49 protein-coding genes, 1 tRNA gene and 1 riboswitch (1 of these 51 cut by a window edge) are annotated in these 57,484 nt (G+C 63.7%); of the genes, 18 read left to right on the top strand and 32 right to left on the bottom strand.

The features are described from left to right. Both glnD and map read right to left on the bottom strand, forming a co-directional pair. Positions 1-1,487 carry the 5' portion of a [protein-PII] uridylyltransferase gene (gene glnD / locus ACEWQZ_RS02610; protein ID WP_476481517.1) on the bottom strand. Its footprint begins 1,150 nt before the window's first position, so the window shows 1,487 of its 2,637 coding nt (coding positions 1-1,487); the start codon lies at positions 1,485-1,487; the stop codon falls past the left edge of the window. An 8-nt stretch (positions 1,488-1,495) separates the two neighbouring features. Then, positions 1,496-2,269, bottom strand: coding sequence for a type I methionyl aminopeptidase (map, locus tag ACEWQZ_RS02605; protein WP_476481516.1), 774 nt, complete (start codon positions 2,267-2,269; stop codon positions 1,496-1,498). A 193-nt stretch (positions 2,270-2,462) separates the two neighbouring features. Between map and ACEWQZ_RS02600 the strand changes: the two genes are divergently transcribed. The 7 genes from ACEWQZ_RS02600 to ACEWQZ_RS02570 all read left to right on the top strand — a co-directional run bounded on the left by ACEWQZ_RS02600 (position 2,463) and on the right by ACEWQZ_RS02570 (position 11,113). After that, the gene (locus tag ACEWQZ_RS02600; protein ID WP_476481515.1) at positions 2,463-3,734 is read left to right on the top strand and encodes an efflux RND transporter periplasmic adaptor subunit; all 1,272 of its coding nucleotides are present in this window, start codon (positions 2,463-2,465) and stop codon (positions 3,732-3,734) included. Continuing rightward, positions 3,731-6,910: an efflux RND transporter permease subunit gene (locus ACEWQZ_RS02595; protein ID WP_476481514.1), complete on the top strand. Its 3,180-nt coding sequence runs from the start codon at positions 3,731-3,733 to the stop codon at positions 6,908-6,910. Before ACEWQZ_RS02600 ends, ACEWQZ_RS02595 begins: the two co-directional genes overlap by 4 nt. Before the next feature lie 67 nt (positions 6,911-6,977). After that, positions 6,978-7,637: a DUF2959 domain-containing protein gene (locus tag ACEWQZ_RS02590; protein ID WP_476481513.1), complete on the top strand. Its 660-nt coding sequence runs from the start codon at positions 6,978-6,980 to the stop codon at positions 7,635-7,637. Between the two features lie 392 nt (positions 7,638-8,029). Continuing rightward, positions 8,030-8,677 carry an isochorismatase family protein gene (locus tag ACEWQZ_RS02585; RefSeq protein WP_476481512.1) on the top strand — a complete coding sequence of 216 codons (648 nt, stop codon included), beginning with the start codon at positions 8,030-8,032 and terminating at the stop codon, positions 8,675-8,677. After that, on the top strand, positions 8,674-9,843 hold the full coding sequence (gene pncB, locus ACEWQZ_RS02580; protein ID WP_476481511.1) for a nicotinate phosphoribosyltransferase: 1,170 nt from the start codon (positions 8,674-8,676) through the stop codon (positions 9,841-9,843). The genes ACEWQZ_RS02585 and pncB overlap by 4 nt, the downstream gene beginning before the upstream one ends. Positions 9,844-9,889: 46 nt before the next feature. Further along, positions 9,890-10,789 (top strand): patatin-like phospholipase family protein, encoded by a 900-nt coding sequence (locus ACEWQZ_RS02575; RefSeq protein WP_476481510.1) that lies wholly within the window; start codon positions 9,890-9,892, stop codon positions 10,787-10,789. 27 nt (positions 10,790-10,816) lie between these two features. Further along, a complete protein-coding gene (locus ACEWQZ_RS02570; protein WP_476481509.1) occupies positions 10,817-11,113 on the top strand; it encodes a hypothetical protein in 297 nt (98 codons plus the stop codon). Positions 11,114-11,181: 68 nt separating this feature from the next. On the opposite strand, the gene ACEWQZ_RS02565 is transcribed toward ACEWQZ_RS02570, so the two are convergent. From ACEWQZ_RS02565 to ACEWQZ_RS02520, 10 genes are all read right to left on the bottom strand, one after another. Further along, positions 11,182-12,942: a M28 family peptidase gene (locus ACEWQZ_RS02565; RefSeq protein WP_476481508.1), complete on the bottom strand. Its 1,761-nt coding sequence runs from the start codon at positions 12,940-12,942 to the stop codon at positions 11,182-11,184. A gap of 53 nt (positions 12,943-12,995) precedes the next feature. Continuing rightward, positions 12,996-13,637, bottom strand: a complete 642-nt coding sequence (locus ACEWQZ_RS02560; RefSeq protein WP_476481507.1) for a response regulator — start codon at positions 13,635-13,637, stop codon at positions 12,996-12,998. Further along, a complete protein-coding gene (locus ACEWQZ_RS02555; protein WP_476481506.1) occupies positions 13,634-14,818 on the bottom strand; it encodes a sensor histidine kinase in 1,185 nt (394 codons plus the stop codon). The genes ACEWQZ_RS02560 and ACEWQZ_RS02555 overlap by 4 nt, the downstream gene beginning before the upstream one ends. Before the next feature lie 159 nt (positions 14,819-14,977). Beyond that, positions 14,978-16,312, bottom strand: a complete 1,335-nt coding sequence (locus ACEWQZ_RS02550; RefSeq protein ID WP_476481505.1) for an IPTL-CTERM sorting domain-containing protein — start codon at positions 16,310-16,312, stop codon at positions 14,978-14,980. Next, positions 16,257-17,084 (bottom strand): hypothetical protein, encoded by an 828-nt coding sequence (locus ACEWQZ_RS02545; RefSeq protein ID WP_476481504.1) that lies wholly within the window; start codon positions 17,082-17,084, stop codon positions 16,257-16,259. The genes ACEWQZ_RS02550 and ACEWQZ_RS02545 overlap by 56 nt, the downstream gene beginning before the upstream one ends. Positions 17,085-17,746: 662 nt before the next feature. Further along, positions 17,747-17,820, bottom strand: a tRNA-Gln gene (locus ACEWQZ_RS02540). An 88-nt stretch (positions 17,821-17,908) separates the two neighbouring features. Continuing rightward, a complete protein-coding gene (gene rpsI, locus ACEWQZ_RS02535) occupies positions 17,909-18,301 on the bottom strand; it encodes a 30S ribosomal protein S9 (RefSeq protein ID WP_476481503.1) in 393 nt (130 codons plus the stop codon). 21 nt (positions 18,302-18,322) lie between these two features. Then, the gene (gene rplM, locus ACEWQZ_RS02530) at positions 18,323-18,751 is read right to left on the bottom strand and encodes a 50S ribosomal protein L13 (RefSeq protein WP_476481502.1); all 429 of its coding nucleotides are present in this window, start codon (positions 18,749-18,751) and stop codon (positions 18,323-18,325) included. 87 nt (positions 18,752-18,838) lie between these two features. Next, entirely contained in the window at positions 18,839-19,177 is a 339-nt protein-coding gene (locus tag ACEWQZ_RS02525; RefSeq protein WP_476481501.1) for a (2Fe-2S) ferredoxin domain-containing protein, read from the bottom strand. Next, the gene (locus ACEWQZ_RS02520; protein WP_476481500.1) at positions 19,174-19,869 is read right to left on the bottom strand and encodes a DUF481 domain-containing protein; all 696 of its coding nucleotides are present in this window, start codon (positions 19,867-19,869) and stop codon (positions 19,174-19,176) included. The genes ACEWQZ_RS02525 and ACEWQZ_RS02520 overlap by 4 nt, the downstream gene beginning before the upstream one ends. Before the next feature lie 193 nt (positions 19,870-20,062). Between ACEWQZ_RS02520 and coq7 the strand changes: the two genes are divergently transcribed. Further along, positions 20,063-20,701, top strand: coding sequence for a 2-polyprenyl-3-methyl-6-methoxy-1,4-benzoquinone monooxygenase (coq7, locus tag ACEWQZ_RS02515; protein WP_476481499.1), 639 nt, complete (start codon positions 20,063-20,065; stop codon positions 20,699-20,701). Between the two features lie 35 nt (positions 20,702-20,736). Here coq7 and ACEWQZ_RS02510 read toward each other — a convergent pair whose 3' ends face one another. Genes ACEWQZ_RS02510 through ACEWQZ_RS02500 form a run of 3 tightly spaced genes read right to left on the bottom strand, consistent with a single transcriptional unit; the run spans position 20,737 to position 22,815 of the window. Beyond that, entirely contained in the window at positions 20,737-21,672 is a 936-nt protein-coding gene (locus tag ACEWQZ_RS02510) for a YheT family hydrolase (protein ID WP_476481498.1), read from the bottom strand. A gap of 49 nt (positions 21,673-21,721) precedes the next feature. After that, a complete protein-coding gene (locus ACEWQZ_RS02505) occupies positions 21,722-22,507 on the bottom strand; it encodes a lysophospholipid acyltransferase family protein (protein ID WP_476481497.1) in 786 nt (261 codons plus the stop codon). Further along, complete coding sequence (locus tag ACEWQZ_RS02500; protein WP_476481496.1) at positions 22,504-22,815, bottom strand: putative signal transducing protein; 312 nt, start codon at positions 22,813-22,815, stop codon at positions 22,504-22,506. Before ACEWQZ_RS02500 ends, ACEWQZ_RS02505 begins: the two co-directional genes overlap by 4 nt. Positions 22,816-22,971: 156 nt before the next feature. Here ACEWQZ_RS02500 and ACEWQZ_RS02495 point away from each other — a divergent pair, with 156 nt between their 5' ends. Beyond that, entirely contained in the window at positions 22,972-24,009 is a 1,038-nt protein-coding gene (locus ACEWQZ_RS02495; RefSeq protein WP_476481495.1) for a CDP-6-deoxy-delta-3,4-glucoseen reductase, read from the top strand. Between the two features lie 4 nt (positions 24,010-24,013). On the opposite strand, the gene ACEWQZ_RS02490 is transcribed toward ACEWQZ_RS02495, so the two are convergent. Continuing rightward, on the bottom strand, positions 24,014-27,418 hold the full coding sequence (locus tag ACEWQZ_RS02490; protein WP_476481494.1) for a bifunctional diguanylate cyclase/phosphodiesterase: 3,405 nt from the start codon (positions 27,416-27,418) through the stop codon (positions 24,014-24,016). 124 nt (positions 27,419-27,542) lie between these two features. After that, entirely contained in the window at positions 27,543-28,889 is a 1,347-nt protein-coding gene (gene gdhA / locus ACEWQZ_RS02485) for an NADP-specific glutamate dehydrogenase (RefSeq protein WP_476481493.1), read from the bottom strand. Positions 28,890-29,196: 307 nt separating this feature from the next. Between gdhA and ACEWQZ_RS02480 the strand changes: the two genes are divergently transcribed. Together ACEWQZ_RS02480 and ACEWQZ_RS02475 are read left to right on the top strand one after the other, a co-directional pair. Further along, a complete protein-coding gene (locus tag ACEWQZ_RS02480) occupies positions 29,197-31,653 on the top strand; it encodes an alpha/beta hydrolase family protein (protein ID WP_476481492.1) in 2,457 nt (818 codons plus the stop codon). After that, positions 31,650-32,234 (top strand): DUF488 domain-containing protein, encoded by a 585-nt coding sequence (locus ACEWQZ_RS02475; protein ID WP_476481491.1) that lies wholly within the window; start codon positions 31,650-31,652, stop codon positions 32,232-32,234. The genes ACEWQZ_RS02480 and ACEWQZ_RS02475 overlap by 4 nt, the downstream gene beginning before the upstream one ends. A gap of 10 nt (positions 32,235-32,244) precedes the next feature. Here the strand turns inward: ACEWQZ_RS02475 and ACEWQZ_RS02470 are convergent, their stop codons facing one another. After that, the gene (locus ACEWQZ_RS02470) at positions 32,245-32,697 is read right to left on the bottom strand and encodes a hypothetical protein (protein WP_476481490.1); all 453 of its coding nucleotides are present in this window, start codon (positions 32,695-32,697) and stop codon (positions 32,245-32,247) included. A 301-nt stretch (positions 32,698-32,998) separates the two neighbouring features. Between ACEWQZ_RS02470 and ACEWQZ_RS02465 the strand changes: the two genes are divergently transcribed. From ACEWQZ_RS02465 to ACEWQZ_RS02455, 3 genes are read left to right on the top strand one after another with little or no spacing between them, the layout of a single operon-like run. Further along, the gene (locus ACEWQZ_RS02465; RefSeq protein WP_476481489.1) at positions 32,999-34,189 is read left to right on the top strand and encodes an NAD(P)/FAD-dependent oxidoreductase; all 1,191 of its coding nucleotides are present in this window, start codon (positions 32,999-33,001) and stop codon (positions 34,187-34,189) included. Then, positions 34,189-34,629 carry a helical membrane plugin domain-containing protein gene (locus ACEWQZ_RS02460; protein ID WP_476481488.1) on the top strand — a complete coding sequence of 147 codons (441 nt, stop codon included), beginning with the start codon at positions 34,189-34,191 and terminating at the stop codon, positions 34,627-34,629. Before ACEWQZ_RS02465 ends, ACEWQZ_RS02460 begins: the two co-directional genes overlap by 1 nt. Positions 34,630-34,643: 14 nt before the next feature. Next, the gene (locus ACEWQZ_RS02455) at positions 34,644-35,087 is read left to right on the top strand and encodes an iron-sulfur cluster assembly scaffold protein (protein ID WP_476481487.1); all 444 of its coding nucleotides are present in this window, start codon (positions 34,644-34,646) and stop codon (positions 35,085-35,087) included. A gap of 23 nt (positions 35,088-35,110) precedes the next feature. Here ACEWQZ_RS02455 and ACEWQZ_RS02450 read toward each other — a convergent pair whose 3' ends face one another. From ACEWQZ_RS02450 to ACEWQZ_RS02435, 4 genes are all read right to left on the bottom strand, one after another. Then, a complete protein-coding gene (locus tag ACEWQZ_RS02450; RefSeq protein ID WP_476481486.1) occupies positions 35,111-35,776 on the bottom strand; it encodes a TenA family protein in 666 nt (221 codons plus the stop codon). A 2-nt stretch (positions 35,777-35,778) separates the two neighbouring features. Then, a complete protein-coding gene (gene thiD, locus ACEWQZ_RS02445) occupies positions 35,779-36,588 on the bottom strand; it encodes a bifunctional hydroxymethylpyrimidine kinase/phosphomethylpyrimidine kinase (protein ID WP_476481485.1) in 810 nt (269 codons plus the stop codon). A gap of 18 nt (positions 36,589-36,606) precedes the next feature. Beyond that, complete coding sequence (thiM, locus tag ACEWQZ_RS02440; protein WP_476481484.1) at positions 36,607-37,407, bottom strand: hydroxyethylthiazole kinase; 801 nt, start codon at positions 37,405-37,407, stop codon at positions 36,607-36,609. Then, a riboswitch (TPP riboswitch) is annotated at positions 37,397-37,495 on the bottom strand. It overlaps the preceding gene by 11 nt. A 76-nt stretch (positions 37,496-37,571) precedes the next feature. Next, positions 37,572-38,114, bottom strand: coding sequence for a DUF5610 domain-containing protein (locus ACEWQZ_RS02435; RefSeq protein WP_476481483.1), 543 nt, complete (start codon positions 38,112-38,114; stop codon positions 37,572-37,574). Positions 38,115-38,268: 154 nt separating this feature from the next. Here ACEWQZ_RS02435 and ACEWQZ_RS02430 point away from each other — a divergent pair, with 154 nt between their 5' ends. Beyond that, positions 38,269-39,537, top strand: coding sequence for a GGDEF domain-containing protein (locus ACEWQZ_RS02430; protein ID WP_476481482.1), 1,269 nt, complete (start codon positions 38,269-38,271; stop codon positions 39,535-39,537). On the opposite strand, the gene ACEWQZ_RS02425 is transcribed toward ACEWQZ_RS02430, so the two are convergent. Beyond that, positions 39,526-41,886 carry a zinc-dependent metalloprotease gene (locus ACEWQZ_RS02425; RefSeq protein WP_476481481.1) on the bottom strand — a complete coding sequence of 787 codons (2,361 nt, stop codon included), beginning with the start codon at positions 41,884-41,886 and terminating at the stop codon, positions 39,526-39,528. The genes ACEWQZ_RS02430 and ACEWQZ_RS02425 overlap by 12 nt on opposite strands. Before the next feature lie 157 nt (positions 41,887-42,043). Between ACEWQZ_RS02425 and ACEWQZ_RS02420 the strand changes: the two genes are divergently transcribed. Both ACEWQZ_RS02420 and ACEWQZ_RS02415 read left to right on the top strand, forming a co-directional pair. Continuing rightward, entirely contained in the window at positions 42,044-44,347 is a 2,304-nt protein-coding gene (locus ACEWQZ_RS02420; protein WP_476481480.1) for a mechanosensitive ion channel family protein, read from the top strand. Positions 44,348-44,454: 107 nt separating this feature from the next. Continuing rightward, entirely contained in the window at positions 44,455-45,663 is a 1,209-nt protein-coding gene (locus ACEWQZ_RS02415) for a divalent metal cation transporter (RefSeq protein ID WP_476481479.1), read from the top strand. A gap of 30 nt (positions 45,664-45,693) precedes the next feature. Here ACEWQZ_RS02415 and ACEWQZ_RS02410 read toward each other — a convergent pair whose 3' ends face one another. The 3 genes from ACEWQZ_RS02410 to ACEWQZ_RS02400 all read right to left on the bottom strand — a co-directional run bounded on the left by ACEWQZ_RS02410 (position 45,694) and on the right by ACEWQZ_RS02400 (position 48,595). After that, entirely contained in the window at positions 45,694-46,317 is a 624-nt protein-coding gene (locus ACEWQZ_RS02410) for a trimeric intracellular cation channel family protein (RefSeq protein ID WP_476481478.1), read from the bottom strand. A gap of 73 nt (positions 46,318-46,390) precedes the next feature. Further along, positions 46,391-47,494 (bottom strand): mechanosensitive ion channel family protein, encoded by a 1,104-nt coding sequence (locus ACEWQZ_RS02405; protein ID WP_476481477.1) that lies wholly within the window; start codon positions 47,492-47,494, stop codon positions 46,391-46,393. Between the two features lie 60 nt (positions 47,495-47,554). Further along, the gene (locus ACEWQZ_RS02400; RefSeq protein WP_476481476.1) at positions 47,555-48,595 is read right to left on the bottom strand and encodes a prenyltransferase; all 1,041 of its coding nucleotides are present in this window, start codon (positions 48,593-48,595) and stop codon (positions 47,555-47,557) included. 115 nt (positions 48,596-48,710) lie between these two features. Between ACEWQZ_RS02400 and ACEWQZ_RS02395 the strand changes: the two genes are divergently transcribed. Then, a complete protein-coding gene (locus ACEWQZ_RS02395; protein WP_476481475.1) occupies positions 48,711-50,783 on the top strand; it encodes a prolyl oligopeptidase family serine peptidase in 2,073 nt (690 codons plus the stop codon). A gap of 27 nt (positions 50,784-50,810) precedes the next feature. Here ACEWQZ_RS02395 and ACEWQZ_RS02390 read toward each other — a convergent pair whose 3' ends face one another. From ACEWQZ_RS02390 to ACEWQZ_RS02365, 6 genes are all read right to left on the bottom strand, one after another. Next, on the bottom strand, positions 50,811-51,716 hold the full coding sequence (locus tag ACEWQZ_RS02390; RefSeq protein ID WP_476481474.1) for an aspartyl protease family protein: 906 nt from the start codon (positions 51,714-51,716) through the stop codon (positions 50,811-50,813). A 531-nt stretch (positions 51,717-52,247) separates the two neighbouring features. Then, positions 52,248-53,483, bottom strand: coding sequence for a cobalamin-independent methionine synthase II family protein (locus tag ACEWQZ_RS02385; protein ID WP_476481473.1), 1,236 nt, complete (start codon positions 53,481-53,483; stop codon positions 52,248-52,250). A gap of 265 nt (positions 53,484-53,748) precedes the next feature. Next, the gene (locus ACEWQZ_RS02380; RefSeq protein ID WP_476481472.1) at positions 53,749-54,999 is read right to left on the bottom strand and encodes an MFS transporter; all 1,251 of its coding nucleotides are present in this window, start codon (positions 54,997-54,999) and stop codon (positions 53,749-53,751) included. A gap of 154 nt (positions 55,000-55,153) precedes the next feature. Next, a complete protein-coding gene (locus tag ACEWQZ_RS02375; protein WP_476481471.1) occupies positions 55,154-56,614 on the bottom strand; it encodes a leucine-rich repeat domain-containing protein in 1,461 nt (486 codons plus the stop codon). Positions 56,615-56,843: 229 nt separating this feature from the next. Beyond that, positions 56,844-57,221, bottom strand: a complete 378-nt coding sequence (locus ACEWQZ_RS02370) for a thiol-disulfide oxidoreductase DCC family protein (RefSeq protein ID WP_476481470.1) — start codon at positions 57,219-57,221, stop codon at positions 56,844-56,846. A gap of 61 nt (positions 57,222-57,282) precedes the next feature. Continuing rightward, a partial coding sequence (locus ACEWQZ_RS02365; RefSeq protein WP_476481469.1) for a YbhB/YbcL family Raf kinase inhibitor-like protein occupies positions 57,283-57,484 on the bottom strand: 202 nt, incomplete at its 5' end.

Raw genomic sequence — 57,484 nt, 5'->3', positions numbered from 1 at the left:
TCGATGCGGCCGAATACCTCGATGGCATGCGCAAATCGTTCCGGCTGTCGGGCGCAGGCAAAGCGCCTCAGGTTGCGAATCACGAACAGGATGTGCTGATCGACCGTATAGGCATGAAACAGATCGAACTGCATGCGGCCGGTGACCTGCGCAAATTCGGGCAGCAGCGCGGCCAGCACGCCATAGCGATTCATGCGGGCAAGCTGACTGTGCACCAGGCGATCGCGTCTGAGCAGCGCCAGGAGGGCGCCCAGAACCCGCGAATCGCGGCGATAGCTCTCGTCGATGAGGTAAAGATGTTCGCGTACCCGCCGGATGGTGGTTGCGCGTACGCCGCGCGCCTCGGGATGATCAGCCAGCAGCAAGAACATGCGCATGATCTGCTCCGGATGCTGCACCAACGCGTGCTCATCCTTGAGCTCCAGATAGCCGTGGTGAATGCGGAAAAACGCATCGATATCGGCTGAAGGCAGATGACGACGGCCGGCCAGCAGCTCCTCATCGAAGCTTTGCAGCAGCCGCTCGTTGAGGCGTTCGAGCTGCATGACGTTGCGGTAATGAATCTGCATGAAGCGCTCGACCGGCTCGTTGCTTTCACGGCAGCGGCCAAAACCGAAACGCTCGGCCAGCCGGCGCTGGTGCTCGAACAGCAGACGCTCTTCGGCGCGCCCGGCGGTCTCATGCAAGGCCCAGCGCAGGCGCCAGAGATGTTCGCGGCCGGCCACCAGCGCTTCGTGCTCGCGCTCGCCAAGAAAGCCGTACTCAACCAGGCCGTGCAGGGTGGAGGTGCCAAAATGACGACGCGTGACCCAGGCAATCATCTGCAGGTCGCGCAAGCCGCCCGGCCCTTCCTTGAGATTGGGCTCGAGGTTGTAGACGGTGTCTTCAAACTGCCGATGGCGCTGGTCTTGCTCGGCCAGTTTGGCGGCGAAGAATTCTGCGGCCGGCCACAGCAGCGGGGCATCGGTGCGCTCGCGCATCTGCCGGTGCAGGCAGCCGTTGCCGGCCAGCAGGCGCGATTCCATCAGATTGGTGGCTACGGCTACATCGTCACGCGCGGCGGTGACGCAATCATCGACGCTGCGCACGCTTTGCCCCGGATGCAGGCCGGCGTCCCAGAGCACCTGGACGAAGCGCTCGAGTGCGCCCTTGTTCACCGCCCTGCCCGCGGGCAGCAGAATCAGCAGATCCGCGTCTGAATGCGGATGCAATTCGCCGCGCCCGAAACCGCCGGTTGCACACAGCGCAATCCCATCGTCGGGTGGGGCCAGACGCTCCCAGGCGGTGAGCACCAGTTGCTCGACCACCCAGGCCCGGCCCTGCACGAGATCACGGATTTCGGCCCCGGCCGCGAACTGGCGACCCAATTCTGAATCAGCCTGTTCGCGGGCACGGTTCAACGCCCGTCCGAGTGCGTCGGGGCGAGCTTCAAGGGCAGCAAGGGCGGCAAGATCGAGGCAGTCGCGGGTCGCCGGAACTGCGCTCAATCGATCAATCACAGGGGCTGATCTGGCAACTGCGTCAGAATGTCGTAGCCGTCTTCGGTGACCGCCAGGGTGTGCTCCCACTGCGCGGTCAGGCTGCGGTCGCGCGTAATCACCGTCCATTCGTCGGGCAGCAGTCGGGTATGGCGCTTGCCGAGGTTGATCATCGGCTCGATGGTGAAAGTCATGCCCGCCTCGAGCACCATGCCCTCACCGGGGCGGCCGTAATGCAGCACCTGCGGCGCCTCGTGAAAGCCGCGACCGATACCGTGGCCGCAGTACTCGCGCACCACCGAGCAGCGCTCGCCTTCGGCATAGGTCTGGATGGCATGACCGATGTCGCCCAGCGTTGCCCCCGGCTTGACGACGGCAATGCCGCGAACCATGGACTCGTGCGCCACCTCGCAGATGCGCCGGGCCTTCACCGAAGGTTCACCGACATAGAACATTCTGGAGGTATCGCCGTGCCAGCCGTCCTTGATGACGGTGACATCGATATTGATGATATCGCCTTTCTTGAGCCGCTTTTCGCCCGGAATGCCGTGGCAGACTACGTGATTGACCGAAGTGCAGATCGACTTGGGAAAGCCCTTGTAGTTCAGCGGGGCAGGCACGGCTTCGAGCTCACCGACGATGTATTCGTGGGCGATGCGATCGAGTTCGGCGGTGGTGACACCCGGCTGGACATGCGGCTCGAGCAGGGCCAGAACGCTGGCTGCCTGCTGACCGGCAACGCGCATGGCTTCGATTTCTTCTGACGTCTTGATATGAACTTGATGATTCATCGATGAAACCATTGATAAACCGTAACAGTCTACCTGATAGCACCTGCACCGGCGGCGGAAAGCTGACCTTTGTCCGCCGGGGCGCAGGCGCATTCATGCCTTTTGGCACGTGCGCTGGCGCTTGTGTCAGTGGCAGGATGCGCACAAGCTGAGTGCATGCTCGAACACCTCGATCCGGGACCCGAGAAACCCCATGAACAGATTCCGCCGCTACATCCTGCCGCCGGCCCTGATTGCCGCCTCGATCATCCTTGTTGTCATCCTGGCCAGCAATCGACCCGAGCCACCCGAGCGCGAGCCGACCGAAACCGCAATGCTTGTCGACACCATTGCAGCCGAAAGCGCCGGCGACCATTTCGTCGTGCACGCGCAGGGCACGGTTCAGCCGCGCACCCAGACCACGCTTGTGCCCGAAGTCAGCGGCAAGGTAACGCAGATATCCGAGCAGTTCGTAGCCGGCGGTTTTTTCCACGCCGGCGAGGTGCTCATCGAGATCGATCGCAGTGACTACGAAACGGCGTTGAAACAGGCCGAGGCCGAACTGGCGGGCGCGCGCGCCCAGCTGTCTGACGAGCAATCGCGCTCCGAGCAGGCGCGTCGCGACTGGCAGCAGCTGCACGGCAGCGCCGACCGCGAACCTTCCGAGCTGGTCCTTCGCATTCCGCAGCTGGAGCAGGCTCGAGCTTCCGTGCAGGCAGCCGAGGCGGCCGTGGCGCGCGCCAGGCGCGACCTCGAGCGCACCCGCATCTCGCTGCCTTACGACGGCATGGTGCGCTCGCGCGCGGTCGACATCGGCCAGTATGTCAGCACCGGCACCACGCTGGGCGAGGCTTTCGCAGTGGATGTCGCCGAGGTGCGCCTGTCGCTGCCCGACCGCGACCTGGCGTTCGTCAACCTTCCCCGGCCGGGGAAGGAGAACCAGCCCTCGCCGCGCGTGCGCTTTCACGCCAGCGTCAACGGCGAGCGCGGCAGCTGGAGCGGAAAAATCGTGCGTACCGAGGGGGTCGTCGAGCAAACCACGCGCTTGACCTGGGCGGTGGCGCGCATCGAAGACCCCTACGGCCTGCTCGGCGCCGATCGCAACGTGCCGCTGCCCATGGGCAGCTATGTACAGGCCGAAATTCACGGACGCTCGGCCGCTGGCCTGGTCGAGCTGCCGCGCGAGACCCTGCGCGAGGGCAATCGGCTGTATATCGCCGATGAAGACGAGCGCCTCGAAATCCGCAGCGTCGACGTGGTGCGTTCAACGGCAGAGCACGTTTATCTGTCCAATGCGATCCAGCCCGGCGAACGCGTGATCACCACCGCCATCAACACGCCGATTCCAGGCACGAAGCTCAACGTGCGCGCGCCCGGCGCGGATCAACCCGAGCTGCGCATTCTGCCGGCACAAGACCAGGAGCAGAGCGACCGGGCCCGGGGTCTGGCGCAGGATGAAACCGCGCAGACGGAGGACGCCAGATGAGCACCGACCGAAACTGGTACGGCAACCTGATTGCCTGGTTCGCCAACAATTCGGTGGCGGCCAACCTGCTGATGCTGTGCCTGCTTGCCGGCGGGGTGGTAACGGCATTCACCATCACCAAGGAAATCCAGCCGCAGATCGAGACCAACTACGTCAACGTCACCGTGCCCTATCGCGGCGCCACGCCGCGCGACGTCGAGCAGGGCGTGCTGATCAAGATCGAGGAAGCAATCCAGGACATCGACGGCGTCAGGGAAATCGTTGCCACCGGACGCGAAGGCTCGGGCAATGTTCAGGTCGAAGTCGATCAGGAATACGACGTGCTCGAAGTCCTTGATGAAATCAAGACCCGGGTGGACTCCATTGCGACGTTTCCGGCCGAAACCGAGCGGCCGATCTATCAACGCAACACCTGGACCCAGGAGGTCATCTGGGTGTCAGTCTTTGGCGACGTGGGAGAGCGAACCCTCAAGGAGACGGCGCGCGAGATTCGCGACGACATCATTGCCCTGCCCTCGGTCTCGCGGGCCGAGCTGATCGGCGCCCGCCCCTACGAGATCGGCATCGAGGTGCGCGAACAAACGCTGCGCGCCTATGATCTGACGCTGGGTGAAGTCGCCCGGGCCATTCGCCAGTCTTCGCTGGACCTGCCCGGCGGCCGCATCGAAACCGCCGGCGGCGACGTGCTGGTCAGGACCGTTGGCCAGGCTTATGTCGGCCGCGATTTCGAGGATATTGTCGTGCGCAGCAATCCGGACGGTTCGAAGGTGCTGGTGCGCGATATCGCCGACATCAACGACGGCTTCGTCGAACGCGACCGCTACGCGCGCCACAACGGCAAGCCGGCCACCGCCATCCGCGTGCTCAGCGTCGGCGAGCAAAGCGCGCTGGCGGTTTCCGACGAGGTGCGCGACTACATCACCGAAAAGCGTCGCAACATGCCCGCGGGCATCAGTATCGACTGGTGGGCCGACATCGCCTATTACCTGCACGGCCGCATCGAGATGATGGGCAAGAACCTGCTGGTCGGCGCCCTGCTGGTATTTCTGATTCTGGCGCTGTTCTTGCGGCTGAAGCTCGCCTTCTGGGTGATGGTCGGTCTGCTGGTCGCCTTCCTCGGCACCCTGTGGCTGCTGCCGGCTTTCGGGGTCACCATCAACTTGATCAGCCTGTTCGGCTTCCTGATCGTGCTGGGGATCGTGGTGGATGACGCCATCGTCATCGGCGAATCGGCCTACACCGAAATTCGCGCCAAAGGCCACTCGACCGAAAACGTCGTCAACGGCGTCTACCGGGTGGCAACTCCGGCCACCTTCGGCGTGCTGACCACGATCGCGGCATTCTTGCCCATTCTCATGATCTCGGGCATTTCCGGCCAGTTCTTCGCCGCCATCGGTTGGGTCGTTGTCCTGTGCCTGTTCATGTCACTGATCGAATCCAAGCTGATCCTTCCGGCGCACCTGTCGCACATGCGGGTCGGGAAATTCGAAGCGACCAGCACCAATCGTTTCGTTCGCTTCCAGCGCAACTTCTCCGACGGCCTGTACAGCTTCATCGATCGTTTCTATCTGCCGACGCTGGGCGTTCTTCTGCGCAACCGCTATCTTGCGCTGGCCTCGTTCGTTTCCGTCCTCATCCTCTCCATCGGGCTGGTCGTGGGCGGCATTGTTCCGCGCGTGTTCTTCCCGGACTTTGCCGGCGAATTCATGCAGGTCGAACTGCAGATGAACGAGGGCACACCCGCCTACATCACCCATGCCAACCTGGACCATCTGGCGGCCGAGCTGGAAAACACCGACAGAAAGCTGCAGGCAAAACACGGCCTGGATGAAGATATCGTACGCACCGTCTTCGCGTGGTCGGACTCCGACACCTCCGGCGGCATGCTGGTGGAGCTGGCAAAACACGAAAATGGTCCTGTCACCATCACCGAGCTGCAGCGCGAGTGGCGTGATGCAGTCGGCCAGATTCCCGGTGCGCGCGGCTTGCGCATCGGCAACGCCGGCGGCGGACCCGGCGGCGGCGGGCCCGATATCTCCTTTCAGCTTGTCGGCAGCGACCTCGACCAGCTCGAAGCCGCGGCGTCGGCGCTCGAACAGCGGGTCCAGGCCTACGAGGGCACCTACGACGTGCGTAACTCCTTCGAAGGCGGACTCAAGGAGCTGCAGCTCGACATCCGGCCCGAGGCCGAGGTGCTGGGCTTGAGCCAGCAGGATCTGGCGCGCCAGGTTCGTCAGGCCTTCTTCGGCGAGGAAGTCCAACGCATTCAACGCGGCCAGGACGACGTCCGCGTGATGGTGCGCTACCCGCGCGAGCAGCGCACCTCTGAGGGTTATCTGGAAGCCATGCGCATTCGCACGCCCGACGGCGCGGAAGTGCCCTTCGGGGCCGTGGCCGACGTCAAGGTCGGCAACAGCCCGTCGGTCATCCGCCGCTTCGACCGTCAGCGCTCGATCAGCGTCACCGGGCGGGTCGACAAGGAAGTAGCCGAGCCGGGGCGCATCACCAGCGAGCTGCGCGAGCAGCACCTGCCCGAGATTCTGGCCGGCCACCCCAACGTCAGCTACCGCCTGTCAGGCGCTACCCGCAGCCAGCAGGAGGTCGCCAGCGACCTGCTGATGGGCACCGGTCTGGCCATTTTCCTGATCTATGCGCTGATCGCGATTCCGTTGCGCTCCTATCTGCAGCCGCTGCTGATCATGTCGGTGATCCCCTTTGGCATGATCGGCGCCATCTTCGGCCACTGGCTTCTGGGAATCCCGATCAGCATGCTCAGCTTTTTCGGCATCATTGCCCTGGCCGGCGTTGTCGTCAACGACAGTCTGATTCTGGTCGACTTCGTCAATCGTCACCGCCGCGAAGGCCAGCGGCGTGTCGAAGCAGCGATCAAGGCCGCACGCCTGCGCTTTCGCCCCATCATCCTGACCTCGGCGACCACCTTCCTGGGCCTGGCGCCCATGGTGTTCTTCGAAACCAGCCTGCAGGCACAGATGGTCATCCCCATGGCCGCCTCGCTGGCCTTCGGCATCCTGTTCGCCACGGTCATCACTCTGGGCCTGATTCCGATCCTGTACCTGATCGGCGACGACCTGACCGCACAGGTGCAACGCCTGACCGGGCGCCGGCGCCATGACGCAACTTCCGACGAAAGCGCCTTGCAGGGGGGCGACGGCTGAGCGGCAGGCCCTGCGCCTTGCCTGTACAAGCGGGTATGATGTAAAACCGATCACCTCGGAGCCGCCCATGAATCCGATCGCCAACTCGCGAGCACAAGCCCTTTGCCTGCTGCTGATCGTCGTCGCCGCCCTGAGTGGCTGCCAATCGGTCAAATACCGCGCGCTCGAGACCTTCGGCGTGGAAAAGCGCGACATCCTGTCGGGCCGCGTCGAGTCCGCGCGTGACAGCCAGGACCAGGCCCGCGAACAGTTTGCCTCGGCGCTGGAACAGTTCCGTGCCACGGTCGCCTTCGACGGCGGCGAGCTGGAAGCACTCTATGACCGCCTCAGCAACGCTTATGAACGCAGCGTCAAGAACGCCGACCGCGTGCGCACGCGCATAGACGAGGTGCGCGATGTGGCTGAAGATCTGTTCGACGAATGGTCCGACGAGCTCGACGAGTACGAAAGCGCCGACCTGCGCCGCCGCTCGAGCGACCTGCTTGACGAAACGGAAAGCCGCTACGAGCGCATGATCACGGCCATGGAGCGGGCCGAAGCGACCATGGATCCGGTGCTGCAATCGTTCCAGGATCAAGTGCTGTTTCTCAAACACAACCTCAACGCTCGCGCTATCTCGGCGCTGAGAAACGAACTCGAAGGCATCGAGAGCGACACCCAAGCGCTGATCGAGGCCATGAATGAAGCCATCGCCGAGGCGGACGCCTTCATTCAGGCGCTGGAGTGATTCGGGACGCTTCACGGCCTGTGGAAGCGGCGAAGCTGCGCCACCAGTCGTGGTGCGGGTCTTGACGCGTCAGTCATCCGTCGGGGACGTAGCCCCAACCTACGCAGGCCACGATCACATCCCGCAACACCTTGGGCCCAAAAGGTAGGTCGCAGTTACATCCGCGACGGACGAGGTGCCGGACCGACACCGTCGCAAGCAACGCCTGTCCAGCCCTGCCACGTCGTCTTCGCGAAGATTCCGTCGCCGGGTGCGTGAAGCGAAGCGCAACGCACCCGACCGGCAAGCATGCGCCAGACCTGCAGCGCTCCATGCCGGCCTTGGCTTGAGCGTGCCGCATCCGCATATACACTGACACAGACCCGAATAACGGAAGACCCACGGAAGATCTCATGAAACTCCCGCACAAACAGTACGTTGCCAGCTTTGACGTGGACGCACAGCGCACTTTCACGCCGCTGTGCCCGAATGAACTGCCGGTGGACGAGGGCGACACGATCGGCCCGGAGCTCAATCGGCAGGCGGAGTTCGCCGCCTGGCGCCTGGGCTCGAAGGACGCCCACAGCCCGAAAGCGATATGGGTGACCGACAACCCCGACATGATCGGCAAGCCGGGCGTCGAAGGCGACAACGTCGAGGAGCACTGGCCAGTGCATGCCGTGCCCGGCACCGATGGCTTTGAGCTGCTTCCCGAGCTGCCCAGACCAGCCGACTACGATTTCTTCGTCTGGAAGGGCGTCGAGCTTGACATGCATCCCTACGGGGCCTGCTACCACGACATCGCCGAGGAAATGAGCACCGGCGTGATCGAGTGGCTCAAGGCCCGCGACGTCAGCCACGTGCTGCTCGGAGGCCTGGCCGCCGACTACTGCGTGCGGGCCACGGCGCTGCAGCTTCAAGCGGCGGGCATTCAGGTGATTCTCAATCGCGCCGCTACCCGCGGCATTGCCGCAGAAACCGTCGAGCAGGGGCTTGCGGACATGGAGCAGGCCGGCGTCGAGTTCATCGACAGCTGCGATGAACTGAAACTGCCGGCATGATCATCGAGTCCCTGCTCGATACCGATATCTACAAGTACTCGATGATGCAGGCGGTGCTGCATCAATTTCCGAGTGCCGAGGTCGAGTATCGGTTCAAGTGCCGCAGTGAAGGTGTCGACCTGCGCGCGATTCGCAGCGATCTGGAAGACGAGCTGACGCACCTGTGCACGCTCACGCTCGATCCCGACGAACTCGACTATCTGAGCAGTCTGCGCTACGTCAAGCCCGACTTCATCGAGTTTCTGCGCCTGTTCCATCTGCAGTCGCGCTTCGTTCACATCGGAGAAGAAGACGGCCAGTTGAGCATCCGCATTCGCGGCCCCTGGCTGCACACCATCCTGTTCGAGGTGCCGATCCTGGCGATCATCAGCGAGCTGTATTCCCGCCACAGCTGGCCAGCCCATGGCCTCGAGGAAGGGCGCGAGCGCCTGGCGACCAAGATCGCGCAGGTCAAGGCAATGGAGCATCCCGGGGAATTCGTGTTTTCCGACTTCGGCACTCGCCGACGGTTCTCGGGGGCCTGGCACGACGAGGTCGTGGGCACCCTTGCCGACGAGCTGCCCGACAATTTCCGCGGCACCAGCAACGTCGCGCTGGCGCGCAAGCACGATCTCGTGCCCATCGGCACGATGGCGCATGAGTTCATTCAAGCCTGCCAGGCGCTGGGCCCGCGCCTGGCCGAAACCCAGCGCTTTGCCTTCGAGGTGTGGGCGCGCGAGTATCGGGGCGATCTCGGCATTGCCTTGTCCGACACCTACAGCCTGAAGGCCTTTCTGCGCGATTTCGACATGTATTTCTGCAAGCTGTTCGACGGCGCCCGGCAGGATTCGGGTGATCCGTTCGAATGGGGCGAGGCGATGATCGAGCACTACCGCAACAACCGCGTCGACCCCAAGACGCGCAGACTGATCTTCTCCGACTCGCTGACCATCCCCAAGGCCGCCGACATCTGGCGGCGCTTTCGCGATCGCATCAACGTGTCTTTCGGCATCGGCACCAACCTGACCCACGATACCGGTGTACAGCCGGTCAACATCGTCATCAAGATGACCGAGTGCAACGGCCAGCCGGTGGTCAAGCTCTCCGATTCGCCGGGCAAGGTGGTTTCGACCGACCAGCACTATCTGGCCTGGGTGCGCCAGGCCTTCGACATTCCGGCCGAGTGAGGTCAAGTCGCGTTGCTGCGCCCGCCAATGGGCTAGAATCCGCCGCATGGAGCAGCTGAGAAGCCCCCTTGCCGGACAGAGCGTATCGCTGGTGCTGGGTGCCGGCGGCGCGCGCGGTCTGGCGCATATCGGCGTCATTCGCGCACTCGAGAAGGCCGGGCTGGAAATCCGGCACATTGCCGGTTCGTCAATGGGGGCGCTGATCGGCGGCATTCACGCTGCCGGCCATCTCGATGCCTATGAAGAGTGGGTCGGCACGCTCGAACAATCGCATATTCTGGCGCTCATCGACTGGACTTTCTCTGGCGGCGGTCTGATCCGCGGCAGAAAGCTGATCGACAAGCTGGTTGAGCTGACCGGGCACTACGACATCGAGTCACTGCCAATGGATTTCACCGCCGTTGCCGTCGATCTCGACCAGGGCCGCGAAGTCTGGCTGGACCGCGGCCCGCTGTTCGACGCCATCCGTGCGTCGATTGCCATCCCCGGTGTTTTCACCCCGCATGCGTATCGCGGCCGCACCCTGATCGACGGCGGCATTCTCAACCCGGTGCCGATCGCGCCTACGCTTCGAGCCATCAATGATTTGGTCGTGGTCGTCGACGTGAATGCCCCAGCAGTGCAGCCGCCGCCGCTGAAGCCGGCGGCAGAACCGGACGATGATGCCCACGGGATGCTGAGAAAGGTGCGTGAGTTCATGAACGGCTGGCGCGACGACGAACCGGAAAAAGACAAGCGACCCGGCCTGATGGCCGTGATGATGCGCGCCTTCGACACCATGGAGGCGGCCATGGCCCGTCATCACATGGCGATCTTCCAGTCGGATATCATGATCAGCGTTCCCAAGAACGCCTGCCTGGTGCACGAGTTCCACCGCGCCTCCGAGCTGATCCGGCTTGGTGAAGAGCTGGCGCACGAAGCGCTGGCTGGCTACGCCAACCACTGAATCAAGTGCAGACCCAAGAGACTCCTGATGCCCAATAACCACGACTTGCTTTTTGACGAAGCGGCCGACGCCGTGGTCGATCTCGGCAACCGCCTGGCTGCCGCCAACCCGGACGCCGACCCCTGGGCCCTGGCAGACGGCCTGATCGCCGGCGCCGTGCACTACTGGCTGTATGCCCACCAGCCCGAAAGCCCCGTCGCGGCCGACGACGACATGTTGACCGCGCGCGAGCGGGTGGAAGAAATGGTCAATCAGGTGATGCAGTCAGCCGAAGAGAGCGAGTATCTGCACTCGCCGCAGGATACCGACGTCGGGCGGGCATAGCGGCCGCGGCTGCAAACGTCCGTGCAGGTCGGGGGCGTCCCCGACCTGCACGGGCTGGCGGCGCGCGCTCAGCGCCGGGATTCTTCCCGAATGGCCTTGAACTCGTTGCCGTCATACCACTCCGGCCAGCGATCGCTGTCGGCAACCGCGCGGCCTACAGTGTAGAACAGCTCCAGATCTTCGGCCACGCCGCGCAGATCCCAGTCCTCGCTCCAGGTATCCGCCGGCTTGTGATAGCGCTTGTCGCGATACTCGGCCTGCTGCGCGAGACCGTATTCGCGGCCCTTTTCGCGGTGGTCGACTCCACCCTTGGCGTACAGGGCCGGAATGCCGATCTTGGCCAGGTTGAAGTGATCGGAACGATAATATGAGCCGCCTTCCGGGCTGGGTTCGGGCTGCGTCTTGCGGTCCTGCCGCTCGGCCGCTTCGGCCAGAATCTCTTCCAGCTCGGAGGAGCCATAACCGACCACGGTCACATCGCGCGTGGGCCCGATGATCGTGAGTGCGTCCATGTTGATGGCCGCGACGGTGTCGCCGGGGGCGTAAACCGGATCATTGGCGTACTGCGCCGATCCAAGCAGCCCGGACTCTTCCAGCGTTACGGCCGCAAACAGCTGCGTGCGCTCGGCCGGGCCCGCCAGCATGTTCAAACGCGCAATCTCGAGGATCCCCGCGACCCCCGACGCATTGTCGATGGCGCCGTTGTAGATGCCGGCGGAGCCGGAAATCTCCGGGTCTTGCCCGAGGTGATCCCAGTGAGCCATGTAGATGACGGCTTCGTCCGGCCGCTCGGTCCCCGGAATCCGGGCGAGCACGTTGTAGGACTCACCCCGGCTGGTTTCGTTACGGACCTGCGCCGCCATGGTGGCATCAAGGCTGACCCATTCGAAGCCCGGCTTCTGTGCCCTCTCCTTGAGCTCGTCGTAGTCCTGGCCGGCGCTGCTGAAGAGCTCACGGGCACTGTCGACGGTCAGCCAGCCTTCCAGCGCGACGCGCGGGGCCGACTCATCACTGGCCAGGACAAACTCAGGCCCGGACCAGGAGTTGACCACGACCTCCCAGGGGTAGCTGGCCGGCTCGGTCTCGTGGACCACCAGCGCCGCGGCTGCGCCCTGACGGGCGGCTTCTTCGTACTTGTAGGTCCAGCGGCCGTAATAGGTCATCGCGCGGCCGTTGAACAGCGCTTCATCGCCGGTGGCAAAGCCGGGATCGTTGACCAGCATGACCACGGTCTTGCCCTCGACATCCAGGCCGGCATAGTCGTCCCAGTCGTATTCCGGGGCAACAATGCCATAGCCGACAAAGACCATCTCGGAGTCCTCGACGCCGTGAGGATCGGTACCGAGGCGTTTCGAGTTGATCACCATCTGCTCGGGATAGCTGAAGTTCATTTCGCCGCCCTCGTGATCGATCGACAGATCGCTGCGCTCGACATTCGTCAGCTCGATCATCGGCACCGGCTGCAGATAGCTGTCGCCGTATCCCGGCTCCAGCCCCAGCTCGGTGAACTGCTTGACCAGATAGTCAACGGTCTTGCGCCCGCCCGCGGTGCTCGGGGCACGTCCTTCGAGGTCATCATCCGCCAGCGTGGAGACATATTCGTCGAACAGCTCGGTATCCACGCCGTCACCCGGAATTGGCGGCAGACCGGGCTCGGTGGCCTCGCCCGCATCTGTCGACCGGGCGGAATCAGCTGCGGAACCGGCTTCATCGGCCATTTGCGGCGCCGAGTCGGCGGCATCGTCCTGGCTGGCGGGCTCCGATGAACCCTGCCCGCCACAGGCTGCCAGCAGCAGCGAAAACAGAATCGCGGTCAGATAACGAGACATGGCATTCAATCTCCCTGGGAAACACCCGATTCTAGCAGGCCCGGCGCCGGGCGTCAGATCAGGCCGGCTTCCAGCGCCTTGAGAACGGCGCGGGTGCGGTCACGCACCCCCATTTTCGACAAAATGCTGGAGACGTGATTCTTGACCGTGCCTTCGGCCACGCTGAGCGCGCCGGCGATCTCCTTGTTGGAATAGCCCCCGGCCATCAAACGCAGAATTTCGGTTTCGCGCGCGGTCAGCGGGTCGGGCTCTGGCAGGCTGCTGAAACCGGTTTCCATCCGGCCCAGGCCCTTCAGCAAGCGTTCAGTGACGGCCGGGCGAACCAGGGTCTTGCCCTGGGCAACCTCGCGTACCGCCTTGATCAACTCTTCCAGGGCCACATCCTTGAGCAGGTAGCCGCGCGCACCCGCGCGAATGCCGGCCAGCAGCAGGTCATCGTCATCGAAGGTCGTCAGGATGATAGTGGGCGGCAGGGCCTTCATTCGCGACAGCTCGTGCATTACCTCCAGCCCGTTCTTGCCCGGCATGCGCATGTCCAGGAGCAACACATCGGGATCGATCTGCGGAATGTCTGCGATCGCCGTGTCGCCGTCGGGCGCTTCTCCGGCCACACTGATGTCCTCGGCCAGTTCGAGCAGTGAACGCACGCCCTGCCTGACCAGCGTCTGATCGTCGACCAGCATCACCCGAATCATGCCTCACCCTCCGTGGGCAGCCAGGCTTTCACCTGAAAGCCGGCACCGGGCCGGGTGGCAATATCCAGCCGGCCGCCCACCTCGCGGAGCCGGTCCCGCATGCCGCTGATGCCGTTGCCCGGCAACAGGTTGACGCTGCCTCGGCCGTCATCACGGGCCTTGAGACTCAAGCCCCCCGCCTCTTCGCCCAGGGTGAGCCACAGACTGGATGCCTGCGCGTGCCGTACGGTATTGGTGATCAGTTCCTGCGCGCAGCGCAACAGGATCTGTGCACGTTTGGGATCGGTCAGGGCAAGATCGCCGGAAATATCCAGCTCGATATCGAGATCCGGCACTCCGGCGGCCAGCATTTCCAGCGCCTGGCGGAGGTTGACCTGGTCATCGCGGCGCATGTCGCTGACGACCTCGCGCACGTCAGACAGAAGCAGGCGCGCAATCGAGGCGGCCTTGTCGACGTGCTCGCGCGGCTTGCCGTCACTGGTGTGGCTGGCCACCTCGAGATTGAGCGTGAGCGCCGTGAGGTGGTGCCCGATCAAGTCGTGCAGCTCGCGAGAGATTCGGACACGCTCGGCGATACGGGTATTTTCCGTCAGCAGCGACTGGGTTGCCAGCAGCTCGGAATTCACCCGCCGCAGCTCCGAACGCGCCTGCATCTGCTTCAGAGCCAGCAGGGAAGCAATAAAGGGAAAGCTGGTCAGGCCCAGGTTCATCAGCAGTTGCACCAGCCACAGCAGCCAGCTGCCTCCGGGGCTGAAGGCGATCCACACGCTGAACGCCAGCGCCAGCCCAACCACCCAGCCAACGCCGACAACCAGGGGAAGAATCCACGGCAGCAGAGCGGCTATGAGCATGGCCAGCAAGCTGCCCAGCCCGGTATTGGTGAAGTAGGTCACCCCGAATGCGGAAACCGACAGCACCAGCATCAACAACACCCGCTTCCAGAACGGTGCCGATCTTTGTCGGCCGATCACCGGGTGCCAGAGCACCAGCATGAACAACAAGGCCGCCGACCACCAGCCGACGATGTCGCCGGTTGCCGGCGCTTCCGGCAGCATCCACGGCAGCAGCAGCAGCGTCAGTGCGGTCAAAAACCAGACCAGCACGCCTACATAGCGCAGCCAGTCGATGCTGCGGATCTCCGAAAGGGAGCCGAGACGCTCCAGAAGCTGTTGCAGATTCATGCGGTGGATTTTAAACCCGTACGCAGCCGGGGTCATGGGTCAGTGGTCATATCGCGCTGGCCGGCGCACTGGCCAGACAAAGAGAAACCGCCGGGAGGCCCGGCGGTTTCTCTTTTATCTGCGCGGCGACCGAACGGGGGTCGCCTTCAGATCAGCGGATCAGGCGCGGAAGAAACGCACCGAGATACCGCCAACCATCAGCATCAGCAGAGTCAGCAGAGCAATGCTCCAGTTACTCAGGGTCGGCACCGGAACGGGTACGAACTCGGTGGCGCTGCAGGAGATCTCATGCGCGCCATCAAAACCGTTGTCCCCGGTGCACGCCAATGTTGCCGAGTAGCTGTCGCCTTCGGCTGCGGAGTCCGGAACATCGCACGCAATGCTGAAGTCGGTGGATTCACCGGCGGCAATCGTTCCGCTCAGCGGCGACGGCGTCACGCTGATTTCCGGATCGCCAGTCAGGTCACAGGTGAAATCACCGGCGGCCGAACCCGAGTTCGAGATGCTACCGCTTCGGCTGGTGCTCGAGCCGACAACCACGGTGCCCAGGTTGACCGCGCCAAAGCTCGGGCTGACGCCCAGATCGGCAACCGAATCCGCGCTGCCGGCGATGTCGGCCGACGGGTTCGGGTTGACGTTGGCATCGCTGGTGATATCGATCTGATTCGAATACGAGCCGTTGGCGGTGGCGTTGAACTGGATATCAATCGTGCAGCTCGTGCCAGCGGCCAGGCTGCCGGTGCAGTTGTCGGCCGCAATCGTGAATTCCGCGTCCGGGCCAGCCAGCGCAACGCTCGAGATATTCGCATCGGCCTGGCCAACGTTTTCAACCGTGAAGGTGTCGGTTACCGGCATCGTGCCGAGATCAACCGTACCGAATCCCATCGGGTCCGGGCTCAGAGTGAGTTCGGATTGGGGGCCGGAAGTGATGCTGATAGAGCCGTCGACGGAAGTCGTCGGCGTATGGTCAGGAAGCGCAGTATCCCAAGCCAAGTCAACGACCGTACCAGTCGGCGCTGCGGGATCGATCGTGAATTCGACCGTTCCAGTAAAGTCCTGAAGCGGGTCAGAGCTGCCGTTGGCAACCAGGACTTGAAGTCGATCCGAGCCGTTAAATACACAGGACTTGGTAAAGGCCGTGGAGCCGGTACACATATTCGTAGCATCGACATTTGAGAAAGCGCCGGGATCTGAAATCACGGCTTCCGCTTGGAGGGCATACTGCGAACCATCACCAGTATAAGTGAACGTCACAGTAACGGTATCGCCCGGCTGACCGCTTTCATCCGATAGGGCAACATCATCCGCCAGAGCCGCACCCGACACGAGCAGGGCGAGGACCGCAAACAAGGAATCCTTGATTCCGAAGGTGCTGTTCTGCGATTTCATCATCATTTCCTTATAAATATTTAGCAAGAGCGTGAAGACTCGAATAGTTTTAGTTTTGAATAATGTCGATCTGACAGGAAATATCAAATACGTTGATGTTTCCATCTTCGTTGCAGTCCGGCTGCCCGGGCGCGAACGTTCCCGCCTGAATCTCGTCAATGACTGCAGAGACGTCGAATACATTAGTAGTTCCATCGTCGTTGGCATCCCCAACCATCAAACGCCCAGGCCGATCCTGCCGACGCGAGTCGAAGTCGTCGAAGTCAACCGCGCCACCACCCGTGGCGGAGCCGTCGACGTTGCCCAGGTGGGCGTTGGCAATGACAATACCGCTGGTGTCGGGCGAAGCCGTCAGGTCCGTAGCGCCGTCGACGCTGAAGCGGATATCGGAGCTAGCAGACGCATCCCAGACCAACTCGACCGAGTGCCAGCCCGAGCCGACCGCGCCTTCGGTCAGATCGAAGGCCGCGCCGCCGTTGTCGTAGGCTCGCAGGGTCACATCACCGGCATTCGGGAGGTTGTACCAGACCTGAATCTGGTCATCCGTGCCATCATCGGCTGCAAACAGAACCATCGGATCGGAGCCGGCATTGTCCAGAAACGCATAAAAGCGGGCGATGTAAGTGGCTTCAGTGCCCGGCGAATCGTCGGTGACGTAGCGGGCGGTGCCGTCGACAGGCACGCGCAGGCCGCAGGGCCCGCCGTAGCGGCGATTGTCGTTACCCTGGGTGCCGGTGTCAGCATCGCTCAGCCCGGTCTGGCCGGACCAGTTGTTGACGGTGCAGTCCTGTGCCTGGGCGTTGAGGGCAAAGCCGAGGCAGGCGCTCACGGCGAGGCCGGCCAGGAGTGCCTTGCGGGCGGTTGTCATCAGTTTCATGTTCGTGATTCCTCATTCGTGTTTGTAGCAGGAAACGCGCCGAGCTGCCGAACCCTGGTGCCCGGGCTTCCGGAGGGCTGACAGGAACTTGCGGAACTCTGCTCACAACCTCGTGCAGCGCAGTCTAGCCCATTGATTTTGCGAGCGCAACCCGTGTTTTCACGATCGGGGCAAAGTTCCCTCTTACTGGATATATACGCAAAGCGGCGGAGAAACGTGTCAGGTGTTTTCGTCCTGATCCTCTTTTCCCAGCCAGATACAAAGCATGCCGGCCAGGGCTCGCGGCTTCGCCGCTCGGTTGACTGCGCCCGCTGCGCGGGCTTGTCCTTCACGCGCTACGGGTTGCTCCGGCCGCCTCGCGGCCTGCACATCGTTCCCTCTCCCCCGCCAAAAACGAAAAACCCGGCCAGGGGCTGCGTTCCGGTCTCAGTGGCGCTTCTTGACACACGGGATTGCTGCGCGGCCTTCAGCCGCTTGCCCTTCGGGCGGTCGCTACGCTCCAGCGAGCTCGCGGCTTCGCCGCTCGGTTGACTGCGCCCGCTGCGCGGGCTTGCCCTTCGCTCCGCTACGGGTTGCTCCGGCCGCTTCGCGGCCTGCACATCGTTCCCTCTCCCCCAGCCAAAAACGAAAAAACCCGGCCAGGGGCCGGGCTCTTTCGTTTTTGGCTGGGGGAGAGGGATTCGAACCCCCGCTGACGGAGTCAGAGTCCGTAGTCCTACCACTAGACGATCCCCCAATGAGATCGTTGGCGTCGTTCGACCGCCTGCGGCACCCGTAGGTCGGGGTTACATCCCCGACGGGCGAGGGCCGGAACGCCTTCGAGCTTATCGCTTCGAGTACTGCGTTGCCTTGCGCGCCTTGTGCAGGCCGATCTTCTTGCGCTCGACGGCGCGATCATCGCGCGTGGCAAAGCCGGCCTTGCGCATTTCGCCGCGCAGTTCTTCGTCGTATTCCATCAAGGCGCGCGCCAGCCCCAGACGAATGGCGCCGGCCTGGCCGGTGGTGCCGCCGCCGCTGACGGTGACGTTGACGTCAAAGCGGTCGGCCAACTCGACGAGCTCCAGCGGCTGACGAACGATCATCTGCGCCGTCTGGCGGCCGAAGAACTCTTCCAGCGGCTTGCGGTTGATGGTGATCTGGCCGTTGCCGCGGCGCAGGAATACCCGCGCGCTGGAGGTCTTGCGTCGGCCGGTGCCGTAATACTGTTCAGTTGCCATGTCTTCAGTCGTCCTAAAAGATTACAGTTCCAGCGGCTGGGGCTGCTGGGCGGCGTGCGGATGCTCGGTGCCGGCGTAAACCTTGAGCTTCTTGAACATCGCGCGCCCCAGCGGGCCTCGCGGCATCATGCCCTTGACCGCCAGCTCGATGACCTTTTCGGGCCGCCTGTCAAGCTGTTTCTCAAGGGTGATCGACCGCATATGGCCGACATAACCGGTGTGGTGATAGTAGATCTTGTCGGTCATCTTGCGGCCGGTGGCGTGGATCTTCTCGGCATTGACCACAACGATGTAATCGCCGGTGTCCACATGCGGAGTGTATTCCGGCTTGTGCTTGCCGCGCAGACGACGGGCCACTTCGGTGGCCAGCCTGCCAAGCGTTTTGCCTTCGGCGTCGATCAGGTGCCACTGGCGGCGCACGTCTTCTGCCCTGGCGCTATAGGTTTTCATGGATTCCGTCCGCTCGCTAGAATATTGAGAACGTTGCAGTAAAGAGCGGGGATTCTACAGCAAGCGAAAGCGGGCTGCAATAGCCAATCACTCTGCGACCGGCAGCCGCGCGGGCAGCATCAAACGCTTGACGGGGCGTCCCTCGACGATATGGGATTCGATGATCTCGTCGAGATCGGACTCGTCGATGTAGGTGTACCACACGCCCTCCGGGTAGACCACGAGGCAGGGCCCTTCCTCGCAGCGGTCAAGGCAGCCGGCGGTGTTGGCGCGCGCGGCACCCGCGCCGGACAGCCCCAGTGCCTTGAGCCGGGACTTGGCGTAAGCGCGCAGCCGGGCTGAACCACAGCGTCCGCAAGAGGGTCGTTTGGCGCCCTCGGGACGCTCATTGGTGCAGAAAAACAGATGGTGGTTGTAATAGCTCACTTTTCGCCGAACTTGTAAACGAGATTGGCCGTGGTCAGCGTATCGGTCTTTTTCACGCCGGGGTCCACCTCGGTATTATGCCGCACGGCACCCGACAGCTTGAGAGCAAAACGGGTATTGATGGTCACGTTCAGCGCCAGCTCGTTTTCGGCAAACGTATTGTTGCTGCCGGCCTCGACCAGCAGGTCATTGGTCAGGTCGGCCGTCTCCGAGATGCTCCAGGCATAGTTTGCCGACAAACGCCCGATCACGTTGGTGTCGGTGGGCTCTTGCGGATCTTGCGGCTCGGCCCGGCGCACACCGGGGCCGAACTCGGCCGCCAGCTCATGGGTCTCGGTATCGAGAATCTGGCGGCCATAACCCATCGACAGGCTGGCCTGATAGTCGTAGCTGGAAAACTCGTCCTGGTCGTAGCGCAGAGCGCCGAACAGGTAGGATTTTTCGTTGAAGTTGTAACCGGACTTGTAGCCCAGGGTATAGCGTTCCGCGTTGAGCTGGCCCTCGTCTTGAGCGCGCAGCGCTGTCAGCCTCAGGTGGTTACGCCACTTTTCGGACTTGCGTTCGAAATTCAGCCCCAGGTTGAGGGTTTCGGTTTCGGAGTTGCCGCGGGCGATCACGAGGCCGAACTCGCCCTTGCCCGACCACTCGGCGGCGTCAGCCGGGCAGACCAGCCAGCCGCACATCAGGATCATTGCGAAAGATTGCATATAAAGGAGTTTGTTCTTGTTTGGTCTGCGCTCGACAGACAATGACATCATCGGCACGTCAAAGTTTCCCTCGATTTGCGGCTGATTCGTGCATGCCGAGCCGGCTGCACGGCGGCAAGTATAATAGCCGGACGCAACATCCCGAACCATGCAAACCGCTCCCGACCATTCAATATCCATGCGCGAACCCACGACTCTCGACCGTATTCTCAGCCAGCTGGACGGCGGCCTGCGCGCCGCATTCGGCCCGCCACCCGACGCCACCCACCCTTCGCCGGCAAAGAATCTGCCCGACGCGCCTCTCGACGACTCCGAACGCCGCCTGGCCGCCGGCCTGATGCGCATCAACCACACCGGCGAGGTCTGCGCCCAGGCGCTTTACGCCGGGCAGGCAGCGACGGCCCGCAGCGACGAAATCCGCGCACAGATGGCCGAAGCCGCCCGCGAGGAAGAAGATCACCTGGCCTGGTGCGCCGAACGGCTCGACGAGCTGGGCAGCCGGCCCAGCCTGCTCAATCCCCTGTGGTACGTCGGCTCCCATGCGATCGGCGCCGGCGCCGGCCTGGCGGGCGATCCCTGGAGCCTGGGATTTGTAGAGGCGACCGAACGCCAGGTCGAAGCCCATCTCGGCGAGCACCTCGAGCGTCTGCCGCCACAGGACCAGCGCTCGCGCGCCATCGTCGCGCAGATGAAAGAAGACGAGGCGCGCCATGCACAGATGGCTCTCGACAGCGGTGCTCATGTTCTGCCCGCGCCGGTGCAGCGTCTGATGGCGCTGACTGCAGGCGTCATGAAAGCGCTGGCCTACCGCATCTGACGGGGGATCGGCTGACTCAAGACCCGTGCGTGCGCTCAGCCCGCCCGGAATGACAATTCGCGCAGCAGGCGCTGTTCGATCCAGCTCTCCAGTCGCCAGTTGCACAGAAACCCGCAGTGGCCGCCGTGCGCGAGCACTTCCACATCCAGCGCCGGCGACTGCGGCAGCGCGTGCACATCATCGACAGGAATGATCGGGTCGTCTGCGGCGGTGATGATCAAGGTCGGTGACTGCAGCCCGGCAAGGTAGTCACCGGCCACGGAATAGCCTTCGAGATAATCGTCTAGGCCGGCCATGTCGGTGTAGCGCTCGATCAGCCATTCGGTCTGTTCCCGCACCCGTTTCAGCCGGAACCAGGGCTGCAGACTGTAGCGCTCGGGGAAGAGCGATTGCTTGTATTTGAGCGATCGGCGCCATTTGTGTACGAAATAGCGCTGGTAGATCGGCAGACCCTGCTCCATGGCATCCAGGACGCGCTGCGGGCGGATCACCGGGCTGACGGCCACCGTGCGCTGCAGCTCGAGCCCGCGCGCAGACGCGTGTCGGGCGATCCGCAGGGCAAAATTGCCGCCCAGAGAAAAACCAGCCAGAAAAACCGGGCCGTCGTACTCGCCGGCCACGATGGAGACCACGTCGAGCACTTCTTCAAGCAGACAGGAGTGAAACAGGCCTTCATTGAGATGGTGCGAGCCGCCGTGGTCGCGAAAATTGAGCCGAAAGGTATCGAAACCGGCCTGATCAAGCGTTGCCGCGCTCGACAGCAGGTAGTTGGAGTCGACACTGCCTTCCCAGCCGTGCAGCAGAATCACCAGCGCGCCGCGTCGGCTCGCGGGAGCGCGATTGGCAAAGCCCAGCAGGCGGCTGCCGTCGGCAGCGGTGACGACGCGCTCGCTGCAGCGGGCCAGATACGCGCCGGCGTGTTTTCTCACCTTGCGCCGCCGCAGCGGGCCCGAGGTGAGAATCGACTGCACGTGCGGGCTCGACAGCAGCCCCCGCGGCAAAAACGGAGCAGCGGATGAATCAGACGTTGTCATAGCAATCCTTGACCACGGCGCCGGCCTTTTCAGCCAGCCGGCGACGGCCGCTATCGTAATCCATGATCGGCTCGCCGATCACCACCCGGCCGGTCAGCGGTGCGGCAGCCATCAGCCGGAAGAAGTTGCGCAGAAAATTCTCGTGCGGCCCGAACACGAATTCATCATGCAGATCGCGCTCGCGCTGATAACGAATCGTCACCGGCACCACCGGCAGGCGCGTGCGAATGGCCGGGGCAAACAGCGGCGCGTGGAAACGCCCCACGCCACGCTCCGGGCGGATGCCGCCTTCGGGGAAAACGCCCACGCGATCGCCGAGGCGCATCAGCGCCGCCATGCGGCGAATGATCTTCTGGCGCGAGTCGAGCTGACCGCGCTCGATGAACAGGGTGCCGCCTGCCTGTGCCAGCCAGCCGATCAGCGGCCAGGCGCGGATCTCCGACTTGGCGACCAGCCACATCGGCCACAGCGCTTGCAGCACCACGATATCCAGCCAGCTGATGTGGTTGGCAACAATCAGCGCCGGCCCGTCGGGGAACCGGCCCGAGACCCGCAGGCGCACGCCGAACAGGCGCAGCGTGATGCGCTGCCAGCTGCGGTGCGCGCGCTTTCTCAGCGGCATGCCGCCCACGGGCATGCGGTGGATGCCGGGCAGAAAGCACAGCAGAGTCAGCGGCAGGCCGATGCACGCATGCAGCACAAACAGCGGCAGCCGCCAGGCCAGGCGCCAGGGCGTGCGAAACGGCGGCGGCTGACGCAGCGGGTCGCTCATTGCCGCAGCTCACGCACGTGGCCGCAGCGCCAGCAGCTGGTGAACTGCCCGGCCAGATGCTCGCCACACCCCGGGCAGACCCAGGGCGGGCCCGCACCGGTCTGATGTCGCTCGGCCAGCACTCGATGGGCGCGCTCGAGGTCTGCTCTGCGCACCCACAGTGACGGCCGCGCTCCCTCCGAGTAGTAGATTTCGACCGCGACGCCCCAAAGCTCCATGCTGCGCAGCTGAACCTCGATGCCCGCCGACTCGACCAGGCCGCGCAGAAAACCTGCCTCGATCGGATCGGCGGCGGTGGTCAATTGCACCCAGTTACTCACAACAGGTGCATCCCGGCGGACGCGTCGGATCGGTTCGGATGCAGCAGGAGGAACATACCCGCTTATCGTACAGGCTTTGTGCCGCTTTTCCCGTGGCAATCTGGCATGATGTAGGGTTTGTTACCCATCAGCCGTACTTGCCGAGTGTCCAGTTCCCGAAAAGCTCATATCCGCATTGCCTCCACCGGCCGTGAATTCAGCGCACAAGACGATGAGACCATTCTTACGGCCGCCTTGCGCCAGGGCATTGTGCTGCCCTATTCCTGCCGCAACGGCACCTGCGCCAGCTGCAAGTGCCGCCTGGTGGAGGGCGAGATCAGCTATCCCTACAACCCGCCGGCCGCACTCGAACAGGCCGAGCTGCACGACGGTCAGATGCTCAGCTGCCAGGCCGTGGCCCGGGGTGATGTGGTGATCGAGGCGCGCGAAATCGAGCAGGTTGAAGACATTGCGGTGCGGCTGCTGCCGGCGCGTGTGGAAACCATGGACCGGTTTACCGACGACACCATGCGCCTGCGCCTGAAACTCCCGGCCGCCGCGCGCCTGCAGTTTCTCGCCGGCCAGTACATCGACATCCTGCTGGCCGACGGCAAGCGCCGCGCGTTCTCGCTGGCCTCGCCGCCGTCGGAAAAAGAGTTCATCGAGCTGCACGTCAAGCAGGTCGACGGCGGCGGCTTTACCGGCCATGTCTTCAATGACATGCAGCTCAAGGAAATTCTGCGCTTCGAGGGCCCGCTGGGCACGTTCTTCTTTCGCCGCAGCTCCGAGCGCCCGGCCCTTCTGGTTGGTGGCGGCACCGGCATCGCGCCGCTCAAGGCCATGGTCGAAGAATTGATGTACGCCGGCGATGATCGCCCGCTGGAGCTATTCTGGGGCACGCGCAGCGCCGGCGACCTCTACGCCGCCGAGCTGATCGGCAGCTGGCAGGAGAAACACCCGGCGCTCAATTTCGTCCCCGTCGTCAGCGAACCCGACGCGGGCTGGAGCGGCGAAACCGGTTTCGTCCACGAGGCCGTTCTGCGCCACCACCCCGACCTGTCGGGATGGGACGTGTACATGTCCGGCCCGCCGGCCATGATCCACGCCGCACGCCCGGCCTTTCTCGCCGCTGGCGTGCCCGAAGAGCGGCTGTTCTACGACTCTTTCGACTTCGCCCCGGACGTGCCGCCGGCAGCGGGCTGATTGCTCATTCTCCGTCCAGCTGATCGAGCCGGATATGGTCAGGAAGGCTTTGAAAGTCTTCAACGGAAAGGGGCCTGGCCAACAAGTAGCCCTGGGCAAGCTCGCAGCCATGCTGGCGCAGCCGCTCGAGCTGCTCCCGGGTTTCCACGCCTTCGGCAAGGGCCCGCAGCCTGAGGTTGCGGGCCAGCGACAGTGACGCGATCACCAGCTCGGCATCCTTGGGATCATCGGCAATATCAGCAACAAAGCTGCGGTCGATCTTGAGCATGTCGAAGGGGAGGTGGCGCAGATAGCTGAGCGACGCATAACCGGTGCCAAAGTCATCCATGGCGATGCTTGCGCCGAGCTGCTTGAGCTCGGCCAGGGCCGCGGCCGACTGACCCCGCTCGTCGAGCAACACGCTTTCGGTGATCTCGACCTGCAACGCGCAACCCGGAAGACCGTTTCGGGACAGAGCCTGTTTTACGACGGAGACCAGCTGCGGGTCGCGAAACTGCTGCGGCGAAACGTTGACCGACACCCAGAAGTCCGGGTCGCGCTCGATGCGCCAGCGGGCGGCCTGTTCGAGCGAGCGCTCGAGCACATGCCGACCGATGGCATCAATCTGACCGGTCTGCTCGGCGATGGCGATGAACTCGTCGGGCGGTACCTTTCCGAGGATCGGATTGTGCCAGCGCGCCAGTGCTTCGGCGCCGACCACGGCCCCGCGACGCAGGTCGATGATGGGCTGGAAGGCCAGCGACAGCTCGTCGCGGGCCAGCGCCCCGCGCAGCTGCTCTTCCACGCTCTGGCGTCGCTCCACGTTGCGGTTCATCGCCCGGGTGAAGTAGTGATAGGTATTGCGGCCCTCTCCCTTGGACTGATACATGGCGATGTCGGCGTTGCGCAGCAAATCCTGGGAGGTGACGCCGTCACCGGGTGCAATGGCAATGCCCACGCTGGCGGTGAGCATGAACTCGCGGCCCTGAATATGAAACGGCTGCCGAAAGCTCGTGAGCAGCTTGTCGACAATCGGCTGGGCCGCTGCGCTGTTGGCGAGGCCGCCGACCACGATCAGGAATTCGTCGCCGCCGAAGCGCGCCACGGTGTCGTGATCACGCACGTCTGCCAGCAGGCGCCAGGCAGCTTCTCGCAGAAGCTGGTCACCGGCTTCGTGCCCGAGGGTATCGTTGGCCTTCTTGAAGTGATCAAGATCCAGAAACAGCACCGCGACCTGCTCGTTCCGGCGGTCGGCTGCCTTGAGCAACTGGTTCAGGCGGTCCAGCGCCAGAATCCGATTGGGCAGACCGGTGATCGAGTCGTAATGCGCCAGATGGCGCATCTTTCGCTCGGCGTCGCGCTGCTCGGTAATATCACGTAGCGTGCCGGCGCAGCCGTTAATGCATCCTTGTTCATCCACGGTGACGCGGACGTTGACCTCGAGCCAGCGGGAATCATTGCGCTGAGTCAGATAACGCACCTCCGAGCGTGCCGAGGACCGCTGGCCCGCCATCAGCTGGTGAAACTCACGTTCGCTGCCGCGACGGTCGCGCGGGTGCACAAAGTCGATGTAGCGCCGGCCCAGGCTTTCATCCACGGAAAAGCCGGTGATCTCTTCCCAGGCCGGGTTCAGAAACGTCCAGCAGCCCTCACCGTCGGCCTGAAAGACCACTTCGCGGATGTGATCCACTACCGAGCGGTACTTTGCCTCGCTTTCGGCAATCGCCGCCTCGATGCGCTTGCGTTCGGTAATGTCCTGGATGAAACCGCTCATCCGCTGCGCTTTACCCGGCGCGCCCTCGATCTCGGCATAGGTCTTGAGCCAGCGCAGCTGACCATCGTCCTGACGCTGGATGCGATGCTCCACATCGTATGGTGCACCAGTCTCGCGCGCCAGGCGCAGCCGGCGGCGAACAGTATCGATGTCATCGCGGTGAACCAGATCCAGAACTGCGTCCAGGCCGAGCGGATCCTGGTGGCAGCCAGTGACCCGGCGCCACTCTGCCGAGGGGTAGAAAGCATCTTGCTCGAAGTTCAGCTCCCAGCTGCCCAGATGCGCCATGTGCTCGGCGTGGGTGCGCAGCGTCTCGCTGTCGCGCAGCGCGCGGGCCGTGCGCTCGCGCTCGATCACGGCACCGAACAGATCCGACAGCACCTCGAGCAGCCGGATCTCCTCCTCGCGCCAGGCGCGCTCGCGGCGCACCGAATCGAAGCCCACGAAACCATGCAGTTCATCGCTGACGACGATGGGCACGACCACCAGAGACTGAATATCCTCGGCCTCGAATACGGCGCGGTCGCTGTCCCAGTCGGGCGGCAGATCGGCCACCCGCGGCACGTGCATGATCTCGCGCCGCTCCATGCACTCCACTACCCTGGGCACCGTCCCCCGCGGCAGGTTCTGCAGGCTGTCGATCTCGGCCTTGATGCCTGGCGCACACCACTCGTGGGTGTTGTCCATCAGCGTGCGCCCTTCCTTGAAACGAAACAGATAGCTGCGATCCACTCCGCAATAGCTGCCAACGCGGCTCAACACATCGGTAATCACGTCATCCACATCAGCGGAGTCGAGCGCGATGAAGCGCTTGGAGGCTTCCACCAGCGTGCGCTGCAGCCCCGACAGATAATCCAGCGCCGCCTCGGTGCGCAGGACATCGGTCATGTCGACACCGAGGCCCGTCAGAAATTCTTCATCACCCAGAACGATACGGCGGCCCTGAAAATGATAATCACGTCTGCTGCCGTCCTTGAGCGGCAAAGTCGCTTTGAGCAACCCTTCGCCCTGATCAAACACGGCGCGCATGGCCTCTTCAGCCTTGCCATGCTCGGACGGATCGAGAATGTCCCACACCGTCATGGTTTCGAGCTCGGCAGACGAATAACCGGTGAGCGCCTCCAGGTTGGCGTTCCACTGGCGCATGTGGCCGGATTTGTCCATCAGATAAAAGATGCCGGGCAGGCTGTTGATGATGCCGCTGGAAAACTCCGCCTGCCAGCGCTGCTCAGCGGCAATGCGGCGCCGCTCGGTGATATCGCGCACGGCGGCGACGACCAGCGTCCCTTCATCCGACGACAGCGGGCTGAGGCTGATCTCAACCGGAAACAGGCTGCCGTCGCGGCGGCGCGCCTCCAGATCGAGGTCGGCGCCCATCGGGCGCACCGTCGGCTGCGCGAAGTAGTCCCGCCGCTGGCCACGGTGGCTCGCGGCCGAGTGCTCGGGAACGAGCACCTCCAGGGCTTGCCCCTGCAGCTCCCGGCGCCGGTAACCAAAAAGATTCTCGGCCTGGCGATTGACCAGCCGGATGCACCCGTTCCCGTCCACCACCACCATGGCGTCCGGAACGGCATCCAGCACCTCCTGCAGATCACGATCGGCCAGGCTTTCGGTGTTTTCTATGGCGCCAACCGCAACGGTGCCGGGCGCGGACATTGAGCGTGGATCATACGTCAACGAAACCCCCTGTCGACGCTATGTATCTGATTTCAATGTACCACGAGCGGCACATGCCACGAAAACATCGGCGCGAAGCCCCAGGGCGCCGCAGCCCGGGGGCTCAGATCACGCCCAGAGCCAGCATGGCCCCGGCCACGCGATCGAAGCCGGCAATGTTGGCGCCAAGCACATAGTCGCCGGGATGTCCGTACTGGGCAGCAGCTTCGTGGCAGTCACCGTGGATGTTGCTCATGATCTCGCGCAGGCGCTGCTCGGTATAGCCAAAACTCCAGGAGTCACGCGAGGCATTTTGCTGCATTTCCAGCGCGCTAGTGGCCACCCCGCCGGCGTTGGCCGCCTTGCCGGGGGCAAACAGCACGTCAGCCTCCCGAAACAGGCGAACCGCCCTGGGCCGGCAGGGCATGTTGGCGCCTTCGGCCACGGCGATCACGCCGCCGGCTATCAGCCGGCGGGCAGCCTCGTCGTCAAGCTCGTTCTGGGTCGCACAGGGCAGAGCCACCTGACACGGCACCTCCCAGACCGACGCGCCGCGGACATGGCGCGCCGACGCCCCGCGCCGCCGAGCGTATTCATCGATGCGGCCGCGCTCGATTTCCTTGACCTGGCGCAGCAGGGCAAAATCGATACCGGCGCTGTCGTGGACGTAACCGCCCGAATCGGAGCAGGCCACCACCCGGCCGCCGAGCTCGGCCACCTTCTGCATGGCATAAAGCGCGACGTTGCCCGAACCGGACACCACCACGTCGAGACCTTCAAGCCGGTGCCCATGGGCGGCCAGCATTTCGTGCAGGAAGAAGACGGTGCCGTAGCCGGTTGCCTCGGTGCGCACGCGCGCCCCGCCCCATGCCAGGCCCTTGCCGGTGAGCACGCCCGACTCGTAGCGATTGGTGATGCGCTTGTACTGGCCGAACAGATAGCCGACCTCGCGCGTGCCCACGCCGCTGTCGCCGGCGGGCACGTCGGTGTATTCGCCGATGTGGCGGTAGAGCTCGGTCATGAACGACTGGCAAAAGCGCATGACCTCGCCCTGCGAGCGCCCCTTGGGATCGAAGTCCGAGCCGCCCTTGCCGCCGCCGATGGGCAGCCCGGTGAGCGCGTTCTTGAACACCTGCTCGAAGCCGAGGAACTTGACCACGCCCAGGTTGACCGTCGGATGAAAACGCAGGCCGCCCTTGTAAGGCCCGAGCGCAGAGTTGAACTCGACCCGGAAACCACGGTTGATCTGAACCTCGCCGCTGTCGTCGACCCAGGGCACCCGGAAGATGATCTGGCGTTCGGGCTCGCAGATGCGCTCGAGCAGCTTGGCCTCGGCGTATTCGGGATGCTGGCCAAGCACCGGCACCAGGGTCTCGAGGACTTCGTTGACGGCCTGGTGAAACTCCGGCTCGGCGGGATTGCGGCTGACGATGTTGTCGCGCAGCGTACGCAGCGATTTGGTAATGGACATTGATCTGTTTGCTCAAGCGGCGAAAATGGCGTCGAAGTCCCCGGCCATGGCTCGCCCGACCGTGCATGAAACACATCAAGCCGGACGCCGCGGGCGGATCGTCCCTGCTTGGCATTATACGGACGCGAGCCGGCCGAAAAAAAGCCAGCCATTGATTCCGTGCAACACCGCAACCGAGGCGGCGCGGATATCCTCCCGGTTTCCCTTTTCCCGAACGCTGCGATAGCCTTGCAGCCGAAGATCCCTGCCGCAGCGGCCGCTCGAAGCAGCCAGCCGGCCAGACCAATCAGACATCGGGAGCAGGCACATGAGACGTCTTGCAAGCGTGTTGACTTTTGCAGCACTTATTACCCATGGCATCACGGCGCCCGCTGCCGACCGCGCCGCGGCGACGCAATGGCAGCAGCCGCCGCCAGACATCATGCAGGTGCTGCACGCGCCGCAGCTGCCGCGGGTGATGAGCGCGCCTTCGGGCGAACATCTGATCCTGACTGATCCGGTGGTCTACCCTTCCCTGAGCGAACTGGCTGCGCCGATGCACAAGCTTGCCGGCATTCGGGTCAACCCCGCGCTCAACACGGTACACGGCCGCCGCGGCGGCACATCGCCGCGCCTGGTGCGGGTGGCCGACGGCCAGATCACACCCCTGGATCTGCCGGCCGAAGCAGAGGTCCACAGCGTCGACTGGAGCGCCAGCGGCGAGCGCTTTGCGATCACCGCGACGCTTGCCGATCACCTGGGGCTGTGGGTCGGCTCGGTGGACGGCGAGCTGACCCGGATCGAAGGGCTGGCGCTCAATCCGCTGCTGGGCTCGGCGGTCGACTGGCTGCCCGACCAGAAACGCCTGCTGGTGCGCCGCATTCCCGATCGCGGGCCCGCGCCCGAGCCGCCGACCATTCCGGCCGGGCCGGAGGTACTGGCAGGAGAAGGCGCCGAAGCGCGCTCGACCTACGAGGCGCGCAACCTGCTCGAAACCGCGCACGACGATGCGCTGTTCGCCTACTACATGAGCTCCGAGCTGGCGATTGTCGATCCCGACGAAGGCCGCGTCGAGGTCATCGGCGAACCGGCTGCGTATGCCACGGCCAGCTTCTCCCCGTCGGGCGATTACCTGCTGGTCGAGTACCTCGTCGAGCCCTGGTCGCATGAAGTCGCGTGGTGGCGCTTCGCCAGCGAAGTCGAGCTTTGGGACGACAACGGCGAAAAGGTTGCCACCGTGGCCTCGCTGCCGTTGGCCGATGAAGTGCCCACCCACGGCGTGGCCGAGGGGCCGCGCCGGTTTACCTGGCGGGCCACCGCGCCGCACACGCTCTACTGGGTAGAGGCCCTCGACGGCGGCGACCCGATGGCCGAAGTCGAGCACCGCGATCGCCTGATGCGCCTCAAGGCGCCTTTCGAAAGCGACGCCGAGGAAACATTCCGCGCCGAGCACCGCATCGTGGGCAGCGGCTGGGGCGCGGAAGACGGCACCCTGATGCTCGCCCAGTACGAGCGGATGGAACGCTGGCTGTACGTGTGGCTGCTCGATGTCGACGAAGGCCGTTCGCGCCTGTGGTACGACCGCGATGTCAGCGATCGCTATGGTGATCCCGGCTCTCCGGTCTTTCGTCCGCTGCCCAGCGGGCACTGGGTGATGCAACAAGACGGCGACAACGTCTACTTTCGCGGCAGCGGCGCGACCGAAGAAGGCGACCGCCCCTTCCTCGATCGACGCGATATCGAGACCGGCGAGACCGAGCGACTGTTTCGCAGCGCGCCCGATCGCTACGAAGTCTTCGTGTCCTTTGCCGCCGGTGACAAGGAGCAGTTCATCGTGCGTTCGGAGTCGCCCACCGAAGTACCCAACTACCACCTCGCCACCCTCACTGAACGCGTCGACGCGGCCCAGGGCGAACCCGACTGGCGCCACAGCCGCCGAGCAATCACCGAATTCGAAGACCCCACGCCGCAACTGCGACAAATCGAGAAACGGATCGTGCGCTACGAGCGCGAGGACGGCGTGCCGCTGAGCTTTCATTTGCACCTGCCGCCGGGCTACGAGCAAGGCGAGCGGCTGCCCACCGTGGTCTATGCCTATCCGCAGGAGTATTCCGACGCCGCCACCGCTGGCCAGGTGCGCGGTTCGACCCGGCGTTTCAGCCGCTTCTGGGGCGCCTCGCACCTGTACTTCCTGCTGCGCGGCTACGCCGTGCTCGACAACACTGCCATGCCCATGATCGGCGATCCGGAAACCGTCTACGACAGCTTTGTCGAGCAGCTCGTCAACGACGCCGAAGCGGCCGTGGCCAAGGCGGTCGACATGGGCATCGCCGACCCCGAGCGCATCGGCGTGATCGGCCACAGCCACGGCGGCCTGATGGTAGCCAACCTGCTCGCGCACACCGATCTGTTCCGGGCCGGCATTGCGCGCAGCGGCTCGTACAACAAGACCAACCAGCCCTTCGGCTTCCAGTCCGAGCGGCGCACGCTGTTCGAGGCCCGCGACGCCTATATCCGGCTTTCACCCACCTTCTACGCCGACCAGGTCGACGAGCCGGTGCTCGTCATCCACGGCAAGGACGACTCCAACCCCGGCACGCTCACTTACCAGAGTGAAGTCTTCTTCGAAGCGGTACGCGGATCGGGCGGCACCGCGCGGCTGGTTCTTCTGCCGTTCGAGGACCACGGCTACCGTGCCCGGGAAAGCATCGAGCACGTATTGTGGGAACAGCTGGAATGGTTCGACCAGCACGTCAAGAACGCGAACGCAGCCGCGGCGCCGTGACGAGCGACGGACCGGCCGGCGAGTCGACGGCGGGCTCGGCGAACCGGGCCTTCTACACGGTGGGCCATTCAACCCGTTCGATCGGCGAATTCGCCGAGCTGCTCGGCCAGGCCGGAATCGAGCAGCTTGTCGACGTGCGCAGCGTGCCGCGATCGCGCACCAACCCCGACTACAACCTCGAGGTTCTGCCCGAAAAACTGGCTCCCTGGGATATCGAGGCGACGCATATGCCCGCCCTCGGCGGCCTGCGCGGCAAGAGCCGGGAGGTCGACGAGGCGGTCAACGGCTACTGGCGCAACCGCAGTTTTCACAACTATGCCGACCATGCCCTGAGCGAAGATTTTCAGACCGCGCTCGAGCAGCTCATCGACCTGGGTTCACGCAAGACCTGCGCGCTGATGTGCGCTGAGGCGGTGTGGTGGCGCTGCCACCGACGCATCATCAGCGACCACCTGCTGGCCGGCGGCGAGCGCGTGTACCACCTGATGGGCCGCGATCGCATCGAGCCGGCGAAGATGACTGACGGCGCCGTCGTTGCAAACGGCCGCGTCGTCTATCCGGCGGGCGCTGAGAAAGGCTGAAGGTCGCTGATCAACCCGCGCCAAGCGCCTGCATCTGCAGCGTCTCGGCACGAGCCATCGCTTTTTGCAGGCCTTTCCAGTTGCGGTTGTAGCGCGCCACGAGATCCGCCAGGCCCTCACCCTCGGCCCTGGCCATCTTCAGCGCCAGCTCGCGCGCGGTGTCCATCCCGGCCTTGAACTGCTGGTCGAGTTCGGCCGCCTCGCTTTTCATTGCGTCACTGCCCTTGTCCTCGATCAGGCCGATGTAGACCGACATCTTGCCCTTCGCTCTGGCCATGCTGCTGTGGGCGTCGCGCATCAATGACGCGCCGGGCTGTGCTGCAGACGGGTCCGCCGGGACTTCGAGCAGGCCGGGGACTTCCCCGCCTGATGACGGATCGGATTGCTGCGCGTTGCCGCAGCCGGCCATGGCCACAGCGGCGGCGAAGATGAGAATGCGTGCGATGGACAATGGATGCGTCATCGACGGGCTCCTGAATCGTTGGAGGCGAGCGGATAACCCGCCGGTGAGTGGTGTCTGAAACATCCTAATGCAAGCGCGGCTCACATACTTGGCAGACCCAGTGTCGACACCCGCCTTTGCCCTGGAGCTGGTCATCACTGAACACACGCAGCATCCGTGATGGGGGTCACGCTCGCCCGGTTGCCTGCCTTTTTTGCCTGAACTCACCGGCTGTGCTACGGTCAATCCGAATGTACGCATATAAGCAAAGGGCGGCGTAGTGGCCGGCAGTCGCGGGCTTGTCCCGAAAGGAAGTTTGACCATGACCAAGCACATTCTGGTTGTCGGCGGCGGCATCGGTGGCACGATGACGGCCAACAACCTGGTTGCAAAACTCTATCCGGAAGTATCGCGCGGGGAAGTCACCGTGTCGATGATTTCCGACTCTCCCTGGCACTACTACAAGCCGGCGTTCATGTACGTCGCCTTTGACATGATGTTCAAGGACGAGCTGCGGCGCAAGCAGCGCTCGCTGCTGCGCCCGGAAGTCGATTTCACCCTCGACAAGGTAACCGAGTTCGACTTCAAGGGCTCGTGCGTCAAGACCCGATCCGGCAAGCGTGTCGACTACGACTACATTGTCGTCTCTACCGGCTGCATTCCCTCGCCTGAACGCATCGAGGGCCTGAAGGAAGCCGGCGATCATTTCTATCAGCACGACCCGGCGCGCCAGCTCGCCAACAAGCTGCGCGACTTCGAGAAGGGCCGCATCTTCATCACGGTCAACTTCCCGACCACGCCCAACGTGCCCCATCAGTGCGGCATCGCGCCGATGGAGACCACCTTCATGGTCGATGAATACATGCGCCGCAAGGGCGTACGCGACCAGGTCGAGATCGTCTACACCTACCCGACCATCGCCCAGCTGGTGCGCAACTGCCTGTTTTTGCAGGAACCCACCGGCAATGTCCTGCCGGACATCTTCGACTCCAAGGACATCCGCTACAAGCGCGGCTTCACGCTTGCCAAGGTTGACCCGGACCGCAAGGTGGCCATTTCCGAGGAAGGCGAAGAAGAGAACTTCGACCTGCTCATGGCCACGCCGCCGATTCGCGCCGTCGACGCGGTGCTCGACAGCGGCATCTCCGAAGCGCCCAACAACGAAGGCTGGCTGCCGACCAACCGCGAAACCATGCAGCTGGAGGGTTTCGACAATGCCTTTGTGATGGGCGACACCGTCGACCTGCCGATCAGCAAGGCCGGCGGCTCATGCCACAACCAGAGCCCGGTCATTGCCGACAACATCGCCGGCGACCTGCGCTACGGCCGCAACATTGCCAGCTACGACGGCCGCGTGCAGGCCATCGCCCAGATGGGCCTCGAGGCAGGCATGCCGCTTTGGTACGACTACGACATCGATGTTCAGCCGACCCCGCCGACCAAGCTTGGCGGGCTCTCGCGCAAGGCTTTCAACCGCGGTGTCTACTGGGCAGTGGCCCGAGGGATGGTTTAATGAACGACAAGAGCGATATGGACAAGCATGCCGACAGCGGGCAGCAAACAGCCGCAGCCGGTACCAACGGCCAGGCGCAGGCACCCGCACTTGATGCCGCCACCCAGGAAGGGCTGAACGAGCTGGTTGAAAAGCTCGCTCCGCTGCTCCAGGGCCGGCGCCTGCACAACGTGGTCGACCTGCTTTCGTGGACCTCGGACATGGTCGATCTGGCCGACGAGGAGATGGTCAACAAGCTGGCGGCCAATTACGAGAATCTCGTCAGCGGACTGTGGGCTACCGGCAACGCCGCGCGCTATGCTGCCAACGAGGTTTCACAAGCCGAACCGCCCTCGCGCCTGGGCCTGCTGCGTGCGGCCAAGGACGAGGACGTGCGGCGCGGGCTGCACTTTCTGCTGCGCTTTGCGGCCGTCTTCGGCCGCCAGATGCGTCCCGACTGAGCCGCCGACAAACCATGGCGACCGACGAAGAAGTTGCCGCGCTCTACCAGCGCAAGATACGCGAGCTGTCGGCGCGAGTGCGCGCCGACCGCCGCATTGAGGCGCCGCAGATCAGCGTGACCCGGCGCAGCAAGATCTGCGGCAGCATGGTCACACTCGACTTCGACTTCGACGGCGAGCGCATCGAGCGCGTCGGCTATCGCGCCCGCGCCTGCAGCCTGGGCATGGCAGCAACAGCCATCCTCGTCGACGCCGGGCCGGGCCAGAACGCCGATCAGGTGGCCCGGGCGCATACCGCCCTGGCCGACCTGCTCGCCGGCAAGCCGGCCGAGTTCGATGCCCACTGGCAAAGCCTTGAAATCCTCGCGGCCGCCATCCCCTTCCCGGCTCGCCACAACTCCGTACTGCTGCCTTTCGAGACGGCGGCTGAAGCTTTCAGTGAGCTGGCCGCAGCGTAACCCTCGCTGCGGCCGGATTGCGCTCAGCTGCGGTTGAAGAAGTCGCGCTCCATTTTCACCGCGTAGTGAAAGGCATCGGTGGCGGCTTCGTATTCATGCTGTGACGCCGCGGCGAGCGCGTCCTCGGTGGCGGCAATCGCCGCGACAGTGCCGTCGGCGAAACTCTGGTCGGCATAGGTATCCAGCCAGGCACCGTAGGGGTGATCAGGGCCGCGCTGCTGATACAGTCGCAGGCCCACATCCAGATAAACCCAGAAACAGGGCAGCACGGCGGCGGCCACTTCAGCGTAGCTGCCGGTGCCTGCCACCGCCAGAAGGTGGTTGGTGTAGGCACGGGTGGTATCGTCGATTTCGATGGCTGCATCCGTCGCCAGAAAGCCGTCGTGCAGCTCCATTTCGGCAACGATGGCATCGTTTGCCGCCTGTGCCCAGAAGGCTTGCGCCCGCCGGGTCGTGGCCAGCTGGCTGGCGCGGGCAAGCGCGCGCGAGTACTGCCGCAGGTAGGCCGCATCCTGGGCCAGATAGTAATCAAACACGGTCTTTGGGAGCGTGCCCTCACCCAGGCCCTGAATGAAATCCAGCCGGGCAATTTCAGCGTTCATTTCGGCGGCATCCGCCCACAGCTTGGCGGTATGGGGCCCGGCGGGCTCGAGCCCGGTCGGGTTTGTGGCGCCAGCGCTTTGCGTCATGTTCATATTCCTGCCTTTGCGTAAAGTGAGTGAAAATGATGAATCGGGCCGTGGCCGCTGCCGACTTCCAGCTCGTCGGCATGCGCCAGCGCGCCCTGCAGCCAGTGTTTGGTCTGCTCGAATGCCACGGCCCAGTCACCGCTTCGGGCCCGCAATGTCGCCAGCCCTGATGACAGTGAACAGCCGGTGCCGTGGGTGTTGCGGGTCTCGATTCGCGGCGTGGCCAACTCCACCGGGTCCGCCCCCGGCAGCAGCAGGGCATCGGGACAGGACTGGCCCGCCAGATGCCCGCCCTTGACGATCACGCCGGTGTGGTGTCGCGCCATCAAGCGCTGGCCCTGCGCCAGCGCGTCTTCCCAGCCGGCGGCCACGGGTTCGTCGACCAGCAGCGCAAGCTCGGACAGATTGGGCGTCACCATGTCGGCCTGGTTCAGCAGCTCGCGCACGGCGTCTTCGGCCCGCTGCTCCAGCAGGCGATCGCCACTGGTGGCCACCATGACCGGATCGAGGACGACCACCGGCGGCCTGACGGCCTGCAGCCAGCGCCGCACTTCCGTGATCGTGGCTGCATTGCCGAGCATGCCGATCTTGACCGCGTCGATGGTCACATCGTCGCTGACCGCCTCGAGCTGCGCGCGCAGAAAGTCGGTGGGCGGCGTATGGATGCGACGCACGCCGTGGGTGTTCTGGGCCACCAGCGCGGTGACCACGCACATGCCGTAGCCACCCAGCGCGGCTATGGATTTCAGGTCGGCTTGAACGCCGGCACCACCGGTGGGGTCGGTGCCGGCAATGCTCAAGATTCGTTTCACGTCGGACTACCTCCTTGGTCAGGACATATTCAGACGCGCTGCAATCGTGGCCTGATCCAGATTGTGCAAGGCGTCCACAAAAGCCGGCTTGAAGCTGCCCGGGCCGGCCGCATGCGCGGCCGCTTGTTCGGCGGCAATGGCATAGGCGGCGACGGCAGCCGCGACTGCCTTGAACGGCTGGCTGGAATCCAGGGCGACAAAGGCCGCAACGGTCGCGCCCAGGGCACAGCCGCCGCCGGTGATGCGGGTCAGCCACGGGTGACCGTTGCGCACGCGGAGATCGGTCACGCCGTCGGTTACCAGGTCGGTTTCGCCGGAGACAGCCACCACGGCCTGATGGCGCTGCGCCAGATCCTGCGCAGCTTGCCGGGCATCGTCGGCAGTGGCCAGGGTGTCGGTTCCGCGCCCGCCGCGGCCGCTGCCGGCCAGCGCCATGACTTCAGAGGGGTTGCCGCGAATGACGGCAGGTTGATGCCGCAACAGCTCACGCGCCAGGCGGGTTCTTACCGGCAGACTGCCAACCGCCACCGGGTCCAGCACCCAGGGAACGCCGGCGTCGGTGGCCGAGGCCACCGCCTCCAGCGCGGCGGCGCGCGGCTCGGCATAGGGCGTGCCGAGATTGATCAGCAGGGCAGCAGCCGTGCGGGCGAAAGCACCGGCCTCTTCGGGAATGTCCACCATCGCCGGGGCACAACCCAGAGCAAGCAGGGTATTGGCGAGATGATTCAAGACGACCGCATTGGCAATGCACTGCACCAGAGGCGAGGCATCACGCACGGCCGTCAGCCGAGCATCGATATCGGAGGGCGATAATGTCACTGGACTATCCCTTCGCTAGTGCGAACTAGAGCAGGTTCAATGGGTGTAATCTCAGCCGACGATCAGGTCGGCACCCCAAGTCACATCAATTACTGCGAACAGCTTAACAGATCGGCTCGCGGTGGGTCACTCCGGATGGAAAAACCGCCGGCACGGCCGCAGCGTCACGCCGAGGCCTCCGCGGAAGCGCTCAAGGCACTGTCCAGAAAGCTCTTCAGACCTTCCTGCACAAGATCATGAGTCCTGTCGATATTGGCGGCCACCTCGCCCTGAAGCACATCGAGGCCGCTGAGGATCTCGCGGGCCTCGGCAAATCCGCGCTCGATCCCCTGGCCGATCAGCTCGACAAAGTCCTTTGCGGCGGTTGCCGCATCCTTGTCCGGATGCTGTTTCTGATAGGCCTGAAAAAACCCCGTGCTCTGGGAGACGATACGCTTGGCGGTTGCCTCCGGCGAAACGTCCAGCCCGGAGTCGTAGGCCTGCTGAATGGCGTTCGGCCCCAGTTCCGGCGCGAGCACGTCGTTGAGGCTTCCCAGAGCCGTCCTGTAGGTCAGCGCGAGCGGATTGTCACCCGAGCTCAGACGCGCTGCCTGCGCTGAGCCGGCCACGCCCTTGCCGAACGGGGTGTTGACCCCGCCACGACCCGGCTGCCCCCCCTTGGGCTGCGCCCCGGTGGGCGATGCTTTGCTGAAGGCTGGTATTTTCATGGCGATGTCTCCGGCAGGGATTCCAGCCCGCTGTAGCGGCGGCAAGCGTGAAAGCTTGAGCCGGGCCGGCAAGGCAGGCTGTCGCGCCTGCTGCCGAACCGGCGGCCGGGGTCATGCAGGCAGTGCCTGATACCCGACAGGTTATGATACAAGCATGCTCGCTTCCGAACATCTTGCGGCCCTGGCCCACCCCATCATCGCCCTGGTCATCGGCCTGTTCTTTCTGATCGCCGCGGCGACCAGAAAGGCCAACTACTTCTTGCCCGCCGCCGCGGCCTATATTGCTTTTGCGGTCGGAATCTTCCTGCAGATACTGCTCCTTCCCGGCAACGCGGAAACCAACGCCATGCTGACCGGCGTGGCCTATGCCATTGCTGCTCTGGGCTTTTACCAAGCGCTGGTCCGCGTGGGCGCAGGCACGCCTTCATGGTCGGTCGCAATCGGACTGACGCTGGCTTTTCTGGCCCTGAGGTATTTTCATACGGCACAGAGCTTCAACAGCATTGGCCGGATCTACGGCATCCAGACTTACCTTACCGTCATCTTCCTGCTGGCATGCTGGCACGCCCGGGCGCTGTTGACTCGCGGCAGCGGCCCCGAACGCTTTCTGTTTCTGTGCGTATCCATTTTTGCCCTGAGCCTGCTGCCCCGAACCTTTCTGACGGTCGGCACCGATGCATCACGCTACGGTTTTGACAGGACGCCGTTCTGGGTGTCGACCCAAATCGCCTGGAATGTGTTCATCGTCGTCTTTGCGCTGGCACTGCTGCTCGTGCACGCCTCCCGACGCCTGCAGATGGCCGAGCACAGGGCCTCGATCGACCCGCTGACCCGGCTTGACAACCGCGCCAGCTTCAACGCCAAGGCGGAGTTCGCACGTGGCCGCTGCGCTTGCTACTCCCTGATCTCGATCGACATCGACCGCTTCAAGAGCATCAACGACCGCTGGGGCCACCTCGTCGGCGATCGGGTGCTGGAGCGCGTCGCGGCGCTGATTTCGGGCAGCACCCGCGAAGCCGACGAGGCCGCCCGCTACGGCGGCGAGGAGTTTCTCGTTTTTTTGCCCGACACCGGCATCGACAAGGCGCACAAGATTGCCGAAAGACTGCGCCAGAGCGTGGCGGCAGCAGCGATGCAGGACATTGCGCCCGACCTCCGCTGCACCGCCAGTTTCGGCGTTGCGGAGTTCGACTCCAGCGTGCCCCTCAAGTCAGCTCACCAGCGCGTGGATCAGCTGCTGTATGCGGCCAAGGGAAAGGGGCGCAACCAGGTCTGCCACGACCCGCAGCCGCTCACCGAGGCGGATGTGCAGTGCGCCAGCGCAGCCATCGTGCCCATCAACAAACCGACACCTGATCACCAGCGCACGACCCCGGAACACGATTGTCCGCCCGGACGGCCGGCTGCGCGCTCAGATCGGTGAACCCGGCGGCAGCGGCACCGGCTCGAATGCCGGCGCCCACTCGCCGTCGTCACGATAGCGCGCTATCTGCTGCTGCAGGTAGCGATGCTGCGCACTGTCGTCATGCGCATCCAGCCAGGCTTCCAGATCCGACAGGTCGGCCGCCATCTGTGCGCGTACTTCCGGCGCCAGCCCCGGGTTGTTCATTGCATCGATCCAGCGGTAGACCACCACGTGCAGAATCCGGTGATGTATCTGCCGCTGGGCGTGCTGCTGCGGCTCGAGCTTGAAGGTGCTCGCCATCAGCTTTTCATACACCTCACGGGTACCGCCGGTGGCTGACATGCGCGCAAGGCGATTGAGCCGCTGCGGATGCAGCAGCAGCTTCAGGGTGTTGTTGGCGGCGGCCTCGGCTGCCGACACCGGATCGAAGGTCAAACCGGTACGCGACTTGAAACTTTCGCGCCCTTCACTGTCGCCATAGGCCTTGGGCGTAATCAGGTGCAGTACGGTTTCTGGGAGGGTCAGATATTCCGGCCGGATGGTCTGCAGCAGGGCATCCATCGCGGCTCGCTGCCGGTCGGCTGATACCGGCCGGACTCCCCTGGGGCGGTCGTGGTCACCCTTGAGCTCATATTCGTAATGCACCCCGCCAATCTGCTTGGCGACTGCTTCCACTTGATAACGATGCAGCAGGTAGATTGGCACCAGCGCTTCGTGCAGGGAAGACAGGGGCTGATTGTCGGCGATGTGATCGAGCCCGAAGTTCTGCAGCGCCAGCTCGCGCACTTCAGACAAGCGCTCAAGCTCGGCCACAGGATCTTCTCCATTGTCCCAGAGGTGGCCAATCGCGCTGGCGCCACCGGCCGGCCGCGCGTCGCGGTCGGCCATGTACTCCAGACCCCGGGATTTGGCGTTGGCCACACGCTCCGCCATTGCCTTTTCTGGCTCGGCAACATCAGCATAGCCCATGGCAATGGCATAACGATCCCATTCGCCAAGGCCTTCACGATAGGCATTGCTCAAGACAATCCGGCCGTCTTCGATCTCGACCAGGGGATGAGGATAATCCATCACCGAGGCGCGCCCGTTGGCGCTGGCCGCAAAGTTGTGTATCAGCCCCAGCGTGTGCCCGACCTCGTGAGCGGAAAGCTGGCGTATTCTTGCCAGCGCCATGTCCTGCTGCCTGTCGGTGTCCGCGGTGCCATCAAACGGCCCGGTCAGGCCATTGGCGATCAGGAAATCCTGACGCACCCGCAGGGAGCCCAGGGTGACGTGACCCTTGATGATTTCGCCGGTGCGCGGGTCGGTAATCGAGGTGCCATAAGACCACCCACGAGTGGCGCGGTGCACCCACTGGATGACGTTGTAACGAACATCCATGGGGTCGGCATCGTCCGGTAACGGCTTGACCTGAAAGGCATTCTTGTACCCGATCTCCTCGAAGGCCTTGTTCCACCACATGGCGCCGTCATGCAGGGCAGTGCGCACGGGCTCGGGCGCGCCCGGATCTAGGTAGAACACGATCGGCTCGACCGCTTCACTGACCCTGGCATCGGGGTTCTTCTTGACCAATCGATGGCGCGGCAGCAGGCGCTTGACCATGGGCTCGTCAATCGCGGCCGCATAATCCATGTACTCGACTTTCCAATAGCCCGAATAAGGGTGAAATGGCCTTGGTTCGTAGCCTTGCGCCGGCAGGGCGACAAGAGAATGATGCAGGTGCACGGAGACCGCCGTCGGCTCGGGCGTGACCTGTTTGACAAAACCTCCGACATCACTGCCGGCAAAGGTCACCAGCGCCTCCAGCTCGGTGTTGCGGGGGAAAGCCTTGCTGCGCTGCAAGAACACGCCGCTGCGGCTGGCATCGAGTGAAAAACTGCCCTGCCCGGCCTCATCAAGGCGCTGGGCAACCCTGTGGATGTCGGACAACAGAAACTCGGTGTAATCAACCAGTACCGCATCGTCGCTGCTGGCAACCACCGGCAGGCCGGCGAGCACAGACTGGGCAAACGCTTCGTCCACGCTTTGCTGCTCGGCACGGTTGTCGGAATCGGCGCGATAGTAGGTGTTGAGCTGGTTGAGCAGGACCTTGTTGCCAAACTTTTCGAACTGCACCAGCCGGGTCGCGCCCTGCTGGCCCCGATCCAGCCCGATGTCGTTGGAGCCGATACCTCTTGGCAGGCTGCTCTGAAAAATGAAAGGCTTGTCGAGCTTGTCGACCAGCAGGTAGACCTTGTCTTCCTCGCCGTGGTAGTAGAAATCGAAATATCCCTGATGGTGCTGCATGCCCTGGGTGAACTCCTTGACTCCGGCCGCCCAGAGCGGAGAGAACAGCAATACCGTGAAGATCAGAACAACTGCGCGCATGGCGGGTCTCACCTGTCATGGATGAACTGCAAACGGGCCATCAGCCTACCACTATTGACCCGGCATCAAAGCCAGTTGGCTTTGCCACCTCGAGACCTCAGACTGGCATGCTGTGGCTATCCATTCATGCTGGATCAAGATGTTTGTTGAAGTGCCGTTGAAAAAGTACTGCCTGCTGCTGCTCGGCCTGGCCGTGCTGTTTCCGGTTGCAGGCCCCGCGCAGGGGCTCCCGCTGGCCGGTGCCGGCGAAGCACAGCCAGCGACCGAAGACGAGGCAGACCCACAGGAACTGCAGCAATCGCTGGATGAGGTCATCGGCACGCTCGAAAACGACGCCCGCCGCGCGCAACTGCTCGAGCAGCTGAAGTCGCTTCGTGCTGCGGTCGAGGCCGGCGAAGAGGTTCCGGCGAGCGCGGCGGAACAGCGCGAGGGCTTGCTGGGCGCACTCGCCGACTCCTTCGAAGATCTCGGCGCACGGGCGAAAGCCGGCGATTCGGTGCTTGATGTCTGGGCCCGGCGAACGCGGGAGGCCGCTGCCGACGCCGCGCGGCTGTTGAACTCGGAAAGCCGCGTCGACCTGTCCCGCAACGCTGCCGAGGCAGCCGGGCTTGTAGCCGCGTGGCTGGCCTTGCTGAGCCTGCTCGCATGGAGCGGGCGGGCGCTGTTCAGGAGGCTGGGCTGGGCGCTGCAGCCGTCGCCGAAACCCCGCATCTGGATGCTGGCAGCCCATTTTCTACGCAGGGTGTTGCCGTGGGTGCTTGCCTTCGCCGCCCTGCTCTTTACGCTGCGAGGCGTCGAGGGGCACACGGCGGTCCGCGTCACTGCGCTTGTGGTGGCCTATACCGGCATGTGCGGCTACCTTCTGGCCACGGTCTTTGACATCATGGTCGCCCCGTTCACGCGCGGGCATCGGCGCATAGCCATCGCCGTGCTGCACCGCATTGCGTTCAAGTGGCTGTTTGTCATCGGCGCCCTGGTGGCGTTCGGCGACGCGGTCAACGGTGATCGGCTGACCGCGCTACTGGGTTCTGCGCTGGCGGACTGGCTGGCGGTTCTGGCAAGCGTGCTGGCCGGGCTGCTTTGCGGCTTTCTGGTGCTGCGGGTCCGGCGGCCGGTGATGCATCTGATCCGCAATCGCCGCTACAGCAAGCGCCGGCACGGCGGCACACTGCGCGACCTGGTTGGCCTGTTCGCACGGGTCTGGCATATCCCCACCCTGCTGCTGATCGGCGCCTCGATCACGGCCACGGTGCTGACCGGCGGCGAAGCAAACGCGACCCTGGCGCGCGCCGTCATCTGCGCCGTTTTACTGATCGTCACTCTGTTTGTGTCTGCAGCGCTGAGCCGCCAGAGCGAACGCGCAGCCGCCCGTCCGCTGCGCGCGACGTATCTCAAGCGACTGGAGCGCCTGGGCTATGCGGTGGCGCAATTCGTGGCCTGGGCGGTGTTCATCGAACTGTCGCTGCGAACCTGGGAGCTCTCCCTGCTGGGGATCGGCGACCAGGGTGAGATCAGCACGCGCATCGGCCAGGCACTGCTGGGCCTGGGCCTGACGGTTCTGCTCGCCTGGCTCGCCTGGATCTTTGCCGACGCCGCCATAGAGCGCGCGCTGCGCGGCGGCGCTGGGCCGCGGGGACGACGCATGAACACCGTGCGGGTCCAGACGATCACGCCCATGCTCAGGAACGTGGTGTTTTTCACCATCCTGGTGATTGCCGGTATCGTTGGCCTGGCCAACCTGGGCGTCAACGTCACGCCGCTGCTCGCCGGGGCGGGCGTCATCGGGCTGGCGGTCGGGTTTGGGGCGCAAACGCTGGTGCAGGATCTCATCACGGGCATCTTCATTCTGATCGAGGACTCTCTGGCAGTGGGCGATTTCGTCGAAATCAACGGCCATATGGGAACGGTCGAAGGCATCAATCTGCGTACCGTGAAGCTCAGGGATCTCGACGCCATCGTGCACATCATCACGTTCAGCCGGATCGACTCGATACACAACATGTCGCGGCAATTTGGCGTTGCGCTGATGAAGATTCGTATTCCACACGACATGCTCATCGATGACGCCATCAAACTGATGCAGGACACGGCCGAAGACCTGCGACGTGACGCGAGAGTCGGCCACCTGATTCGATCACCGCTGGAGATTCAGGACATTCACAGCTTCGAGGATGGTTGCCCGATACTGCGCATGCGTCTGTATACCGCGCCCGAGTATCAGTGGAACGTATCGCGGGCTTTCAACCTACTGCTAAAACGCCGCATGGAGGCGCAATCCATGGAGCTGGGCACACCCCGTCTGAGCATCAGCATGACCGGCGAGGGCGGTATGCAATTCCAGCGTAGCGGAGATACCGAAGCAGCTGAAGAAACCAGCAACAATCAGGTTGACAAGGGCGACCCCGCCGATTCTGCCGGCGATGAAATCGCACCGGATGATCGCTCACCAAGCAGCCAGTGACCGGTTCAACACGAACTGTAACCGCACGCCGATTCCCGATCGGCAGGCACATCAAACGGATGGGGCCATCGTGGGTTGCCGGGGCGATCGCTGCCGGCCCGGCGTCGATGGCGAGCCTGATAACCGGCGGCGCGGGCTACGGCTATTCGCTGCTGTGGGTAGTCGTCCTTTCAGCATTCGCCGGAGCACTGGCGCAGTACCTGGCGATGCGTCTGGGTCTTCTCACCGAGCGCGGGATCGTCAGCGTCGTAGAAAGCGTGCTCGGCAAGTGGTGGGCTTGGCTGCTGGTGGCTGACGTCGTCATCGCCGCCGGTACGGCCCAGCTCGTCATCATGAAAACCGTTGCCGCCGTGTCGGCGACGATAACCGGCATCGATGCCCGCGTCTGGGGCATTGGCTGGGCGCTGGTTCTGGCCTTCGGCCTTGCCGGTCGCGGCTATGGCTTCATCGAGCTGGTTGCCAAGATCCTCGTGATCGGAGTCGTCACCGCCTTCGTCGCCTCGTTGTTCGTTGCGCCCATCGATATCAGCCGTGCCGCAGCCGGACTCATTCCATCACTCCCGGCCGGCAGCGCGGTTGTCGCCGCCGGAATCCTTGGCGGCGCCGTCCATATCACGCTGATCACGATGCACTCCTACACCATGCGTGCCCGCGGCTGGACCCGGCGCGACTACAGGCTGGCAAGCTTCGACATCGGAGCCTCCATGCTCGTTGCTTTCGGCATCTACAGCGTTGCGATCTTTCTCGTCGCGGCCAGCGTCCTCACGGACCCGCAGCTCACGGCCTTGAGTGCAGCCAAAGCCCTCGGCCCGCTCCTCGGACCCGGCGCTCAGTGGCTGTTTCTTCTGGGGCTCGGCGGTGCCGCACTCTCGACGCTGGGCGGGAACACCCTCGTCCCGCCCCTGCTCATTGCCGACAAGCTCGGCTGGGGCACGTCCGTGACCGATGACCGCTACCGCGGACTGCTGGCGGGCTTTGCGCTGCTCTCTTCTCTGGGTGCATTCATCGGCGGCGAGGTTCTGGGCCAGCTCGTGCTCGTGCTCGCGCTGGGCACCGTGGGCACACCCTTCGCCATTGCAGTGGTCCTGTATCTGTTGAACTCGCGCGCTGTGCCGCAAGGCAACCCGATTCTCGCAAGCCTGGGCGGGATCGCGCTGTTTGCCCTTTCCGCAACGCTGGCCTTCAATTTTCTGCGCAGCAAGGCGATCGGCGACATCAACCTGCTGACAGCGCTGGTGCTCGTTTTCGGCACCGTCCTCGGCTTGGCAACCCTTGCGCTGGCCGGCAAGTATCTGCGATCGCGCCTGAGGCCCTGAATCGATGCGTTCCCCCTCGTCAATCCCCGGCTAATCTTTCCGATTGAAGGTCGGCAGCACCCATTTGCGCCGCAGTGAAACCCAGCGAAAGACAAAGCCGGCGACAATCGGCAGCCAGGCACTCCAGAAGGTGGACCAGCCCAGGTAATGGCCATATACGGCCAGGCTGGCGGTAAGGAAGGCCACCGTGGCATACAGCTCCTCCTGCTGCAGCACCAGCGACACCCGGTTGAGCAGCACGTCGCGCAGCATGCCGCCACCGATGGCGGTCACCATGCCGACAATGATCGCCACCTCGGCGTTGTGCCCGAGCAGCAGCGCCTTGTGCGCGCCATAGACCGCAAACAGCGCCAGACCCATGGCGTCAAACAGACGCACCGGATTAGTCAGTTTTTCCACCCGCCGGTAGGCAACGATAGTGATCACCGCGGCGATCATGGCAGTGGCCAGATAGCGCCACTCCATCAGACCGGCCGGCGGCACAGCGCCGATGAGCACGTCGCGAATGATGCCGCCGCCGCAGGCGGTGACATAGGCAACGGCCAGAATGCCGAACAGATCGAGATTCTTGCGCTGCGCGGCCAGTGCCCCGCTGATGGCAAACGCGAAGGTGCCGGCCAGATCGATCAGATGAAACAGGAATTGATCAGGCATGGACAAAAGCGCCGGGGCGGCCGGTGGTTACCTGCCGGGGCCAGCCACGGACCGGCCCCGGAAACAAGGCAGGTCAGCCCTCAGCCGCCAGCTTCGGAGCCTCCTTGATCCATACGTGGTTGAGCGGAAGCACGTCACAGCCCTTTTTATAGGCAATGTCGGCAATGCCCATCAGAATTTCTTCCTGGGCTTCGGCGAAGGCCGCGTAGGGTACGAAGCCGCCGCCCGGAACGGAACGTACCCAGGCATAGATGTTGAGCTTGAGGGCATGGTCTCCAAACCCGCTGAAACGGAAAACGAAATACTCGAGATCATCACGCGAGGCCAGCAGTTTGTTGCCTTCTTCCACGACTTCGCTGATCTTGTCGTAGTCGCTGTAACTCAACAGGATATCCTGCGAGAGCGTACGGTGAGTGAGACGGGAGTGATTGACCAGGCTATGGGTGTTGAAGATGGCATTGGGTACGTAAATACGCTTGCCGTCCCACTCCTCGATAGTGGTCGAGCGCCAGCCAATGTGGACCACCGTGCCCGCCAGACCGGCATCCTTGAGGATGATGTCTTCATCGAGCTTGAAAATTCGGCTGGCAAACACGGTCAGGCCACCAAACAGGTTGGACACCAGGTTCTGCGCCGCAAACCCGACGGCAATACCGGCCGCGCCGCCAAACGCAAGCAGCCCGGCAATGGACATGCCCAGCGCCTGCACGATGGCCAGGGCAACCATCAGAAACACGACGATAGTGGACAGCTTCTTGACCGCTGTAGCAGCGGTACGATCGACGTGCGTACCCTGAACACTGGCGCGCTTGAAATAGTTGTCCTCGACCCGATCGATCAGGCGGAACAGAAACCAGCCGACCAGGAGGATGAACAACACGCTTTGCGCCGGCGGGGCCACCTGATCCATGACCGGATAACCACTGTCTGGCGGAAAATAGTGCCGCAGGGCAATGATGATCCCGAACAGCCACACCGCCGCGCGCAAGGGCATCTCGGAGGCGCGGAATATGGCGCTGCGCCAGACTTTCTTTTCCGGCCTGTCCCTCTTCCACAGAAACATCAGCACCCAGCGCACTACCTGGCTGACCACGAGCACGGCCACTACCAGGGCAAGCGGAAAGAACCACCAGGAGTCGCTGGCTACGAATTTCGTTATCGACTCCAGTAAATCCATACAAAAGCTCCTTCATTCAAGATCCGGAATCTGTTGATCCGACACGAACGCGGATCACCATCAGCGCCAGAAGCCGGGAACGAAAACGCGGATCAGCGTATCGGCCAGCAGCCCGATGACGAACCAGTTGCTGAACGCCTTGTCGTGCACGAAACAGACGGTAGAGTACCAGCGCGGCCACACGGCGGCCGGATAGTCTGCCGGTTTTTCGGCCGGCCGCGGCCGCGACAGCCGCCGCAGTGCGGGGACGGCCGGCCGGATGGCCACAAGCACCAGCAGCATGACCGGCGTGAAGAACGGCAGGCCGAAAATCATGAAAACGACAATGGCGTAGGCCAGCACGATCATGGCCATGGTGAGATGACGCGAGGCCCTCTCGCCGATGACGACCGGCAGGGTGCGCATGCCTCTTTCAACGTCGTCGCTGCGCTTGTCGGTGTGCTTGCCGACGTTGACCGCGGCCACCACCAGACCAATGGGCAAACTGGCCAGAATCACCAGCCAGCTCCAGTGCGCGGTCAGAACGTAGTACACGCCGCCGATCATCAGCGGCCCCCAGATGAGGAATATGGAAAACTCGCCCAGCGCCAGGTTCTTCAGCGGGTAGGTATAAAACAGGAGCACCAGCGCGCCGAAGCCGAACAGCCACCACACCGGCGCGGAAAAATCGGTGTAGAAGAGCGCGTAAACGCCGGCCAGTGCGGCCACCAGCCCGGTCAGCCAGAACCAGACCAGCTGCGTGCGCCGGCTCCAGAAGCCCTGGGCCAGCGGGTGGCTAGCATACTGGGTGCGAAAATAGTTGCCTTCGTCGATGCCGCGCGTGTAGTCGGTGTAGTCGTTGAGCAGGTTGTTGGCACCATGGGCAATGAAAAGACCGACCGTGACGATCACCCACGTCAGCAAACTCATGAACACCCCGGCCGTGCCGGCGCTTTCATGCAGATAGCGCCAGGCCAACAGCCCGCCGACGGCGCAGGAATAGAACGTGATCATGGTGACCGCCGAGCGGGTTGCGATCAGCCAGCGAGACAACCAGTCCAGGCGGTCCCAGTCCGCCTGGCTGTCGATCATGATCAGCGCAGACAGCGCCTGCTTCCACATTGCGAAGGTTTCCTTCAACGGCATCACCTGGTGCTCACTTCAGAAAGGCGGTGGCTGCTTGCCCTTGGCGCAGGCACTGTGCATCATGCGTAATTGTGTCACGAAGCGAGAATGAATGATGAGAATTGCAGGCCCCTTTGCCGGTATGTTTGCCGCCGCAGCCCTCAGCGGGGCTCTCTGGGCGGCACCGCAACCGTTTGACGCCAACGACCTGGTGAATCTGGATCGGGTCGGCGCCCCGGCGCTTTCACCAGACGGCGAACGGGCCGCCTTTACCGTCCGCTCGACCGATTACGAAGCCAACAAGGCAGAAACCTCGCTGTGGACGACTTCGCTGACGGCAGGGTCGCCTTCGAAGCGCGTCGGCGAAGACATCGGCGCGGCCGATCCGCAGTGGAGCCCGGACGGCTCCGGGATCTATTCTCTCGCTGGCGATGACGGCGTCAATCAGCTCTGGCATATACCATCCGATGGCAATAACGCCAGCGCGGTCAGCGGCCTGCCGCTCGATATCAACAGCTTCAGGCTGTCGCCGGACGGCGAGCGGGCGCTGCTGTCAATCGACGTGTTCATGGACTGCGAGCGCGACAACGCCCTGGCCTGCACTCGCGATCGACTCAAGCAGCGCGCGGACGACCCGGCCACCGGCATGCTCTACGAGAAGATGTTCGTGCGCCACTGGAGCCAGTGGAGCGACGGACGGCGGGCGCAGCTGTTCATCGCCGACTTCAACGACGACGGCACGCTCGGACAGCCGCGCTGGCTCACCCCCGAGCTGGACGGCGACATACCGTCGAAGCCGTTCGGCAGCCGCGCGGAGTTTGCCTTTGCGCCCGACGGCGACAGCATCTATTTCAACGTCAGGCTGGCCGGCCCCGAAGAGCCGTGGTCGACCGACTTCGACATCTACCGCCTGGCACTGGACGGTGCTTCCGATGCCCATAACCTGACCGGCGACAACGACGCCTGGGACGGCTTTCCCCTGCCCTCGCCCGACGGCGAAACCCTGTATTACCTGGCCATGTCGGTGCCCGGCTTCGAAGCCGACCGATTTGCCATCATGGCGCTGGACCTCGACAGCGGCAAGACCCGCGAAGTCGCCCCCGACTGGGACCGCTCGGCCGGGCCGATGCGCATCTCCGCGAACGGCCAGACGCTCTACACCAGCGCCAACGACGAGGGCAACCACCCCCTGTTTGCCATCGATACCGCCAGCGGCGAGGTCGAGATGCTGCTTGGCGACGGCAAGGTGGCGGGCTTTGACGCCGCCGGCGGACAGATCGTCGCCGGCCACCAGGATCTGCAGCATCCCACCGACCTGTACCTGCTGGGTGAGAACGAGCCCGAGCAGCTGACCCATTTCAACCGGGAAGCTCTGGCGGATATCGAGTTCGGCAACGCCGACTGGTTCTGGTTCGAGGGCTGGAACGACGAGCCGGTGCAGGGCTTCGTGGTCAAGCCGGTTGGCTATCAGGAAGGCAAGCAATACCCGGTGGCTTTCATAATCCACGGCGGGCCACAGGGGGCCCTGACCAACGACTTCCACTACCGCTGGAACCCGCAGACCTACGCCGGCCAGGGATTCGCCGTGGTGGGCATCAACTTCCACGGTTCGACCGGCTATGGCCAGGCGTTCACCAACTCCATCAGCCGGCACTGGGGCGACCGTCCGCTGGAAGACCTGCAGAAGGGCTGGAACGCAGCGCTGGAGAAGTATGCGTTTCTGGATGCAGACCGAGCCTGCGCCCTGGGCGCCAGCTACGGCGGCTACATGGTCAACTGGATCGCCAGCCAGTGGAACGAGCCGTGGCGCTGTTTGATCAACCACAACGGCATCTTCGACACGCGCAACATGTACTACGCCACCGAAGAGCTGTGGTTCATGGAGCACGAACACGGCGGCCCGCAATACGAAAGGCCCGCCGCCTACGAGAGATTCAACCCCATCAACCACGTCGAAGACTGGAAGGTGCCGATGCTGGTCATCCACTCGGACCACGACTATCGCATTCCGCTGTCAGAGGGCCTGGCCACCTTTACCGCGCTGCAGCGCCAGGGCATTCCCAGTCAGTTTCTGCGCTTTCCCGACGAAAACCACTGGGTCGCCAAACCACACAACAGCGTGCAGTGGCACAACACGGTCAACGACTGGCTCAAGCGCTGGACGGAGGCTGATGGCACGAAGTGACCAGGATCCGCAGCAGGTTTGACCCGGCTAATCGGCCACCCGGATCTGGACCTGCTTGTCTTTCAGGTCCATCGTGACCATGAAATTGCGCAGCACTTCGTAGCCGAGGATGCCATCGTAGGGCGAGCGGTCGGAGTTGAGCCGGCTGCCGGTGCGGCTTTCCTGACCGTCAAAACCATCGTTCGACTCGGCGTTGTAGCTTGCCAGCAGTGAATCGAACTCATAAGGCCCCAGCTTGAAGCCGGGAATCTGGAGCAGATGGAGTTCCGCGGTGGTGAATGCGCCGGTGGCGTTGCCGGTCACGCCCTGAACTTCGAACTGCTCGAGGTCGCGATGGCGGACCACCTTGCGTTTGAGAACGGTGGGGCCGGCATTGCCGGTATCGAGCAGCATCCACAGATCGGCATCGAGAATGCGCGCGCGGACCATCGGCGCTCCCCGGCGCGTGTTTCTCAGCTCAACATTGCCCTCGAATTCAACAGCATCGCGTCTGATGAAACGGATTCTCTGATTTGGATAGTCGATCTGGACCACGGATGATTCGGCCATCGGGCGACCGAAGACGACGTCAAAGCCCGGCGCCGGCGCCACCGGCACGCGATCGAGCTCGACCTCCTGCCCCGCCATCTCGAGCGTGAATCGCCGCGAGGTGGGGATGGTCCCCTGACCGTGAATGCCAACCAAGCGGATGGAGTCACCCCGATTGAGGTTGATTTCGGCGCGCCGGGCCAGCCCCTCTGAAATCACCGAAGCATCCGCACCCGTGTCGAAAATCGCGCTGGCCGCCTGGCCGTTGACCCTGACATCGAAGGCTATATGCCCGTTCGACTCCTTGAAGGGCATCCAGCCCTGGCCGTTTTCATCATCCGCTGCTTGCGACGATGACAGACCGGCAACGACCAGAAACGCTGCCAACAAAGACAGTTCGATCAATCGAATTGCGTATCGCACAAGAATACCTCCCGCTGTTTGTCCACCTTCAAGCACCTGAAACGCAGCACAAACAGAATAGACATCCTCTCCCCCGAAATCCAGAGTCGGCAAGATCCCCAAAGCCATCTGCGCACTGCCGACCCGTGAAGAAGACCCGCCAACCAGCGGAGTCATGGACGTTCTGAAAGCCAGACGCGGGAGCAACCGTCATCAGGGAAAGTTCAGGTTGACGCTGGAGCACCACGCGCCGGTCACCGTCGTGCTGATAGCGCGGAAGCTATCATCCGTGGCATCCGTGGAATCAGCCATGGTAGCGAGCTGACGGTGATCGGTATGGCCCCGGCTCACGATCTGTCGCTGGGTCTGCCCGCAGGCGTTGCCGCGGCTCAACCGGGTGTCGGCGCTGCCGAGACCTGCAGAACATCGGCGCCCGCGGCTGGGCCGGGGCGCTGATGTTCATGAGGTGTGGGCCGGCGCTATCAGCCCGCGCGCCACACGCTCACGCTCACTCGAGGAACAATCCGGCTTCGATCAAACCCCGAGGGCTTGCGCGGCCAGCCTGGTCCCTTCCAGACGGGCGCGGATCTTGTCAAAGGCCAACTGCCGGGCGGTTCCCATATCGTCGCCGAATGGTGAAAACCCGCAGTCGTCGGTAGTACCCAGGCGTTCCAGCGGAATGTATTTCGCAGCCTCCAGGACTCGATCCCTCACTTCCTCCGCTGTTTCCACGCGTGGGTCGATCGGGTCGATGACGCCGACAAAAATCATCTGTTCAGGATGCGAATGCTCCTTGATGATCTGCAGAACGCGCGGCCGATCAGGCTCGCTCGCCAGCTGGATATAGAACCTTCCAGTCTTTATCTGGAACAGCTTGGGCAGCACTTCAGCGTAATCGACATCCGCGCTGTGGGTAGAGTCCAGATCACTCCCCGGGCAGGTATGAATCCCGATGCGCTGGCGCTCCTCGGCAGCAAAGCGTTCGAGCCCGCGGTTATTCACCTCGACAAGATCGTCAAGCAGCTGCCCTGAGGGGTCGAGCTTCATCGTCAGCCTGCCCTCGGTAAAATCGATCTGGACGTTGTGGGCACCCAGCTCCAGGCAGCGACGAATTTCCGCCTCATGGCCCTGCAGCATGTCCTCGATATATTCATCGCGGGAGTATCCCGGAATCTCCTTTTCCGGATAGAAAAGACTCAGGGCCGATGCCGAAATAACAGCCTGCTTGAGAGGACGGGAGGCATATTTCTGCGCGGCTTCCAGGTACTGGTCGGCCGTTATTGCGTAGCGGAACGGGCCTTCGGTCAATCGTGGCCACTGCCGTTCATGCCCATCGGCAAACGGGACCTTCATGCCGTCTGCTGCAAAGTTGGGGAGCCCATGAGCGGGATAGGTGAGAAAGCTGGGCTTTTTCTGTTCACCGTCTGCTATCACCGGAGATCCCGTTTCTTCGAAGCGCAGGATGGTCTCGCGAGTTGCCTCATCGTAGAGCGCATCCAGCTCTTCTGCCGAGATCTTGCCGGTTTCGTGATCCTTGATGCCCTGGCTGAGCTTGTCCATTCTCGGCACGCTGCCGATCGGTTCCGTAGGAATTGACAAAAAAACTCTCCTTGTGAAGTCTGAAGTTTCTTGGCGCGGGCGCTGCTGAGCGGCTCTGGCTTGCAGGTCAATGTGTCGACCGGTAGCAATTGCCAGATCATTGGAGACAGGGGATCCCCGCCCGCAGTTCGTCGACGGACGGCGCAATGATGCCGGCCAGGAGCCAGTCACTCATCTGCTTCGGAGCCTGCAGCTCTCTGGGGGCGACCTCCGCCGAAACCGCTTGAAACCCCTTGTTTTTGAAAAGGTTTCCAGCCTCTCAGCAGGGCACTCTACTGTGGCAGGGTGCCTTGGTGTTTGTCAAATCGGGCGACGGCTGGCCCAACCCCGAGAGAAGTTGCGGATCATGGTCTGCCCTGGCCTCGCCAACAACTGCAGCGCCAGGTATCACCGGGGGGGAAGAGCGGTAGAAAAACAGGCTGTTGCTGCGCTGTCGTCAGCAAGCGCGCGCAGAGACCGCAGCTCGCCGCTGCAGCAGCGCCACCGGGAGCGTCAGCAGCGATGCCCCGGACGCCACCAGCAAGGCGGTAGAGAAAGACAGCCCGGCGGCGAGCGTTCCCACGAGAACGGAGCCGATTCCGGTGCCGGAGTCGAAACCGATGTTCCAGACCGCGCTTGCAGTGCTGTATTCCCGGGGACGCACGGCCGAAAGCGACAGCAGCAGCGTCAGATTCTGCAGCCCGCCGTAGGCTATCCCGACGAGGGTCATGGCGATCAGGAGCAGCACCACACGGGTAGCAGCCGGGTCGCTGACTGCCACCGACGCGAGCACCAGCCCCAGACCGCTCAACAGGACCAGCGGCCACACGAACACTCGCGCGCCGTAGCGGTCAGCGAGCGCCCCCAGGCGCCAGCGGCTCAGCGCTGCGGCTGCGGTCAACAGCGCCAGCCCGGCCGTGGTTGCGGCCGGAACCGAGCTCATCTGCGGAGCAAAGGTGATCAAGGCACCGCCCGCCAGCGTCACCCCGATGAGAATGACCATCGGTGGTACCAGTGCACGGACGAGGTATTGCAACCGCCCTGCGCGGAGCGTGCTGGCCTTCCGGAGCGGATCCACGGTGTCGGACAGGACAGTCCCGGTGCTGGCGACCTGCCGCTGTTCCTGTTCTTGCTCTTGTTTTTGCTCTTCTTCTTGTTCCTGACCTTGTTCCTGCTCCCGCAGCACCTGCCCCAGCCGGGCCGCTGCTCCGACGGCCAGCACCGGCACGGTACCGACGGCGAACACCAGCCAGAAACCGACGTTTTCAGCAAGCCACGGCCCGGCCGGCAACAGCAGCAGCTGGGGCCCGGCGACGGCAGCGCCATAGGCACCGATCGCCGCCCCGTGCCGTTCAGGCGGCACCAGCCGGGCGACCGCCGCCGAACCGGTAACGGTGATAATGCCGAAGCCGATTCCGCGCAGCGCTGAAAGCACCAGAATCCACGGCAGCGCATCGGATACCAGATGCAGCAATGCCGGGCCGTTGAGAAAGAGCAGCCCGACGGCAAGCACCCGGCCCGTGCCGAAGCGGCGCAGCAAAGCGGGCACGAACGGCTGCGTCAGGATCGTCGTCAGCATCAGGATGCCGTTGACCAGACCCGAACCGGCTTCGTCAGCACCGCCGCTGACCGCCCACAGCGGCGCAATCGGCAGCAGCGCGGAGAAGCCGGTGAACCCGGCCGCGGTTACTATGAGCAGTGCGGGCATTCCGGCGGCCCGCCAGACAGATGTTGCTGGGGAAAGTGAACTCACGGTCGGTTACTTTAACCCGCCCGGACGGGCACGTTGTCGGTGCCGAAGCCGGCGCCAACCGATGTGGCTGGCCCCGGATCGATGCCGCGCCGCCCGCCCGGACGGCGCTTCAGAACACCTCGCTGATGCCGTTGGCGCGCTCGAGCCCTTCGGGCAGCGCGAACAGCTCGGCGGCCGGAGCCTGATCTTCCACGGCGGTGACCCGCGTGGTGATCACTTCGTCGGAGGCCGGCGCGTGCATGAGGGCGCGCACCGGAAATCCGCCGGTCGCCGCGCTGCTGTAGTCGCGATTGCTCGACAGGCCGTAAAAGCGCTGCGACGAGAAGCTGCCCTGCATCAGCTGCTGTGTCTGGAGAAACGTTGCCGCTTCGAAGCAACCGGTATCCTTCAGCTCCGCGCCCAGCTCGGGCGCGACCCACAGCTCCTGCATCAGGGCCCACTCCGCGTCGGCGCCGCCCTCTTTCTCGTGCGGCCGCCACTGGACTCGGTAATGCCGCGCGGTGTACCCGGCCATCTCTTCCTCGCCTGCCTCGTCAACCCGCACGTCGACGGCGTAACGCACCTGGGGGTCATCCGGCAGAAGTTGAACGGCGATGAAGTTGGACAGCTGCCGCGCAAACTCCCGCATCGGCCCGTACCAGTAGACGCCGCGCTCGGCATTGATGAGATGCACCGGCTTCGCGCTGCCAACGCATGAGACCACCACCCGCGTACCGTCCGGGTTCAGGCGCGCCAGGCGGCCATCGTCGACCACCATCGTCTCTTCCTCATCGGCCGTGGCCATGGTAATTCTCACCGGCTCGGCTGAAGCGTATTCGGCGCAGGCGGCACCGCCCTCGCCGCGCTCTTCGTAGGCCACATTCACTCCCTCAGCCTTGAGTCCATCGATCACCTGCCGGGCAGATGCACCTGCACAGGTGTCCAGTGCCGGATTGCCGTACACGGACAAGCGCGCCAGGCTCGGCAGCTCAGCCAGCGGGCGCAAGTCAGCAAGGGCGTTCTCGTGCAGCTGAAGCATCTCGATCTGATCTGCACCCGCCAGGCCGGAGACATCCTGCAGCCGGTTTTCGCTCAGATTCACGAATCGCAGTGCGCCCAGATCGGCCAGGCCTGCGGCGTTGGCAACCTGGTTCTTGGCCACATCCAGGCGCTCCAGCCGCTTCAGCTCCGACAGTGGCGCAACGCTGGTTATACGGTTTCGGCGAAGCAAGAGCATCTCCAGATTGGCAAGACCTGCCAGCGGCTCCAGATTCTCCACGTCGTGATCGCGCAGGTTCAGATAGGTGAGATTCTTCAGCGCCTCGATACCGCCAAGTGATGTGATGCGGTCTTCTTCCTCGGGCCACTCGGCGGTCAGCCGCTCGATCGCGGCCACGTCCGCGGCATACAGCGGCTCGTTTTCGTCCTTGTCGACCACCTGACCACGCACCGCGCGCTCCAGCGCCGGGTCGTCGAATTGCAACGGCGTGTTTTTCTGCGCGACGGCGTGCGAGGCGGCACCGAGCAGCAGTGTCAATGCAGCGGCGGGCAAGAACTGCGCCAGCAGGCGAAGCGTGGTATCAGGTCTCATGGATGATCGACTCCTTGAAATGAACGTAGCTTCTGCTACAGGGAAATGAACGTAGCCTCTGCTACAGGGAAACGAACGTAGCCTCTGCTACAGGGAAACGAACGTAGCCTCTGCTACAGGATGATGGCCACACTAACGCAAATGAGCGCGGCGCTACGCCACGAAACGAGATTGAAGTCAGAGCATGTGCACTGCCGCCCCCTGCGGCCCGGATGGGCCCAGGGCAGGCTTACTGGGGCAGCCGCCCGTCACGCGCCAGCCGGCGCCGCACCCAGCGATCGTAGAGCCGGCGCAGCACGCCTTTCAGACCCGGCAGATTGATCAGCCAGGCCAGCGGCCGCAGCCGTGGCACGCGGCGCATCAGCAGCACATAGGCCTCGATGCCGTCGACGATACGCCCTGTCTCGGCCTCTTCGACGTGCAGCGACAGCAGTGCCGCCGCCGGATCGATTCCCTTCTCGCGCAGGGTATCGGCGTAGCGCGTCGCATCAAGCCAGCTCACCGCCTCGCCGGCCTTGCCCGCCCAGCGCTCGTAGCGCGCGCGGTCGCGGCGGCAGACCGGACAGCGCTCGTCATAATAGACCGTGAGCTTTGCGGGCCGAGTCATGGGCGCGGGCCATGGCAGTCACGCCGTGGTGACTGCATCCCGGAATGAAGCAGGCCCGATATCAACCGCGCCGGTAGGTTCCCACCAGACGGCTCATGCCGAGCAGATGCGGCTCGACGTGCTCGAGCAGCTCGGCCATCGAGAGCCCGGCAGGCAGATCGGTGGCCTTGTCCAGCGCCAGCACCCAGAAATAATAGCGGTGCACACCGTGACCTTCCGGCGGCATCGGGCCACCGTAGCCCGACTTTTCCAGATCGTTGACC

The organism is Wenzhouxiangella sp. YN1 (genome assembly GCF_056324145.1).
This window is presented reverse-complemented; position numbering and strand designations above follow the sequence as displayed.

Excerpts from the sequence above, each read along its gene's own strand:
- map (WP_476481516.1), bottom strand. The coding sequence starts at position 2,269 with ATGAATCATCAAGTTCATATCAAGACGTCAGAAGAAATCGAAGCCATG.
- ACEWQZ_RS02600 (WP_476481515.1), top strand. The coding sequence starts at position 2,463 with ATGAACAGATTCCGCCGCTACATCCTGCCGCCGGCCCTGATTGCCGCC.
- ACEWQZ_RS02595 (WP_476481514.1), top strand. The coding sequence starts at position 3,731 with ATGAGCACCGACCGAAACTGGTACGGCAACCTGATTGCCTGGTTCGCC.
- ACEWQZ_RS02590 (WP_476481513.1), top strand. The coding sequence starts at position 6,978 with ATGAATCCGATCGCCAACTCGCGAGCACAAGCCCTTTGCCTGCTGCTG.
- ACEWQZ_RS02585 (WP_476481512.1), top strand. The coding sequence starts at position 8,030 with ATGAAACTCCCGCACAAACAGTACGTTGCCAGCTTTGACGTGGACGCA.
- pncB (WP_476481511.1), top strand. The coding sequence starts at position 8,674 with ATGATCATCGAGTCCCTGCTCGATACCGATATCTACAAGTACTCGATG.
- ACEWQZ_RS02575 (WP_476481510.1), top strand. The coding sequence starts at position 9,890 with ATGGAGCAGCTGAGAAGCCCCCTTGCCGGACAGAGCGTATCGCTGGTG.
- ACEWQZ_RS02570 (WP_476481509.1), top strand. The coding sequence starts at position 10,817 with ATGCCCAATAACCACGACTTGCTTTTTGACGAAGCGGCCGACGCCGTG.
- ACEWQZ_RS02565 (WP_476481508.1), bottom strand. The coding sequence starts at position 12,942 with ATGTCTCGTTATCTGACCGCGATTCTGTTTTCGCTGCTGCTGGCAGCC.
- ACEWQZ_RS02560 (WP_476481507.1), bottom strand. The coding sequence starts at position 13,637 with ATGATTCGGGTGATGCTGGTCGACGATCAGACGCTGGTCAGGCAGGGC.
- ACEWQZ_RS02555 (WP_476481506.1), bottom strand. The coding sequence starts at position 14,818 with ATGAATCTGCAACAGCTTCTGGAGCGTCTCGGCTCCCTTTCGGAGATC.
- ACEWQZ_RS02550 (WP_476481505.1), bottom strand. The coding sequence starts at position 16,312 with ATGGAAACATCAACGTATTTGATATTTCCTGTCAGATCGACATTATTC.
- ACEWQZ_RS02545 (WP_476481504.1), bottom strand. The coding sequence starts at position 17,084 with ATGAAACTGATGACAACCGCCCGCAAGGCACTCCTGGCCGGCCTCGCC.
- rpsI (WP_476481503.1), bottom strand. The coding sequence starts at position 18,301 with ATGGCAACTGAACAGTATTACGGCACCGGCCGACGCAAGACCTCCAGC.
- rplM (WP_476481502.1), bottom strand. The coding sequence starts at position 18,751 with ATGAAAACCTATAGCGCCAGGGCAGAAGACGTGCGCCGCCAGTGGCAC.
- ACEWQZ_RS02520 (WP_476481500.1), bottom strand. The coding sequence starts at position 19,869 with ATGATCCTGATGTGCGGCTGGCTGGTCTGCCCGGCTGACGCCGCCGAG.
- coq7 (WP_476481499.1), top strand. The coding sequence starts at position 20,063 with ATGCGCGAACCCACGACTCTCGACCGTATTCTCAGCCAGCTGGACGGC.
- ACEWQZ_RS02505 (WP_476481497.1), bottom strand. The coding sequence starts at position 22,507 with ATGAGCGACCCGCTGCGTCAGCCGCCGCCGTTTCGCACGCCCTGGCGC.
- ACEWQZ_RS02490 (WP_476481494.1), bottom strand. The coding sequence starts at position 27,418 with ATGTCCGCGCCCGGCACCGTTGCGGTTGGCGCCATAGAAAACACCGAA.
- gdhA (WP_476481493.1), bottom strand. The coding sequence starts at position 28,889 with ATGTCCATTACCAAATCGCTGCGTACGCTGCGCGACAACATCGTCAGC.
- ACEWQZ_RS02480 (WP_476481492.1), top strand. The coding sequence starts at position 29,197 with ATGAGACGTCTTGCAAGCGTGTTGACTTTTGCAGCACTTATTACCCAT.
- ACEWQZ_RS02470 (WP_476481490.1), bottom strand. The coding sequence starts at position 32,697 with ATGACGCATCCATTGTCCATCGCACGCATTCTCATCTTCGCCGCCGCT.
- ACEWQZ_RS02465 (WP_476481489.1), top strand. The coding sequence starts at position 32,999 with ATGACCAAGCACATTCTGGTTGTCGGCGGCGGCATCGGTGGCACGATG.
- ACEWQZ_RS02460 (WP_476481488.1), top strand. The coding sequence starts at position 34,189 with ATGAACGACAAGAGCGATATGGACAAGCATGCCGACAGCGGGCAGCAA.
- ACEWQZ_RS02455 (WP_476481487.1), top strand. The coding sequence starts at position 34,644 with ATGGCGACCGACGAAGAAGTTGCCGCGCTCTACCAGCGCAAGATACGC.
- ACEWQZ_RS02450 (WP_476481486.1), bottom strand. The coding sequence starts at position 35,776 with ATGACGCAAAGCGCTGGCGCCACAAACCCGACCGGGCTCGAGCCCGCC.
- ACEWQZ_RS02435 (WP_476481483.1), bottom strand. The coding sequence starts at position 38,114 with ATGAAAATACCAGCCTTCAGCAAAGCATCGCCCACCGGGGCGCAGCCC.
- ACEWQZ_RS02430 (WP_476481482.1), top strand. The coding sequence starts at position 38,269 with ATGCTCGCTTCCGAACATCTTGCGGCCCTGGCCCACCCCATCATCGCC.
- ACEWQZ_RS02425 (WP_476481481.1), bottom strand. The coding sequence starts at position 41,886 with ATGCGCGCAGTTGTTCTGATCTTCACGGTATTGCTGTTCTCTCCGCTC.
- ACEWQZ_RS02415 (WP_476481479.1), top strand. The coding sequence starts at position 44,455 with ATGGCGAGCCTGATAACCGGCGGCGCGGGCTACGGCTATTCGCTGCTG.
- ACEWQZ_RS02410 (WP_476481478.1), bottom strand. The coding sequence starts at position 46,317 with ATGCCTGATCAATTCCTGTTTCATCTGATCGATCTGGCCGGCACCTTC.
- ACEWQZ_RS02405 (WP_476481477.1), bottom strand. The coding sequence starts at position 47,494 with ATGGATTTACTGGAGTCGATAACGAAATTCGTAGCCAGCGACTCCTGG.
- ACEWQZ_RS02400 (WP_476481476.1), bottom strand. The coding sequence starts at position 48,595 with ATGTGGAAGCAGGCGCTGTCTGCGCTGATCATGATCGACAGCCAGGCG.
- ACEWQZ_RS02395 (WP_476481475.1), top strand. The coding sequence starts at position 48,711 with ATGATGAGAATTGCAGGCCCCTTTGCCGGTATGTTTGCCGCCGCAGCC.
- ACEWQZ_RS02380 (WP_476481472.1), bottom strand. The coding sequence starts at position 54,999 with ATGCCCGCACTGCTCATAGTAACCGCGGCCGGGTTCACCGGCTTCTCC.
- ACEWQZ_RS02375 (WP_476481471.1), bottom strand. The coding sequence starts at position 56,614 with ATGAGACCTGATACCACGCTTCGCCTGCTGGCGCAGTTCTTGCCCGCC.
- ACEWQZ_RS02370 (WP_476481470.1), bottom strand. The coding sequence starts at position 57,221 with ATGACTCGGCCCGCAAAGCTCACGGTCTATTATGACGAGCGCTGTCCG.